This is a genomic window from Nonomuraea sp. NPDC050790 (assembly GCF_044456745.1).
Classification (GTDB): Bacteria; Actinomycetota; Actinomycetes; order Streptosporangiales; family Streptosporangiaceae; genus Nonomuraea.
In genome coordinates, this window is the sequence record NZ_JBITGF010000005.1 from 110947 (window position 1) to 165573 (window position 54627).

At 72.3% G+C, this 54627-nt stretch carries 57 protein-coding genes (2 of these 57 cut by a window edge); 26 read left to right on the forward strand and 31 right to left on the reverse strand.

Annotation, left to right across the window (positions count from 1 at the left end; translation table 11 throughout):
- Window positions 1-514, forward strand: partial view of a tryptophan 2,3-dioxygenase gene (locus tag ACIBEJ_RS25795; protein WP_397185386.1) — the 3' portion only. The gene continues 311 nt to the left of window position 1, outside the view; the window shows 514 of its 825 coding nt (coding positions 312-825); its start codon lies beyond the left edge, outside the window; the stop codon is at window positions 512-514.
- Between the two features lie 10 nt (window positions 515-524).
- Window positions 525-1835, forward strand: coding sequence for an FAD-dependent oxidoreductase (locus tag ACIBEJ_RS25800; protein ID WP_397185387.1), 1311 nt, complete (start codon window positions 525-527; stop codon window positions 1833-1835).
- Window positions 1836-1864: 29 nt separating this feature from the next.
- Here ACIBEJ_RS25800 and ACIBEJ_RS25805 read toward each other — a convergent pair whose 3' ends face one another.
- Complete coding sequence (locus tag ACIBEJ_RS25805) at window positions 1865-3145, reverse strand: UDP-glucose dehydrogenase family protein (RefSeq protein WP_397185388.1); 1281 nt, start codon at window positions 3143-3145, stop codon at window positions 1865-1867.
- A gap of 118 nt (window positions 3146-3263) precedes the next feature.
- Here ACIBEJ_RS25805 and ACIBEJ_RS25810 point away from each other — a divergent pair, with 118 nt between their 5' ends.
- The 3 genes from ACIBEJ_RS25810 to ACIBEJ_RS25820 all read left to right on the forward strand — a co-directional run bounded on the left by ACIBEJ_RS25810 (window position 3264) and on the right by ACIBEJ_RS25820 (window position 6721).
- A complete protein-coding gene (locus tag ACIBEJ_RS25810) occupies window positions 3264-4490 on the forward strand; it encodes an alpha-L-fucosidase (protein ID WP_397185389.1) in 1227 nt (408 codons plus the stop codon).
- Complete coding sequence (locus tag ACIBEJ_RS25815; protein ID WP_397185390.1) at window positions 4483-5955, forward strand: M81 family metallopeptidase; 1473 nt, start codon at window positions 4483-4485, stop codon at window positions 5953-5955. Before ACIBEJ_RS25810 ends, ACIBEJ_RS25815 begins: the two co-directional genes overlap by 8 nt.
- Before the next feature lie 100 nt (window positions 5956-6055).
- The gene (locus ACIBEJ_RS25820; RefSeq protein WP_397185391.1) at window positions 6056-6721 is read left to right on the forward strand and encodes a class I SAM-dependent methyltransferase; all 666 of its coding nucleotides are present in this window, start codon (window positions 6056-6058) and stop codon (window positions 6719-6721) included.
- Window positions 6722-6889: 168 nt separating this feature from the next.
- On the opposite strand, the gene ACIBEJ_RS25825 is transcribed toward ACIBEJ_RS25820, so the two are convergent.
- Entirely contained in the window at window positions 6890-7501 is a 612-nt protein-coding gene (locus ACIBEJ_RS25825) for an AAA family ATPase (protein WP_397185392.1), read from the reverse strand.
- A gap of 38 nt (window positions 7502-7539) precedes the next feature.
- Window positions 7540-8079 carry a winged helix-turn-helix domain-containing protein gene (locus tag ACIBEJ_RS25830; RefSeq protein ID WP_397185393.1) on the reverse strand — a complete coding sequence of 180 codons (540 nt, stop codon included), beginning with the start codon at window positions 8077-8079 and terminating at the stop codon, window positions 7540-7542.
- Window positions 8080-8191: 112 nt separating this feature from the next.
- On the opposite strand from ACIBEJ_RS25830, the gene ACIBEJ_RS25835 reads away from it, so the two are divergent.
- The 4 genes from ACIBEJ_RS25835 (at window position 8192) to ACIBEJ_RS25850 (ending at window position 11611) form a co-directional block, all read left to right on the forward strand.
- Window positions 8192-9499 carry an MFS transporter gene (locus ACIBEJ_RS25835; RefSeq protein ID WP_397185394.1) on the forward strand — a complete coding sequence of 436 codons (1308 nt, stop codon included), beginning with the start codon at window positions 8192-8194 and terminating at the stop codon, window positions 9497-9499.
- 179 nt (window positions 9500-9678) lie between these two features.
- Complete coding sequence (locus ACIBEJ_RS25840; protein WP_184961070.1) at window positions 9679-10485, forward strand: serine/threonine-protein kinase; 807 nt, start codon at window positions 9679-9681, stop codon at window positions 10483-10485.
- 32 nt (window positions 10486-10517) lie between these two features.
- Window positions 10518-11216, forward strand: coding sequence for an RraA family protein (locus ACIBEJ_RS25845; protein ID WP_397185395.1), 699 nt, complete (start codon window positions 10518-10520; stop codon window positions 11214-11216).
- Between the two features lie 50 nt (window positions 11217-11266).
- Window positions 11267-11611, forward strand: a complete 345-nt coding sequence (locus ACIBEJ_RS25850) for a VOC family protein (protein ID WP_397185396.1) — start codon at window positions 11267-11269, stop codon at window positions 11609-11611.
- Here ACIBEJ_RS25850 and ACIBEJ_RS25855 read toward each other — a convergent pair whose 3' ends face one another.
- Together ACIBEJ_RS25855 and ACIBEJ_RS25860 are read right to left on the reverse strand one after the other, a co-directional pair.
- The gene (locus tag ACIBEJ_RS25855; protein WP_397185397.1) at window positions 11612-12358 is read right to left on the reverse strand and encodes a lysophospholipid acyltransferase family protein; all 747 of its coding nucleotides are present in this window, start codon (window positions 12356-12358) and stop codon (window positions 11612-11614) included.
- Window positions 12351-13535 (reverse strand): cytochrome P450, encoded by a 1185-nt coding sequence (locus tag ACIBEJ_RS25860; RefSeq protein ID WP_397185398.1) that lies wholly within the window; start codon window positions 13533-13535, stop codon window positions 12351-12353. Before ACIBEJ_RS25860 ends, ACIBEJ_RS25855 begins: the two co-directional genes overlap by 8 nt.
- A gap of 55 nt (window positions 13536-13590) precedes the next feature.
- On the opposite strand from ACIBEJ_RS25860, the gene dhaK reads away from it, so the two are divergent.
- The 4 genes from dhaK to ACIBEJ_RS25880 are packed head-to-tail and all read left to right on the forward strand — an operon-like array spanning window position 13591 to window position 15717.
- A complete protein-coding gene (gene dhaK / locus ACIBEJ_RS25865; protein WP_397185399.1) occupies window positions 13591-14571 on the forward strand; it encodes a dihydroxyacetone kinase subunit DhaK in 981 nt (326 codons plus the stop codon).
- Window positions 14571-15182 (forward strand): dihydroxyacetone kinase subunit DhaL, encoded by a 612-nt coding sequence (gene dhaL, locus ACIBEJ_RS25870; protein ID WP_397185400.1) that lies wholly within the window; start codon window positions 14571-14573, stop codon window positions 15180-15182. Before dhaK ends, dhaL begins: the two co-directional genes overlap by 1 nt.
- Window positions 15182-15343 (forward strand): hypothetical protein, encoded by a 162-nt coding sequence (locus ACIBEJ_RS25875; protein WP_397185401.1) that lies wholly within the window; start codon window positions 15182-15184, stop codon window positions 15341-15343. Before dhaL ends, ACIBEJ_RS25875 begins: the two co-directional genes overlap by 1 nt.
- An 11-nt stretch (window positions 15344-15354) precedes the next feature.
- Complete coding sequence (locus ACIBEJ_RS25880) at window positions 15355-15717, forward strand: PTS-dependent dihydroxyacetone kinase phosphotransferase subunit DhaM (RefSeq protein ID WP_397185402.1); 363 nt, start codon at window positions 15355-15357, stop codon at window positions 15715-15717.
- Here ACIBEJ_RS25880 and ACIBEJ_RS25885 read toward each other — a convergent pair.
- From ACIBEJ_RS25885 to ACIBEJ_RS25895, 3 genes are read right to left on the reverse strand one after another with little or no spacing between them, the layout of a single operon-like run.
- Entirely contained in the window at window positions 15714-17894 is a 2181-nt protein-coding gene (locus ACIBEJ_RS25885) for a thiamine pyrophosphate-binding protein (RefSeq protein WP_397185403.1), read from the reverse strand. The two genes, ACIBEJ_RS25880 and ACIBEJ_RS25885, sit on opposite strands and share 4 nt — an antisense overlap.
- On the reverse strand, window positions 17891-18685 hold the full coding sequence (locus tag ACIBEJ_RS25890; RefSeq protein WP_397185404.1) for a cyclase family protein: 795 nt from the start codon (window positions 18683-18685) through the stop codon (window positions 17891-17893). The genes ACIBEJ_RS25885 and ACIBEJ_RS25890 overlap by 4 nt, the downstream gene beginning before the upstream one ends.
- Window positions 18686-18731: 46 nt before the next feature.
- Window positions 18732-19307, reverse strand: coding sequence for a hypothetical protein (locus tag ACIBEJ_RS25895; RefSeq protein WP_397185405.1), 576 nt, complete (start codon window positions 19305-19307; stop codon window positions 18732-18734).
- A gap of 112 nt (window positions 19308-19419) precedes the next feature.
- On the opposite strand from ACIBEJ_RS25895, the gene ACIBEJ_RS25900 reads away from it, so the two are divergent.
- The 5 genes from ACIBEJ_RS25900 to ACIBEJ_RS25920 are packed head-to-tail and all read left to right on the forward strand — an operon-like array spanning window position 19420 to window position 24376.
- Window positions 19420-20979, forward strand: a complete 1560-nt coding sequence (locus ACIBEJ_RS25900; RefSeq protein ID WP_397185406.1) for an ABC transporter substrate-binding protein — start codon at window positions 19420-19422, stop codon at window positions 20977-20979.
- Window positions 20979-21941 carry an ABC transporter permease gene (locus ACIBEJ_RS25905; RefSeq protein ID WP_397185407.1) on the forward strand — a complete coding sequence of 321 codons (963 nt, stop codon included), beginning with the start codon at window positions 20979-20981 and terminating at the stop codon, window positions 21939-21941. Before ACIBEJ_RS25900 ends, ACIBEJ_RS25905 begins: the two co-directional genes overlap by 1 nt.
- Complete coding sequence (locus ACIBEJ_RS25910) at window positions 21938-22789, forward strand: ABC transporter permease (RefSeq protein WP_397185408.1); 852 nt, start codon at window positions 21938-21940, stop codon at window positions 22787-22789. The genes ACIBEJ_RS25905 and ACIBEJ_RS25910 overlap by 4 nt, the downstream gene beginning before the upstream one ends.
- Window positions 22789-23709 carry an ABC transporter ATP-binding protein gene (locus ACIBEJ_RS25915; RefSeq protein ID WP_397186085.1) on the forward strand — a complete coding sequence of 307 codons (921 nt, stop codon included), beginning with the start codon at window positions 22789-22791 and terminating at the stop codon, window positions 23707-23709. Before ACIBEJ_RS25910 ends, ACIBEJ_RS25915 begins: the two co-directional genes overlap by 1 nt.
- A complete protein-coding gene (locus tag ACIBEJ_RS25920) occupies window positions 23693-24376 on the forward strand; it encodes an ABC transporter ATP-binding protein (RefSeq protein ID WP_397185409.1) in 684 nt (227 codons plus the stop codon). The genes ACIBEJ_RS25915 and ACIBEJ_RS25920 overlap by 17 nt, the downstream gene beginning before the upstream one ends.
- On the opposite strand, the gene ACIBEJ_RS25925 is transcribed toward ACIBEJ_RS25920, so the two are convergent.
- Window positions 24321-24749: a CBS domain-containing protein gene (locus tag ACIBEJ_RS25925; RefSeq protein WP_397185410.1), complete on the reverse strand. Its 429-nt coding sequence runs from the start codon at window positions 24747-24749 to the stop codon at window positions 24321-24323. The genes ACIBEJ_RS25920 and ACIBEJ_RS25925 overlap by 56 nt on opposite strands.
- A 156-nt stretch (window positions 24750-24905) precedes the next feature.
- On the opposite strand from ACIBEJ_RS25925, the gene ACIBEJ_RS25930 reads away from it, so the two are divergent.
- Window positions 24906-26303 carry an aminopeptidase P family protein gene (locus ACIBEJ_RS25930; RefSeq protein ID WP_397185411.1) on the forward strand — a complete coding sequence of 466 codons (1398 nt, stop codon included), beginning with the start codon at window positions 24906-24908 and terminating at the stop codon, window positions 26301-26303.
- Here ACIBEJ_RS25930 and ACIBEJ_RS25935 read toward each other — a convergent pair.
- Entirely contained in the window at window positions 26300-27160 is an 861-nt protein-coding gene (locus ACIBEJ_RS25935) for a LysR substrate-binding domain-containing protein (protein WP_397185412.1), read from the reverse strand. The two genes, ACIBEJ_RS25930 and ACIBEJ_RS25935, sit on opposite strands and share 4 nt — an antisense overlap.
- A gap of 81 nt (window positions 27161-27241) precedes the next feature.
- On the opposite strand from ACIBEJ_RS25935, the gene ACIBEJ_RS25940 reads away from it, so the two are divergent.
- Entirely contained in the window at window positions 27242-28492 is a 1251-nt protein-coding gene (locus ACIBEJ_RS25940) for an MFS transporter (RefSeq protein WP_397185413.1), read from the forward strand.
- 138 nt (window positions 28493-28630) lie between these two features.
- Window positions 28631-29359, forward strand: coding sequence for a GntR family transcriptional regulator (locus ACIBEJ_RS25945; protein WP_397185414.1), 729 nt, complete (start codon window positions 28631-28633; stop codon window positions 29357-29359).
- Window positions 29360-29371: 12 nt separating this feature from the next.
- Here the strand turns inward: ACIBEJ_RS25945 and ACIBEJ_RS25950 are convergent, their stop codons facing one another.
- Window positions 29372-29932, reverse strand: coding sequence for a hypothetical protein (locus ACIBEJ_RS25950; RefSeq protein WP_397185415.1), 561 nt, complete (start codon window positions 29930-29932; stop codon window positions 29372-29374).
- 103 nt (window positions 29933-30035) lie between these two features.
- Here ACIBEJ_RS25950 and ACIBEJ_RS25955 point away from each other — a divergent pair, with 103 nt between their 5' ends.
- Both ACIBEJ_RS25955 and nuoH read left to right on the forward strand, forming a co-directional pair.
- Window positions 30036-30863: a helix-turn-helix domain-containing protein gene (locus tag ACIBEJ_RS25955; protein ID WP_397186086.1), complete on the forward strand. Its 828-nt coding sequence runs from the start codon at window positions 30036-30038 to the stop codon at window positions 30861-30863.
- A gap of 34 nt (window positions 30864-30897) precedes the next feature.
- Window positions 30898-32187, forward strand: a complete 1290-nt coding sequence (nuoH, locus tag ACIBEJ_RS25960; protein WP_397185416.1) for an NADH-quinone oxidoreductase subunit NuoH — start codon at window positions 30898-30900, stop codon at window positions 32185-32187.
- On the opposite strand, the gene ACIBEJ_RS25965 is transcribed toward nuoH, so the two are convergent.
- The 12 genes from ACIBEJ_RS25965 to ACIBEJ_RS26020 all read right to left on the reverse strand — a co-directional run bounded on the left by ACIBEJ_RS25965 (window position 32168) and on the right by ACIBEJ_RS26020 (window position 43217).
- Window positions 32168-32347, reverse strand: a complete 180-nt coding sequence (locus tag ACIBEJ_RS25965) for a hypothetical protein (protein ID WP_397185417.1) — start codon at window positions 32345-32347, stop codon at window positions 32168-32170. The genes nuoH and ACIBEJ_RS25965 overlap by 20 nt on opposite strands.
- 9 nt (window positions 32348-32356) lie before the next feature.
- A complete protein-coding gene (locus tag ACIBEJ_RS25970) occupies window positions 32357-32926 on the reverse strand; it encodes a 4'-phosphopantetheinyl transferase family protein (protein ID WP_397185418.1) in 570 nt (189 codons plus the stop codon).
- An 11-nt stretch (window positions 32927-32937) separates the two neighbouring features.
- On the reverse strand, window positions 32938-33597 hold the full coding sequence (locus ACIBEJ_RS25975) for a hypothetical protein (RefSeq protein ID WP_397185419.1): 660 nt from the start codon (window positions 33595-33597) through the stop codon (window positions 32938-32940).
- Window positions 33594-34946: an MCE family protein gene (locus tag ACIBEJ_RS25980; protein WP_397185420.1), complete on the reverse strand. Its 1353-nt coding sequence runs from the start codon at window positions 34944-34946 to the stop codon at window positions 33594-33596. Before ACIBEJ_RS25980 ends, ACIBEJ_RS25975 begins: the two co-directional genes overlap by 4 nt.
- Window positions 34943-35959 carry an MCE family protein gene (locus ACIBEJ_RS25985; RefSeq protein ID WP_397185421.1) on the reverse strand — a complete coding sequence of 339 codons (1017 nt, stop codon included), beginning with the start codon at window positions 35957-35959 and terminating at the stop codon, window positions 34943-34945. The genes ACIBEJ_RS25980 and ACIBEJ_RS25985 overlap by 4 nt, the downstream gene beginning before the upstream one ends.
- Window positions 35956-36984, reverse strand: a complete 1029-nt coding sequence (locus tag ACIBEJ_RS25990; RefSeq protein WP_397185422.1) for an MCE family protein — start codon at window positions 36982-36984, stop codon at window positions 35956-35958. Before ACIBEJ_RS25990 ends, ACIBEJ_RS25985 begins: the two co-directional genes overlap by 4 nt.
- The gene (locus tag ACIBEJ_RS25995; RefSeq protein ID WP_397185423.1) at window positions 36981-38006 is read right to left on the reverse strand and encodes an MlaD family protein; all 1026 of its coding nucleotides are present in this window, start codon (window positions 38004-38006) and stop codon (window positions 36981-36983) included. The genes ACIBEJ_RS25990 and ACIBEJ_RS25995 overlap by 4 nt, the downstream gene beginning before the upstream one ends.
- A complete protein-coding gene (locus tag ACIBEJ_RS26000; protein WP_397185424.1) occupies window positions 38006-39085 on the reverse strand; it encodes an MCE family protein in 1080 nt (359 codons plus the stop codon). The genes ACIBEJ_RS25995 and ACIBEJ_RS26000 overlap by 1 nt, the downstream gene beginning before the upstream one ends.
- 1 nt (window position 39086) lies before the next feature.
- Window positions 39087-40106 (reverse strand): MCE family protein, encoded by a 1020-nt coding sequence (locus ACIBEJ_RS26005; RefSeq protein WP_397185425.1) that lies wholly within the window; start codon window positions 40104-40106, stop codon window positions 39087-39089.
- 5 nt (window positions 40107-40111) lie between these two features.
- Window positions 40112-40966: an ABC transporter permease gene (locus ACIBEJ_RS26010; protein WP_397185426.1), complete on the reverse strand. Its 855-nt coding sequence runs from the start codon at window positions 40964-40966 to the stop codon at window positions 40112-40114.
- On the reverse strand, window positions 40966-41751 hold the full coding sequence (locus ACIBEJ_RS26015) for an MlaE family ABC transporter permease (RefSeq protein ID WP_397185427.1): 786 nt from the start codon (window positions 41749-41751) through the stop codon (window positions 40966-40968). Before ACIBEJ_RS26015 ends, ACIBEJ_RS26010 begins: the two co-directional genes overlap by 1 nt.
- A 542-nt stretch (window positions 41752-42293) precedes the next feature.
- The gene (locus ACIBEJ_RS26020; protein WP_397185428.1) at window positions 42294-43217 is read right to left on the reverse strand and encodes a cation diffusion facilitator family transporter; all 924 of its coding nucleotides are present in this window, start codon (window positions 43215-43217) and stop codon (window positions 42294-42296) included.
- 176 nt (window positions 43218-43393) lie between these two features.
- Between ACIBEJ_RS26020 and ACIBEJ_RS26025 the strand changes: the two genes are divergently transcribed.
- From ACIBEJ_RS26025 to ACIBEJ_RS26035, 3 genes are read left to right on the forward strand one after another with little or no spacing between them, the layout of a single operon-like run.
- Window positions 43394-43852 (forward strand): MarR family winged helix-turn-helix transcriptional regulator, encoded by a 459-nt coding sequence (locus ACIBEJ_RS26025; protein ID WP_397185429.1) that lies wholly within the window; start codon window positions 43394-43396, stop codon window positions 43850-43852.
- Between the two features lie 59 nt (window positions 43853-43911).
- Window positions 43912-44556 (forward strand): LppX_LprAFG lipoprotein, encoded by a 645-nt coding sequence (locus tag ACIBEJ_RS26030; protein ID WP_397185430.1) that lies wholly within the window; start codon window positions 43912-43914, stop codon window positions 44554-44556.
- Window positions 44553-46082 carry an MFS transporter gene (locus tag ACIBEJ_RS26035; protein WP_397185431.1) on the forward strand — a complete coding sequence of 510 codons (1530 nt, stop codon included), beginning with the start codon at window positions 44553-44555 and terminating at the stop codon, window positions 46080-46082. Before ACIBEJ_RS26030 ends, ACIBEJ_RS26035 begins: the two co-directional genes overlap by 4 nt.
- On the opposite strand, the gene aspS is transcribed toward ACIBEJ_RS26035, so the two are convergent.
- From aspS to scpB, 8 genes are all read right to left on the reverse strand, one after another.
- Entirely contained in the window at window positions 46033-47268 is a 1236-nt protein-coding gene (aspS, locus tag ACIBEJ_RS26040; RefSeq protein ID WP_397185432.1) for an aspartate--tRNA(Asn) ligase, read from the reverse strand. The genes ACIBEJ_RS26035 and aspS overlap by 50 nt on opposite strands.
- A 262-nt stretch (window positions 47269-47530) precedes the next feature.
- The gene (gene der, locus ACIBEJ_RS26045; RefSeq protein ID WP_397185433.1) at window positions 47531-48937 is read right to left on the reverse strand and encodes a ribosome biogenesis GTPase Der; all 1407 of its coding nucleotides are present in this window, start codon (window positions 48935-48937) and stop codon (window positions 47531-47533) included.
- A gap of 38 nt (window positions 48938-48975) precedes the next feature.
- On the reverse strand, window positions 48976-49671 hold the full coding sequence (gene cmk, locus ACIBEJ_RS26050; protein WP_397186087.1) for a (d)CMP kinase: 696 nt from the start codon (window positions 49669-49671) through the stop codon (window positions 48976-48978).
- 200 nt (window positions 49672-49871) lie between these two features.
- Window positions 49872-51014 (reverse strand): NAD(P)/FAD-dependent oxidoreductase, encoded by a 1143-nt coding sequence (locus ACIBEJ_RS26055; RefSeq protein ID WP_397185434.1) that lies wholly within the window; start codon window positions 51012-51014, stop codon window positions 49872-49874.
- Between the two features lie 56 nt (window positions 51015-51070).
- A complete protein-coding gene (locus ACIBEJ_RS26060) occupies window positions 51071-52147 on the reverse strand; it encodes a prephenate dehydrogenase (protein ID WP_397185435.1) in 1077 nt (358 codons plus the stop codon).
- The gene (gene aroH, locus ACIBEJ_RS26065) at window positions 52144-52503 is read right to left on the reverse strand and encodes a chorismate mutase (protein WP_397185436.1); all 360 of its coding nucleotides are present in this window, start codon (window positions 52501-52503) and stop codon (window positions 52144-52146) included. Before aroH ends, ACIBEJ_RS26060 begins: the two co-directional genes overlap by 4 nt.
- A 71-nt stretch (window positions 52504-52574) precedes the next feature.
- The gene (locus ACIBEJ_RS26070) at window positions 52575-54197 is read right to left on the reverse strand and encodes a pseudouridine synthase (protein ID WP_397185437.1); all 1623 of its coding nucleotides are present in this window, start codon (window positions 54195-54197) and stop codon (window positions 52575-52577) included.
- A protein-coding gene (gene scpB, locus ACIBEJ_RS26075; RefSeq protein ID WP_397186088.1) for an SMC-Scp complex subunit ScpB crosses the window boundary here: on the reverse strand, window positions 54194-54627 show its 3' portion. It continues 157 nt past the right edge of the window; 434 of the gene's 591 nt are visible here — the last part of the coding sequence; its start codon lies off the right edge, out of view; its stop codon occupies window positions 54194-54196. Before scpB ends, ACIBEJ_RS26070 begins: the two co-directional genes overlap by 4 nt.

The window sequence follows — 54627 nt, forward strand, 5'->3', positions numbered from 1 at the left end:
CAACGCCTCCTGGCAGGGACTGCGCTGGATGACCCCGGCCGAGTTCAACCGCTTCCGCGACCTGCTCGGCGAGGGCTCGGGCTTCCAGTCGGCCATGTACCGGCACCTGGAGTTCACGCTCGGCCTGAAGTCGGAGTCGCTCATGCGCCCCTTCCGCCGCCAGCCCGAGGTCCACGCCGCGCTGCGCGAGAGCTTCGAGGCGCCCTCGCTGTGGGACGAGACGCTGGAACTGCTGCGCCGCCGCGGCCTGGCCGACGGGCCCGAGCAGGCCGTGCAGGCCTGGGTGACCGTCTACGCCGACTCCGGCCCCGACAACCACCTGCGCCTGCTCGGCGAGGCGCTCACCGAGGTCGCCCAGCGCTTCGGCGACTGGCGCTACCACCACCTGCAGTCGGTGAAGCGGGCCATGGGCGCCAAGGCGGGCAGCGGCGGCTCCGCCGGGCTCGTCTGGCTGGAGCGCAGCATGGCGCGGACCGTCTTCCCCGAGTTGTGGACCGCCCGCACCTTCATGTGAGGAGTCTCCCGTGGCAGCTTCCCCAGAGGTCGCGATCGTCGGCGCCGGGCTCGCCGGCTGCCTGCTCGCCTGCTACCTGGCCAGGCGCGGGCACCGGGTCACCCTCTACGAGCGGCGGCCCGACCCGCGCGCCGCGGGCGCCGAGCGCGGCCGGTCCATCAACCTGGCGCTGTCGGAGCGCGGGCTGTCGGCGCTGCGCGGCATCGGCCTGGAGGAGCAGGTCATGGCCGAGGCGCTGCCCATGCGCGGGCGGCTGATCCACCCGGTTCGGGGTGAGCTTGACCTGCAGCTCTACAGCTCCGACGGGCTGCGCTCGATCAACTCGATCAGCCGGGCGCGGCTCAACGCGGCCCTGCTGGACGCCGCCGAACGGCACGCCGAGGTCCGCTTCGAGCACCGGCTCACCGGCCTGGACCCGGCCACCGCGACCATGCGCTTCGCAGGCGGGCAGGAGGAGAAGGCGGCCGTGGTGCTCGGCGCGGACGGGGCGGGCTCCGCCGTACGGGCGCGGCTGGCCGAGCGCGCCGGGCTGCGCGAGCGCACCGACTTCCTCGGCCACGGGTACAAGGAGCTGACGATCCCGGCGCGCGGCGGCGAGTTCGCGATGGACCCGGGCGCGCTGCACATCTGGCCGCGCGGCACCTCCATGATGATCGCGCTGCCGAACCCGGACCGGTCGTTCACCTGCACGCTGTTCTGGCCGGATGAGGACTTCGCCGCGCTCGACTCGCCGGAGGCGATCCTGCGGCACTTCTCCGCGGTCTATCCCGACGCGGTCCCGCTGATCCCCGATCTGGTGGCGGACTTCGCGGCCAACCCCGTCGGGCGGCTGGGGACGGTGCGGGCCGTACCGTGGCAGGCGGGCGGGCGCGTGGGGCTCATCGGGGACGCGGCGCACGCGATCGTGCCCTTCTACGGCCAGGGCGCCAACTGCGCGTTCGAGGACGTCGTGGTGCTGGACCGGGTCCTGGACGAGACCGGCGACGACTGGGCCCTGGCGCTGCCGGAGTTCGAGCGGCGGCGGCGGGCCGACACCGAGGCCATCGCGGAGATGGCGCTGGCGAACTTCGTCGAGATGCGCGACAAGGTCGCCTCGCCGCTCTACCGCCTGGCCAGGCGGGCCGAGCACGCTTTGCAGGAGGCGCTGCCCGGCCGCTACGTCTCGCGCTACGAGCTGATCTCCTTCTCGACCGTCCCGTACGCGCGGGTGCGCCGCAGGGTCCGCCGCCAGCAGCAGGCCCTAGGCGCGCTCGCCGCCCTGGGCGCGCTGGGAGCCCTGGGGGCGGCGGCCCTGGCGGTCAGAGCCGTCCGGCGCCCATGAGCCTCAGAGCCGTCCGGCACTCATGAGCCTCAGGGGCGTCCGACGCTCATGTAGGTGAAGCCGAGGGCGCGCATCTCGGCAGGGTCGAGGTGGTTGCGGCCGTCGAACAGCACCGGCCTGCGCATGGTGTCGCGGACCTCGGCCCACGGCACCTGGCGCAGTTCGGGCCAGGCGGTCGCGAGGATCGCCGCGTCGGCGCCCGCCAGCGCCTCCTGCGGGCTGCCATGCCGTACGGCTGACGCCCAGGGCTCGGGCTGCCCGTCGGGCGCCAGCGGATCCCAGCACGTCACCTTGGCCCCTTCGGCCAGCAGCCGCGCGGCCAGCACGGTGCTCGGCGCCTCGCGCATGTCGTCGGTGCCCGGCTTGAACGTCATGCCGAGCACCGCGATCCTGGTGCCGCCGAGGCCGCCCAGCGCGTCCTTCAGCTTCTGGATGGCCCGCCGTTTCTGCATGTTGTTCACTTCGATGACGGCGTTCAGGAGCTGAGGGTGGTGGCCGGTGTTGCTGGCCAGTTGCTTCAGCGCCTCGGAGTCCTTCGGGAAGCAGCTCCCGCCCCAGCCGATCCCGGCGCGCAGGAAGTGCGGGCCGATCCGGTGGTCGAGGCCGACCGCCTTGGAGACCTGCTCCACGTCCGCGCCGGTCAGCTCGCACAGCACGGCGATCTCGTTCATGAAGCTGATCCTGGTCATGAGCATGGCGTTGCTGGCCAGCTTGACCATCTCGGCCGAGGCCACGTCCATCACCTCGACCGGCCCGTCCACGCCCTCGTGCAGGCCGGCGACGAGGCGGGCCACGGCCTCGTCCGAGGCGCCGACGACGACCCGGTCGGGGCGCATGAAGTCGGCCACCGCCTGGCCCTCCGCGGTGAACTCGGGGTTGGCGGCGTAGCCGACGTGGGCCAGGCCGCTCTCGTCGAGCACCGCCCGCACCCGGGCGCCGGTGCCCACCGGCACGGTGCTCTTCACCACGACGGCCTTCAGGTGCTCGGCGCCCTTCAGCGTCTCGACCACCGACCAGACGCGCGACAGGTCGGCGTCGCCCGCGGCGGTCGGCGGGGTGTCCACGCAGACGTAGACGATCTCGGTGCCGCTGAGGGCCTCCTCGGCGCTCAGCGTGAAGGTGAGACGGGCGGCGTTGCCCGCGATGAGCTCGGCCAGGCCGGGCTCGTAGATCGGCACCCGCCCGGCGTTCAGGAGGCGGATGCGCTCCTCCTGGATGTCGCGGACCGCGACGGTGTGCCCGAGCTCGGCCAGGCACGCGGCGGTCACCAGGCCGATGTAACCGGCCCCGAAAACTGCGATCTTTCGCATCTCTTCCTCACCTCTTCCTCCGCAAGAGTGCCCGAACGAGGCCGGGCTGCGGAAATCGGGGTGAGCCCTTCTCTATAGTGGGGCCACAGACATCCGATGAAAGGTGATATTTCCGGTTATGGCGATGCAGTCGTGGTTCCCTCAGGCCAAACTGGGGATCTTCGTCCACTGGGGCGTCTACGCCGTCGACGGAGTGGCCGAGTCGTGGTCGTTCTTCGACGGGCGGGTCGGCTACGACGACTACATGAAGCAGGTGGACAGGTTCACCGCCACCCGGTTCGACGCCCGGCAGTGGTCGGATCTGTTCGCCGCGGCGGGCGCCCGGTACGCGGTGCTGACCGCCAAGCACCACGACGGGTTCGCGCTCTGGCCGACGGAGTGGTCGCACTTGCGTACCGGACGCGACCTCGTCGGCGAGTACGTGAGCGCGATGCGCGAGCGCGGGCTGCGCGCCGGGCTGTACTTCTCGCACCTGGACTGGTCGCACCCCGACTACGCGAGCGTGGGCGCCGGCGACAACCGCTTCGCCTACCCGGTGCCAGGCGAGGAGGACCCGGCCGCGTGGGAGCGGTTCCTGGCCTTCCACCGGGGGCAGTTGCGCGAGCTCCAGGAGCGTTACGCGCCCGACCTGCTGTGGTTCGACGGCGACTGGGAACGCGACGCGGCGACCTGGCGGATGGCCGAGCTGCACGGGGAACTGCTCGCCCGGCAGCCGGAGGTGGTGATCAACGGGCGGATGCAGGGCTACGGCGACTACTCCACGCCCGAGCAGGGCGTGCCGATCGAGCCTCCGGCCGGTCCGTGGGAGCTGTGCCTGACGATCAACGACTCCTGGGGATTCCAGGGGCACGACACCAACCACAAGTCGGTGCGGCAGCTCGTGCGGATCTTCGCGGAGACCATCGGCGGCGGCGGCAACCTGCTGCTCGACGTGGGACCCCGGGCGGACGGGACGATCACCGACGAGCAGGCCGCGCGGCTGCGGGAGCTGGGCGCGTGGATCGCGCCGAGGGCCGAGGCGGTCTACCCGACGGGACGCGGGCTGCCGCCCGGCCACTTCAACGGGGCCAGCACGGTATCGGCGGACCGGCGGACGTTGTACCTGTTCGTGTTCGACCGGCCCAACGAGTTCGTGGTGCTGCGCGGGGTGCGCAACAAGGTGACGTCGGTGCGGGTGCTGGGCGGCGCCGGGGAGCTGCGGCACGAGCGGTTCGGCGGGCTGCACGAGGTGCCGGGCTGGGAGTACGTCTACCTGTCCGACGCCGACCTCGATCCGCTGTGCACAGTGCTGGAGGTCCGGCTGGACGGCGAGCTGGAGGTCTACCGTGACCACACCCGTGATTAGGCGCGTCGCGGTCTGCGGGATCGGCACGGAGTCGAGCACGTTCAGCGCACACCGCACCACCTACCAAGATTTCATCCTTTATCGCGATTTTTCGCGTTATCCGTTTCTCTGTCAGGACTCGGGGCTCTGGCCGGAGGAGGTGGCGGGGGTCCGGGTGGAGTTCGTCCCGATCCTGGTGGCGCGGGCGTTGCCGGGCGGCCGGGTCACGCGGGAGGCGTACGAGCGGCTCGAAGCCGAGATCCTCGCCGGGCTGCGGGCGGCGGGGCCGTTCGACGGGGTCTATCTCGACCTGCACGGCGCGATGCACGTCGAGGGCCGCGACGACGCCGAGGCCGGGCTCGCCGCCGCGATCAGGGACGTCGTCGGCCCCGGCCCGCCGCTGGCCGCCTCCATGGACCTGCACGGCCAGGTCTCGCGCCGCTTCGCCGAACTGGTCGACCTGCCCACCGCCTACCGCACCGCGCCGCACGTGGACGTGGAGGAGACCCGCGAGCGCGCCTGCCGCCTGCTCGTCCGCGCGCTGGCCGAGAATCTGGACGTGGTCCGCGCCTGGGTACGGCTGCCGCTACTGCTGCCCGGCGAGCGCACCAGCACCCGCCTCGACCCGGCCGCCACGATCTACGCCCGGCTGGAGCAGATCGAGCGGCGCCCCGGCGTCCTGGACGCCTCGATCTGGATCGGCTACGCCTGGGCCGACGCCCCGCGCTCCAGCGTCAACGTCCTGGCCACCGGCACCTCCCCCGCCGCGGTGCGCGCCGCCGCGACGGAACTGGCCGGCGCCCTGTGGCGGGCCCGCGACGACTTCGCCTTCGCCATGCCCGCCCTGCCGCCCCGCGCCGCCGTCGAGCACGCCCTGGCCTCGGACCGCCGCCCGTTCTTCGTCAGCGACTCCGGCGACAACCCCACCGCGGGCGGCTCGGGTGACGCGGCGCACTTCCTGGCCGACCTGCTGTCCACCCCGGCGCTGACGAGCGGCGGCAGGAGCGCGATCTGGGCCTCCTGCGTGGACCCCGCCGCCGTGGCCGCGTGCCTCGCCGCCGGGGTGGGCGGCCGGGTGAGCGTGCGGGTGGGCGGCGTCTTCTCCGGCGAGCCGCCGGTGCCGCTCCAGGGCACGGTCCACGCGGTACGGCCCGCCGACCCGGTGGGCGGCGACCTGGCCGTGGTCCGCTCCGGCGGCGTGCACGCGGTGCTGACCACGCGGCGCAAGCCGTACCACTTCATCAGGGACCTCCTCGACCTGGACCTCGACCCGGGACGGCACGACCTGACCGCCGTCAAGATCGGCTACCTGGAGCCCGACCTGCACCGCGCCGCCGCCGGCTCGGTCCTCGCCCTGACGCGGGGCGGCGTGAGCCAGGACCTCGCCGCCCTCCCCTACAGCCGCCTGACCCGCCCCATCCATCCCCTCGACCCGGACCTGCCCGCCCCCGACCTCACCCCCGTGCTGCTCCGCCGCCCCGGCTGAGCTCCGGGGGCCGTCAAGGAGGCGTCAGGATCGGCGGTCGCGGCATGGGGATTTCATGGGCATCGCCCCGCTCGCGGCGGCCGAGGCCGATAGTGGAGACATGACGGCTGTCGCCTCTGATCGTCCCCCTGATGGCAGAACCGCCATCGGCCGTGGCATGGAGCAGTTCCACCACCCGCGCCCGGTCTGCACCGGCCGCGGCCCCACCTTCCGCCCCACCCCCCAGCGCGAACGCCTGACGGCCGGGCTGACCGGCCGGGTGGTCGAGTTCGGCGCCGGTGACGGGGTCAAGCTCGCCTGCTATCCCCCGCAGGTCCGGGAGATCGTCCTGGTCGAGCCGGACCCGTTCCTGCGGGCCGCGGCGGAGGGGGTGGCGGGCGGGGTGCCCGCCGAGGTCAGCATCGTCGGCGGCCACCCGGCGAAGGCGCCGATGGAGGACGCCTCCTGCGACGCGGTGGTCCACGCGCTCTCGCTGTGCTGCTGCGCGTCCCTGGAGCGCACGCTCGCCGAGGCCAGGCGGATCCTGCGCCCCGGCGGCAGGTTGCGCTTCTACGAGCACGTCCGCTCGGCCAACCCCGTCGTGGCCATGACCGAGTCGCTGGTCGGCCCGCTGTGGGCGCGGGCCAGCGGCGGCTGCCGGCCCGGCCGCGACCCGGTGGCGGCGATCCAGGCGGCGGGCTTCGCGCTCGAACACCTCGACCGCTTCACCTTCCAGCACGTCAGCCACGTCCTCGGCGCCGCCGTCCTGACCCCCGAACGGCCCTGAGCGGGCGAAACATCCGCGCGATCAACCCGCCTGATCTCCCGATGACGACAGCGGGCTCATCGGCGTGATGCCGGCCAGGCGCCGGACACGTCCGGCGACCGGCAGAGCGCCGAGATGCTCGCCGAGACGCTGCTCGCCGGGGACCGGCTCGGGCGGGATGCCGCGGATCTACTCGACGGGCCCGTGGGGGGCGCCGACCGCGGTCATGTCGTCGAACACCAGGGCGCGCAGGGCGTCCGCGGCGGCGCGGTCCAGGATCGTCGCGCTGGCCGCCGGTCCCGGCGAACCGCCGCGCACCTGGGCCACCAGCCGCCGCCAGCGGCGGCTGTGCCGGTCGAACGTCGCGGCGGGCACCACCCGGCCGCGCGCGTGCTGCCCCGCCAGCGCCGTACGCGGCTCCACGTCCAGCAGGATCAGGTGGAACGGCCGGCCGCGCCGCCTGGCCAGCCACGCGAACCCGTGCAGAACATGCGGCCACGCGCCCCGGTTGTGGGCGACGACGGCGTGCCCGGCGGCCAGTTCGCGCCCGATCCGCGTGACGTGCCCCACGTAGACGACGAACGTGCGCACCGGCTTGGGCGCCCACACCAGCCGCCCCGCCCACCGGTTGCGCGACTGGCGCGAGTCGATCACCCTGACCCGGCCGGCGGCCACGGGCTCGCTCTCGTCGCCGGTCAGACCGTAGAGGCGGGTCAGCAGCGTGCTCTTGCCGGCGCCCGGCAGCCCGGTGAACACCACGAGCGATCCGGGCGGATATCGGAGAGCCTCGTCGGATTCCACGCGGCCCTCCCGTTATGACATGGCTGTCGGCGCTCAGCCTACCTGGCCCCCGCGGGGAACACGTCGAAGTGGACGATGACCCGGGCGGTGCCGGGGTGGTCGGGCCCTCTGGCGTCCGACAGCGTGCGGTAGGGCTCGATCACCTCCATGACGGCATCGCGCATGGCGATGCTCTCCTCGGTGGTCAGCCTCAGGGAACGGCGGGCCAGGCCGCTGGCCTCCACCCATTCCCTCGGGGTGTCGGCCTCCTCGGCCAGCCAGCGCTCCAGTTCGGCGCCGCGCTGCCGTACCAGATCGCGCAGGAGGACCTGGATGGCGCCGAGCGCCTCGCTGTCGCTGGCGTCGTCCGGCGAGCCGTAGCCGAAGCCGCCCGGGGTCACGCGCCAGTACTTCTCCTTGCCCCTGCCCATGCCCTCGGCCACCTCGATCATCCCGTGCTTGGCCAGCTCGCGCAGGTGGTAGCTGGTCGAGCCGGTGTTCTCGCCGACGTGGCCGGAGAGCTGGGTGGCGGTGGAGGGGCCGTGCTCCTCCAGCAGCTCGTACAGCCGCAGTCGCAGGGGGTGAGCGAACGACTTCATGGCGTTCACATCGAGGGTTCTCTTGGAAAACCGCTTGCCGGCCATCTGTGTGCAAACCTATCTTTGCAAAGAAACACATGCACAGTTTTCCTTACACACTAGCGGAGCCGGGATGCGTGCGTTCAGATTTCTGTGGTCGTCGTCGGCGCTGTCCAACCTCGCCGACGGCGTGCTGAAGGTGGGCACGCCCCTGCTCGCCGTCACCCTGACCCGCTCGCCGGCCGAGGTCGCGCTGGCGGGCGTGGCCACCACGCTGCCGTGGCTCCTGCTCGCGCTTCCGGCCGGCGCCGTGGCCGACCGCCAGGACCGGCGGCGCATCATGGTCCTCGCCAACGCCTTCCGCGCCGCCCTGCTGGTGGCCGTCGCCGCCTTCGCCTGGTCGGGCTCGCTGACCCTGTGGATCCTGCTGGGCGCCGTGCTGCTGTCCGGGACGGCCGAGGTCTTCGCCGACACCTCCGCCCAGTCGATCCTGCCGATGACGGTCCCCTCCGACCGCCTGGCCTGGGCGAACGGCCGCATCGTGGGCGCGCAGACGATCGGCAACGACTTCATCGGGTCGCCGCTGGCGGGCGTCCTGGTCGCGATCCTCCCGCCTGCCATCCTCGGCGCCCCCGGCCTCCTGTACGGCGCCGCCGGGCTCCTCCTGCTGGGCATGCGAGGCGCCTACCGCCCCGCCCCGGCGGCGCCCGTCCCCCAGCGGTCGCCCGCGCCACACGCCGGCGCGGCCACCGTCCCCGCCTCCCACGTGCCCGCCTCCGGGACCGGAACAGCCGGGGCGGGCGACGCGGCGGAGCCGTACCGGCGGAGTCTGGCAGGGGACATCGGCGAGGGCCTGCGCTACCTGTGGGCGCACCGGTTCCTGCGGCGGCTGGCGGTGGCCAGCGGGTTGCTGAATGTGGGCAACGCCGCCTACTTCGCCGTGTTCGTGCTGTGGGTGGTCGGGCCGGGGTCGCGGATGGAGCTGTCACCCGCGGCGTACGGGCTGATGATGACGGCCTTCGCGGCCGGCGCGGCCGGCGGGTCGTTCGTGGGCGACCGGGTGATCGGGTGGGGCGGCGAGGGACGCACGCTGGTGGGTTCCTGGCTGCTCAGCAGCGTGCTCCTGGTGGCGCCCGTGCTGGCGCCGCATCCGGCCGTGCTGTTCCCCGTGGCCGTGCTCTGGGGCGCCACCAACACCTGGTCCAACGTGATCGTCATCTCGACCCGCCAGCGGATCATCCCCGAGGGCCTGCTCGGCCGGGTCAACTCCGCCTACCGGCTGATCGGCATGGGCGGCATGCCGATCGGGGCGGGCGTCGCCGGTCTGGTGGGCGAGGCGTGGGGCGTGACCTCGGTCCTGTTCGCCTCGGTGGCCGTCTGTCTTTCGGGGGTCGCCCTGATCTCCCGCTCCATCCCCGCCTTCACCCCGGAGCGATCCTGACAAAGCACCACGATCCTGGTCACGGCACGTGCCCGCCACGCTCGCCGCCATCCCCGCCCTCATCGAATTTCCTGGGGGTTGAGCAGGAGCTTGACTATTCCCGACATAACCAGATCACGTTAGGTACCCTATGGCTTGCGCTGAGATGACATGATTGCCCCGGACAACGAGGGGATGGCATGCGGGAGATCGGCGGACGGTACCTCCTCAGCGAGGAGGCCGGTCGTGGGGGTATGGGAGTCGTCTGGCGGGCCTTCGATCAGCTCCTCCATCGAGAGGTTGCCCTCAAGGAGCTGACGCTGGCCGGTGAGGCCGAGGTGGTGCGCAGGCGAGTGCTGCGGGAAGCCCGCATGGCCGCCGGACTGACGCACCCCAACATCGTCACGGTCCACGACCTGATCGAGAAGAGCGGCAAGCTCTGGATCGTCATGGAGTACCTCGACGGCCTGTCCCTGCACCAGCTCCTCTCCCAGGTCGGCACCCTGCCCGCCCAGAGCGTCGCCGCGATCGGCCAGCACCTGCTCGCCGCCCTGCGCACCGCGCACCAGGCGGGCGTCCTGCACCGCGACATCAAGCCGGCCAACGTGATGCTCACCGGCGACCGCGTGGTGCTCACCGACTTCGGCATCGCGACGGCCGAGGGCGACATCCGCACCACGACCTCCCGCCGCCTGCGCGGCACCCCCGCGTTCATGGCGCCCGAGCGCCTGTACGGCGGTGCCGCCACCAAGGAGGCCGACATGTGGTCCTTCGGCGCGACCCTGTACAGCGCCCTGGAGGGCCAGCCGCCCTACCCGGGCCAGGACGCCGCCACCGTCCTCGCCATGGCCCGCACCGGCAGCTTCCCCACCCCGCGCCGCGCCGGAATCCTGCGCCCGCTGCTGGAGGGCCTCCTGCACCACGACCCGGCCCGCCGCTTCACCAACGAGCACACGGCCGGCCTGCTGGCCGGAGTCAGGGCGAGCACCTTTCAGGCCGCCATCTGAGCGAGGGCGGCCTCCGGACGTAGAGTCGGGGCATGCGGGATCTTGAGCGATTCGCGACCCTGACCACCGCGCACCTGGCCGACGGCTGCATCCGGGCCGGAGTCGAGGTCCGCTGCGCGCCCACGGCCGTCCAGGCCGTCGTCCCCGGCTCCCGGGTGATCGGCCGCGTCCTCCCGGCCAGGCACGTCGGCAGCGTGGACGTCTTCCTGGAGGCGTACGAGTCGGCCGAGCCGGGCGACGTCCTCGTGGTCGACAACGGCGGGCGCGAGGACGAGGCGTGCGTGGGCGACCTGGCGGTGCTGGAGGCACGGGCGGCCGGTGTGGCCGGGGTGGTCATCTGGGGGCTGCACCGCGACAGCGCGGACATCAGGGCGATCGGGCTGCCGGTGTTCAGCATGGGCGCGCTGCCGACCGGGCCGCTGCGGCTGGACGAGCGGCCCGCCGACGCCCTTGAGAGCGCCCGGGTCGGCGCCTGGACCGTGGGCCGCGACGATCTGGTGGCGGGCGACGAGGACGGGGTGTTGTTCGTCCCCGCGGCCCGCGCCGCCGAGGTGATCGCCCTGGCGGAGGGCATCAGGGACGCCGAGCGCGCCCAGGCCGAGCGCATCCGCGGCGGGCGCTCCCTGCGCGAGCAGCTCCGCTTCGGCGACTACCTGACGGCGCGGCGGGCCGCCCCCGGCCTCACCTTCCGCGAGTACCTGCGCGCGGTGGGCGGCGCCATCGAGGAGTGAGCCTCACCCACCGGGCGCCCGGAAGATCCGCCTCGGGTAGGGTGTGCGGCGTGATCGCCCGCCAGAGCCAGCTCGTCCTCGACTGCGCGGATCCGGCCCGCCTGGCCGCCTTCTGGGCCGCCGTGCTCGGCGGGGAGCCCGTGCACCGCGACCCGGGCTGGTCGTCGGTCGATCCCCCGGACGGCCTGCGCCTGGCCTTCCAGCGCGTCCCCGAGGGCAAGGCGGTCAAGAACCGCCTCCACCTGGACCTGTCGGTCGCCTCCCCCGCCGAGGCGGCGCGGGCGGTGCTCGCGCTGGGCGGGCGCGCGGTGGGCGAGCTCCAGGTGGACGCGGTGGGCGCCTTCCAGACGATGGCCGATCCCGAGGGCAACGAGTTCTGCCTCGTCAGCCCGTGATCAGTCCTTCTTGGCGCGCAGCTCGGCCTCCTCGGCGTCCATGGCCGCCGCCTCCTCGGGGGTGGGCGCGGTGCCGCCGAGGTGCGCGGGCTGCCACCAGACGCCCTGCGGGATCTCCGGGTACGTGCGCTGCGCCCGGTCGACCAGCTCCGACAGCCGGGTCTGCAGCGTGGCGGTGTGCTCGTTGACGTTCTCGCCGCGCTTGGGGTGCATCGGCTCCCCCACCAGGATGGTGATGGGCACGTGCCGCTGGGTGAGCTGCTTGGAGCGGCCCTTGGTCCACAGCCGCTGGCTGCCCCAGAGGGCGACGGGGATCAGGGGCACGTTGGTGGCCTGCGCCATCCGGATGGCGCCGTTCTTGATCTCCTTGACGGTGAACGAGCGGCTGATCGTGGCCTCGGCGAAGACGCCGACCACCTCGCCCGCCTTCAACATGCGCAGCGCCGTGGCATAGCTGCCCGCGCCCGCTCCTCGGTCCACCGGGATGTGCTTCATGCCGCGCATCAACGGCCCGGAGACCTTGTGATCGAAGACGTCCTGCTTGGCCATGAAACGCACCAGCCGCTTGGACGGCAGCGCCCCGAACCCGGCGAAGATGAAGTCGAGATAGCTGATGTGGTTGCTGACCAGAACCGCGCCGCCGGTCCTCGGCACGTGCTCGGTCCCCTCCATGTGGAAGCGGTAGTCCATCACCTTGAAGAGGGTCCGCGCCAGGGCGATCACCGGCGGGTACACGATCTCAGCCATGCCCGAACCGTAGCCTAGGTTGGACGGTGGTCGGGAGGGCGACCATTCCGCGGACGTTCCCGTGACGGACGCGCCGGATTCCCGACGGGTCCACGTCGTAGTCCGGCTCCACGGCTCTGACGAGTTCCTCCAGCGTGACACGGGCTTCGAGCCTGGCCAGGGCGGCGCCGAGGCAGTGGTGGCGGCCGGCGCCGAAGCTGATCGCGCGGGAGGTGTCGCGGGTCAGGTCGTAGGCGTCGGCGTCGGGGAAGGCGTCCTCGTCGCGGTTGGCGGAGCCGATGAGGAGCCAGATCTTGGATCCGGGTGGCAGCCGCCTGCCGTACAGCTCGGTCTCGCGCGTGAGGCGGCGGGCGATGCCGTGCGCGGGGGTGTCGTAGCGCAGCGTCTCCGCGGTCCATTCCGTGATCGCGCCCGCGAACGCCGCCGCGCGCTGGGCGGGGTGGCGCCAGGCGTGGAACCATGCGGCGTTGAGCAGGTGGGTGGTGGTCTCCGCGCCCGCCCCGATGAGCAGCATGAGGAACGCGACGATCTCCCCGTCGTCCAGCCCGTCGTCGCCGGCCAGGACGGAGACGAGGTCGTCGCGCGGCGTCTTCCTGCGCTCGGCGATGATCGCGGCGTAGTAGTCGCCGAGCCCGACGACGCTCTTGAGCCCTTCCTCGCCCATCCGGCCGTTGGGGTCGTAGCGGAGCAGGGCGTTGGAGCGTCCGCGGATCTCGGCCCGGTCGGAGGGCGGCACGCCGATGAGCTCGGAGATGACGTCGAGCGGCAGGCGGGCCGACAGCTCGGCGGCGAAGTCGAACGTGCCCATCTCCGCCGCGGCGGCGACGTAGTCGCGGGCCATGCGCCTGACCATGGGTTCGAGGGCGGCGACGCGGCGCTGGGTGAAGCCGCGGGCGACGATGGCCCGCATGCGGGTGTGGTCGGGCGGGTCCATGGCGACGAACGACAGGTAGGTCCGCGCCTTGGGCCCCCACGCGCCGGGATCGATCATGGGTCCGTGGTCGCTGGAGTACAGGTCGCTGTCGGGCAGCGCCGCGGCGACGTCGGCGTGCCGCGACAGCGCCCAGAAGCCGAGGTCCTCGTTGCGGTAGAGCGGCGCCTCCCGGCGCATCCTGGCGTAGACGGGGAACGGGTCGTCGATGATCGCGGGATCGTAAGGGCTGTAGACAGGCTCCACTCAGACCACGCTATTCCGCTTGCTCTCCGGTGAGAACGGGCATTAGTTGGTGACCATGAAGAAGCTCATCAATTCGCCCGCCGACGTGGTCGGCGACGCGCTGAAGGGCATGGCCGCGGCGCACCCGTCCCTCCGGGTGGCCGGCCAGGTCGTCTACCGGGCGTCGGGGCCGCGCGCGGGCAAGGTCGGGCTGGTCTCCGGCGGCGGCTCCGGGCACGAGCCCCTGCACGCCGGCTTCGTCGGGTACGGCATGCTCGACGCAGCCTGTCCGGGAGAGATCTTCACCTCACCGGTGCCCGACCAGATCATCGCCGCCACGCGGGCCGTCGACGGCGGCGCCGGCGTCCTGCACATCGTCAAGAACTACACCGGCGACACCCTCAACTTCGAGCTGGCCGCCGACCTGACCGAGGGCGTCGAGGTGACCGGCGTGCTGGTCGACGACGACGTGGCCGTCCAGGACTCGCTCTACACCGCCGGCCGCCGCGGCACCGGCGCCACGTTGTTCGTGGAGAAGATGGCCGGGGCGCTGGCCGAGGAGGGCGCGCCGCTGGCCCAGGTGGCCCGGGTGGCGGCCGAGGTGGACGGGCGCAGCCGCTCGTTCGGCATCGCGCTGAGCTCGGGCACGACGCCCGCGGCCGGCAAGCCCACGTTCGACCTGCCCGAGGACCAGGTGGAACTGGGCATCGGCATCCACGGCGAGCCAGGCCGCCGCCGGGCCCCGCACGCCACCGCCCGCGAGCTGGCCGAGGTCGCGATGGACGCCGTCCACGGCGACCTGCCCCTCTACGGCGACCTGCTCGTCATGGTCAACGGTATGGGCGGGACGCCGCTGATCGAGCTGTACGTGGTCTTCGCCGAGGTGGAGGCGTACGTGCGGGCGAAGGGCGCGCGGGTGGCGCGCTCACTGGTCGGCAACTACGTGACCAGCCTGGACATGCAGGGCTTTTCGGTCACCGTGTGCCGGCTGGACGACGAGCTGGCCCGGCTGTGGGACGCGCCGGTCGAGACGCCGGGCCTGCGATGGGGGCGCTGATGGACGACGCGTTCTGCTCGGCGTGGCTGCAGGCCGCCGCGCGGGCGGTCGCGGCCGGGCGCGAGCGGCTGACCGACCTGGACGCCGCGATCGGCGACGCCGACCACGGCGCCAACCTCGACCGCGGCTTCACCGAGGTACGGCAGGCGCTCGACTCCGGCGCCGCCGGGCGGCCGCTGGGCGTGGCGGGGATGACGCTGATCAGGAAGGTCGGGGGCGCGTCCGGGCCGCTCTACGGGTCGTTCCTGCGGGCCATGGGCGGGGCGCTCGGGGAGTCGTTCACGCTGTCCGAGTTCGCGGCGGCCTTCCAGGCGGGGGTGTCGGAGGTGGCTCGGCTCGGGAAGGCGGCCGAGGGGGACAAGACGATGCTCGACGCGCTCCTGCCCGCGGCCAGGGCGCTGGCGGAAGCCGTACGGGAGGGGGCGCAGGCCAGGGAGGCGTTCGAGCGGGCGGCGCGCGCGGCCGGTGAGGGGGCGTGGGCGACGGTGCCGCTGGTGGCGCGCAAGGGGCGGGCGAGCTACCTGGGCGAGCGCAGCGCGGGACACGAGGATCCGGGCGCGGCCTCCTCCGCGCTGATCGTCGCCGCCCTTGTGACGGCGGTGGAGGGCTGATGCCGGGCGGCGTCCGCGGAGAGGGCCTGATCGTGGAGAACGTGCCGGGCGGAGAGGGCCTGATCGTGGAGAACGTGCCGGGCGGAGAGGGCCTGATCGTGGAGAACGTGCCGGGCGGAGAGGGTCTGACCGTGGAGAACGTGCCGGGCGGGGAGGCGTGATGGTGGGGATCGTGCTGGTATCGCATAGTGCCGGTCTCGCGGCCGAGGCGGTGGCGCTGGCGCGGGGGATCGCGGGTGAGCAGGTGCCGATCGCGGCGGCGGGCGGGGCCGACGGCGGCGGGCTCGGGACCAGCTTCGACCTGATCGAGGCGGCCGTCGGCGCGGTGCAGCAGGGGGACGGGGTGCTGCTCATCCCGGATCTGGGCAGTTCGGTGCTGACCGCGCGGCTGCTGGTGGATCCCGGGCGGGTGGTGCTGGCGGACGTGCCGTTCGTGGAGGGCGCGGTGGCCGCGGCCGTCACCTCGGGCGCGGGGGCGCCGCTGGCGCAGGTGCTGGCCGCGGCCGAAGAGGCGCGGACGTTCCGCAAGGGCTAGTGGCCCCTGAACGCCTCCTCCAGCCACCAGGACGGCCGTTCCCTCGTGACCTTGGCGTGGACGAGGATCGCGCGGTCCCTGGGTCCGTCCAGCCAGGCGGACACGGCCCGCAGGTCGGCGGGCTCGGTGACGGTGACGGCGTCCAGGCCGAGCGCCCGTGCGACGGCCGCCAGGTCGGTGGGCGGGAAGGTCACGGTGTCGTGCGGGTGGCCGGTGAAGTGGTGGACCTCCGCGCCGTACGCCTCGTCGTCGTAGACCACGATCACCATGGGCAGGCCGAGGCGGGCCACGGTCTCGAGCTCCGAGATGCCCATGAGCGCGCCGCCGTCCCCGAGGGCGGCGACGGGCAGCCGGTCGGGCCTGGCCAGCGCGGCGCCGATGGCCGTGGCCAGCCCGAGCCCGATGGACTGGAAGGCCTGGGTGAAGCAGAAGCCACCCTCGTCCGGGACATCCATCCACATGGCCGGGTATCCCATGAAATTTCCGGAATCTGTGGCTATGAGGCGTTCGGCCGGGAGGATGTCGTCCAGGGCGATGCTGAGCGTCCGCGGGTCGATGCGCCCCTCCCCCGTCTCGTCCTCGTACGGCACCGCCCGCCACCTCCCCTCCGCCGCGATCCGCCGCGCCAGCTCGGCCGACCGATACCCGGAGCGCGAACGGTACCCGTCGTGCGGACCAGGCTCGTCGGGCGGACCAGGCTCGTCGTGCGGCCCATGTCCGCGGGACGGACCAGGCCCGTCGTACGGCCCATGCCCGCCGGACGGACCAGACCCGTCGTACGGACCAGGCTCGTCGGGCGGGAGGTGCCCGGCAGGCGAGCCGTACTCGGAGGGCGGGATTTCCTGTGGCGTGGGCAGGAGTTCGGCGACGGCGGCGGCTACCCGGGCGACGTCTCCGGTCACCGGCAGGTCCACCGGGACGTGCCGGGCGGCGACCGGGTGTTCCAGGTCGATCTGGGCCACGCGGGTGCCGGGGCTGATCAGGGTGCCATGGCGGGTGGTCCACATGTTGAGCGCGCACCCCCAGGCGACCACGAGGTCAGCGCCCTGGATGAGCTCGGCGGTCAGCGGGGTGCTGAAGCCGCCGCTGACGTCCAGATCCCAGGGGCTGCCGCGGAACAGGCCCTTGGCCACGGCGGAGGTGGCGAGCAGGGCGCCGGTCAGGTCGGCCAGGTCCTCCAGTTCCCGCCTGGCGTGCCGGGCGCCCCGACCGGCCACGAACACCGGCCGCCGCGCCTCCCCCAGCACCCGCGCCAGCACCCCCAGCCCCGCCTCCCGCGTCGCCGGAAGCGCCACAGGACCCGCCTCCTGAACCCCGGAACGACCGGGCAGACCAGGGTCGAGCGGAAACCTTGCCGGTTCGACCGCATACGCAGGCGTCCCGGGAGGCGACGAAGACGCGCCGAGATAGGACGGAGACGCGCCCAGCTCAGGCGTGGCCGGGGTAGACGACGGCGCGCTCGGGGTAGCCGCAGCGGATGCAGGCGTGACGGGGGCGGACGCAGGCCCAGGCCGGGCAGAGGCGGACGACGGCGTGGATGCGGCAGACGCGGGCGTGACGGGGGCGGACGCAGATCCAGGCCGGGCAGAGGCGGACGACGGCGTGGATGCGGCAGACGCGGGCGTGACGGGGGCGGACGCGGGTGTGGCCGGGTCGGGGGGAAAGGTGTCAGGGTTCGGTGGGGTGAGGGGGTCGGGGGTGGGCCTGGCGGGGGTGGACTGGATGTCCAGAGGCAGGCTCAGGAGGACGGTGCGGCGGTGGTCGCGGGCCACTCGCAGCGCCTCCAGCGCGTCCTCAGCCCGGCCCAGCCGCATCGGCACCGCCCCCACCGCCCTGGCCAGCGCCGCCTGGTCGAGGTGGAAGTTGGAGTGCGGGTCGGTGACGTCGGCGGCCAGGACGAGCAGGGGTGTGCGGCTCTTGGCGGCCTCGGCGATGCCGGTCATCGCGTTGGTGAGGCCGGGGCCCTGGTGGACGGTGAGGACGGCCGCCCTGCCGCTCATCCGGGCGTAGGCGTCGGCCATGGTGGCGGCGCCGCCCTCGTGCCGGGCGGCGACGAAGCGGGCGCCGTGCCGTACCAGGGCATTGGTGAGGTGGAAGTTGCCGCTGCCGACCACCCCGAACGCGGTGTCCACCCCCGCGGCGGCCAGCAGCCGCCCGACGGCCTCCGCGACGATCACCGCGCGGCCTCGGAGGCGCCTTGCTCGACCAGCGCCAGCACGCGCACGGGGCTGCCGGAGCCGCCGGTGATCGGCAGCGGCGGGGCCAGGACGACGGCGCCGGTGACGGGCAGGCGGTCGAGGTTGCGGAGCTGGGTGAGGCCGTACTTGCCGGCACCGAGGAGGAAGGAGTGGCAGGGGAAGGGCGGGTCGAAGGAGTGGGCGGCACCGGCGTCGGTGCCGACGGTCTCGACGCCGACGCCGAGGATGGGCGTCTGCTCGGCCAGCCAGCGCGCGCACTCGACCGAGATGCCGGGGCTGTGCGGACCCGTCTCGTCGGCGTTGAGGAAGGCGGCCTGGTCGTGGGAGCGCGCGTCCCAGCCGGTGCGGTACAGCAGCCAGCCGCCCTCCGGCAGCGCCCCGTTGGCCCGTTCCCACTCCTGGACGTGCTCGACCCGCAGCAGGAAGTCGGGGTCCTTCTCGGCCTCGGCGGCCACGTCGAGGACGACGGCGGGCGCGAGCAGGTGGCCGGTCGGCACCTGGGCGACGTCGTGCCCGTCGCGCCCGCTCACCCAGTGGACGGGGGCGTCGAAGTGGGTTCCGGTGTGCTCTCCGGTGTGGATGTCGTTCCAGTACCACGCGGGGCCACGGTCGTCGTAGCGGCTGATCTCCTCCAGCCGGAACGGGATGGTGTTCCCGAACGGCTCGGGCAGTTGCAGAATCGGCGTCTCCGACGACAGGGGCGCGGTCAGGTCGACGACCTCGATCGCGCCGCTGCGGATGGACTCCACCAGGCTGCGCAGTACGGACATGGCATCCTCCTCGGGACGTTTGGTTGTTGATTCCCCTGCCGGGGGTTCAGGATGCCCTGACCCAGGCGGCGCAGCCGCCGGTCTGGAACGCCTTGTCGGCCGGCTGGATCGTGACGGTGGCGGGGCCGGTGACCATGTCGGCGGCGAGCACGTCGCCGATCCCGCCGAGCCCCTTGAGCCGGGCCCAATAGCAGGCGCTCTGGCCGGGCGCGGGGCCGGTGGTGCGGTAGGTGCCGGGCTGCATCTCCTGCGGTACGGCCAGCGTCCTGTTCCCGCCCGCGAGCCCGGACGGCAACGACGACGGCAACCCGGACGGCAACGCCGAGGGCAGCCCGGAAGGCGACCCGGAGGGCAGGCCGGACGGCAGCGAAGAGGGCACCCCGGACGGCAGGCCGGAAGGCGGATCAGAAGGCAGGTCCTCGGAGGGCGGAGCGCTCTCGTCGGGCAGCGGCTCGTCCATCGTGACCGACACCGTCGGCCCCGGCGAGGTGACCGGCTCCCCCTCACCGAGCCCGGCGAAGTACCCGATCAGGAACCCCAGCGCGGCCGTCAGCCCGGCCACGAGCAGGATCACCGACGGACTGCTGGTCGCGCGCGGTGGTTCGGGAGGCCCGTACGTCACCGGACAAGACTCCCACGCCTCACCTATCCCATAACAACCCCCCTTATTGCGACAACTTCGCAGGTGCGGATTATGCTCGCCAGAGTTCCAACCGTTCCCCCGGAGGTTCCCCATGAGGCTGGCCCGGCCTGCCGCCGTGCTGTCCATCGCCGTGCTCACCGCCTGTTCCGCACCGTCAGGCCCAGCTCAGCCAGGCGCCCAGGACAAGGGCGACGACACGTTCGTCATCGGCATCAGCTCGGAGTTCGAGAACCTCAGCCCGATCCTCGGCTACGCGGCCGACGGCGGCTCGCTGATGTTCGACGGCCTCATGTCCAGGAGTCCCGACCTCTCGCTGAAGCCGGCGCTGGCCGCGCAGCCCCCGGTCACCTCGCCCGACGGCAAGAAGGTCACGTTCAAGCTGCGCGACGGCGTCACCTTCCACGACGGCCGCGCGCTCACCAGCAAGGACGTCGTCTACACCTACACCACCGTCCTGGACCCCAAGTCCAGCTCCCCGATCGCCGGCGACTACGCCGTCATCGACAAGGTCACCGCGCCCGACGACAAGACGGTCGAGTTCACGCTCAAGTACGCCTACGCCCCGCTCACCCAGCGCACCACGCTCGGCATCGTGCCCGACGGTGGCCTCGACCCGGCCAAGCCCGTGGGCACCGGCCCGTACACCTTCACCCACTGGACCCCGGGCGACAAGATCGCGCTGGCCGCCAACGAGAAGTACTGGGGCGGCGCGCCGGCCATCAAGAAGGTCGTGGTGGCCTTCGCCCCGGACGACAACGTGCGCTCCACGCGCCTGGCGGCGGGCGAGTTCGACGCGACCGTGCTGCCGCCGAAGGCGGCCAAGCGCTTCGAGGGCCAGCAGGGCATGACCGTCTACAAGCAGCACAGCGCCGACTACCGGGGCATCATGTTCCCGTCCAAGCCGCCGGTGACCGGTGACCGGGCGATCAGGAAGGCGTTCGGCCTGGCCGTGGACCGGCAGGCGATGGTCGACTCGATCCTGGCGGGGGCGGGCGAGCCCGCGTTCGGCCCGGTCCCGCACGACATCTCCTGGCACAACAAGGAGGTCACCGGCAGCCCCTCCGCCGACCTCCCGCAGGCTCAGAAGGTGCTCGACGAGGCCGGGTGGAAGCCCGGCCCCGACGGCGTCCGCGCCAAGGGCGGAACCAAGGCGAGCTTCACGCTCATGTACCCGGCCGGCGACTCGCTGCGCAAGGAGCTCTCCCTGGCCGCCGCCTCCGACGCCAAGAAGGCGGGCATCGAGGTGAAGCTGGCCGGTCTCGACTGGGACGCCATCGAGCCCCGCATGGCCCAGGACGCCCTGATGATGGGGTACGGCTCGCCGTACGACCCCGACTACATCAACTACGACCTGTTCCACTCCTCCCAGGCGGGCAAGGGCTTCTTCAACCCCGGCCACTACGACAACCCGGCCGTGGACAAGGCGCTGGAGAAGGGCCGCGAGTCGGCCGACCCGGCGGTGCGCAAGCAGGCGTACGACGAGTTCCAGAAGCTCATCCGCGAGGACGAGGCCTGGACCTACCTGACCTTCCTCAAGCACGTCTACGTGGTGCGCGGCTCCTACCAGGGCATCCAGCAGAGCGTCGACGCCCATGAGCACGCGACCGGCGGCCTGTTCCGCGACATCCACACCTGGAAGCCCGCCGCCTGATGCTCCGCCTCGTCCTGTGGCGGCTGGCGTTCGCCGTGCCCGTGCTGATCATGGTCACGATCGGCATGTTCGCGCTCGCCAGCGCCTCCCCGTTCGACCCGGTACGGCAGTACCTGGGCGACCGGGCGATGACCACCGCTCCGGAGGTCGTCGCCCAGATCCGGGCCAACTGGGCGTTGGACCGCCCGGTCATGGAGCAGTACGCGACCTGGCTCGGCAACCTGCTCCAGGGCGAGCTGGGCGAGTCGCGCTCCTTCCACCGCCCGGTCCTGGACGTGGTGGCCGAGCGCCTGCCGTGGACGCTGCTGGCGACCGGCTCGGCGATCGTGCTCATGCTGGCCGGGAGCCTGGTCGTGGGCACGCTGGCCGCGTGGCGGCAGGGCGGCGCGCTGGACCGGGTGATCACCGGGGCGGCATTCGCCAACGAGTCGGCGCCGGTGTTCTGGCTGGCGCTCCTGGTCGTCTACGTCTTCTCCGTCAAGCTCGGCTGGCTGCCCGCCGGCGGCCTCACCGACGCCGCCTCGACCACCGTGGACCCGCTCGACGTGGCCAGGCACATGGTGCTGCCGGTGACGGTGCTGGCGGTCTCGCAGTCGTCGTGGCTGGTGCTGTACGTGCGCGAGTCGGTGATCGGCACGCTGCGCGAGGACTTCGTCACCGGCGCCAGGGCCCGCGGGCTCAGGGAGCGCACGGTGCTGGTCAGGCACGCGCTGCGCGCGGCGCTGCTGCCGTTCCTCACGCTGCTGGGCGCGCGCATACCGGAACTGGTCACCGGCGCGATCCTGGTGGAGACCGTCTTCTCCTGGCCGGGCGTGGCCTCGACCTCGGTGCAGGCGGCGCTGGCGGTGGACTTCCCGCTGCTGGCGGTGCTGACGCTGCTGGGCACCGTCGCGGTGCTGACCGGCAACCTCGTGGCGGATCTCGCGTACCGGCTGGCCGACCCGAGGGTGGCGACGTCATGACGGCGACGGAACTCGCGCCCGTGAAGGTCCGCAGGAAGGGCGTGTGGGCGGCCGCGATCACGCTGGGCGTGCTCGCGCTGGCCGTGCTGGTGGTGCCGCCGATCGTCCAGCTCGACCAGCAACTGGTCGACCTGCGCTCGGCGGGCCTGTCGCCGTCGCTCGCGCACCCGCTCGGCACCGACGAGATGGGCCGCGACGTGCTGCTGCGCTCGCTGTACGGCCTGCGCGTCTCGTTCATGGTCGGCCTGGTGGCGGCTCTGGTGAGCATGGTCATCGGCGGCCTCCTCGGTCTGGCGGCGGGCAGTCTCGGGGGTCTGCCCGACCGCCTCCTCATGCGGGTGGTGGACGGCTTCTCCGCGCTGCCGCACCTGCTGCTCGGCATCTTCATCGTGGCGATGTTCGCGCCGAGCCCCTACGCGGTGATCGTCTCGGTGGGCGTCACCCACTGGACGACCGCGGCGCGCATCGTCCGCTCGGAGGTGCTGTCGCTGCGCGAGCGCCCGTTCGTGGAGGCGGCTATCTCGGGCGGCGCGAGCCGCGCCCGGGTGGTCGGGCGGCACCTGCTGCCGCACCTGGCGCCGCACCTGCTGCTGGCCACGGTGCTGATGGTGCCGCACGCGATCTGGCACGAGACCGCGCTCAGCTTCCTCGGCCTGGGCCTGCCGCCGCACCTGGCCTCGCTGGGCAACATGATCAACGACGGTCAGCGGTCGCTGCTGTCGGGCGACTGGTGGTCGAGCTTCGCGCCCGGCCTGTTCATCCTCGTGCCGACGCTGGCGGTCTCGGTGCTCACCCAGCACTGGCGCGACCGGCTCAACCCGCGCACCCGATCGGAGCTGGCGCTGTGATGCTCGACGTGTCCGGCCTGTCGGTCCGCTTCCGCGTCCCCGGCGCGGTGGTGCGGGCCGTGACGGAAGCCTCCTTCCAGGTACGGCCCGGCCGCTGCCTGGCCCTGGTCGGCGAGTCCGGCTGCGGCAAGTCCGTGCTCGCGCACGCGCTGCTGGGCCTGCTGCCCGCCAACGCCACGGTCACCGGCGCCGCCCGCCTCGACGTGGCGGGCGAGGGGCTCGACCTGCTGGCGGCGCCGCCGGCCGTACTGGCGAAGAGGGTGCGCGGGCGCCTGATCGGGCTGATCCCGCAGAGCCCGGCCACGCACCTGACCCCGGTGCGCACCGCGCGGGCGCAGCTCGCCGAGGCGGTCAGGGAGCTCGGCTCCCGGCGCCCGCCGGAGGAGCTGGCCGAGCGCTTCGGCCTGCGCGCCGAGGACCTCGACCGCTACCCGCACGAGCTGTCCGGCGGGATGGCGCAGCGGGTCGCCAACGCGATCGCGCTGGCCGGCGACCCGGGCCTGCTGCTGGCCGACGAGCCCACGACCGGGCTGGACCGCCCGCTGGTCGAGCGGGCCATGGACGTGCTGCGCGAGCTGTGCGACGAGGGCCGGGCGGTGCTGCTGATCACGCACGACCTGCGCGCGGCCGAGCGGGTGGCCGACGACATCGCGGTCATGTACGCCAGCCGCCTGGTCGAGACCGGCCCCACCGAGCAGATCCTGGAACGCCCGCGCCACCCCTACACGGCCGGGCTGGTGGACGCACAGCCCGACCGGGCGTTCGTCCCCATTCCGGGGCTGCCGCCCGAACTGACCGCTCTGCCCGACGGCTGCGCGTTCGCGCCCCGCTGCCCGCGGGCCGCCGACGCCTGCCGTACCGTCCCCGCGATGGCGGACGGCGTCGCCTGCTGGAGGTCCGGACATGTTGCGCGCGCATGAGATCACCGTGCGGTACGGCCGGCGGACCGTCCTGGACCGGGTCTCCTTCGACCTGCCGCCCGGCGAGGTGGTGGGGCTGGGCGGCCCGAGCGGCTGCGGCAAGTCGACGCTGGCCAGGGTGCTGGCGATGATGCTGCGCCCGGCGGGCGGCACGCTGAGCGTGGACGGCGTCCAGGTGCGCGGCTGGCGGCAGCGGGCGCCGCGCGAGCTGCGCACCCGGGTGGCGCTGCTCTACCAGCAGCCGAGGCTGGCGGTGGATCCGAAGCTGCGGCTGCGCGAGATCGTCGCCGAGCCGCTGGCGGCCGTGGGGCGTCCCGACGCGGCTCGGGTGGCCGCGCTGGCCGCCGAGGTCGGGCTGACCGGCGACCTGCTGACCCGCCGCCCGCACGAGGTGTCGGACGGTCAGCTCCAGCGGGCCTGCCTCGCGCGGGCGCTGACGCTGGACCCCGGCTACCTGATCTGTGACGAGATGACCACGATGCTGGACGCCTCGACGCAGGCTCATCTGGTCGCGGTGGTCAACGCCTACCGCGACAGGACGGGAGCCGGGGTGCTGGCCATCAGCCACGACGAGGTCCTGCTGGACCGGTGGGCCGGCAGCCGGGCCGAGCTCACCGGTGCAGGTAGTCCACCAGGGACGCCTTCTCCGTCTCCAGCTCCTCTATAGCGCTCTTGACCACGTCGCCGATGCTCACGATGCCGACCAGGCGGCCCTGGTCGACGACGGGCATGTGGCGGAAGCGGTGGGTCGTCATGATGCGGCGCAGCTCGTCGACGTTGGCGTGGGGTCCGGCGGTGCGGACCTCCGTCGTCATGATCGCGGAGACCTCCGCGTCCAGGACGGCGGCGCCCTGGTCGTGGAGGCGGCGGACGACGTCGCGTTCGGAGACGATGCCGTCGATCGTCGTCCCGTCGGAGGAGACGACGACGGCGCCGATGTTGTGTTCGGCGAGCTTGGCCAGAAGTTCCCTGACCGTGGCTCCGGGTTCCACGGTCATCACGTCGCTGCCCTTGTTGCGCAGGATAGTTCCAATGAGCATCTGCACCACCTCGGCTCTCGATAGCAGGGTCATTCCCCGCTCGGCGCCCGGGTTAAGCACTCCGGGCCGTCATCCGTCGTTAAGTAGGCTGGCTTGCCGTACCGACGCCCTATTAATATGTGAAATACCACTCTCCGACCGCAGCGCAGGGAAGCGATGAACGAGCAGCTGAACACCGGTAGCCACGACCTGCCCATCACCGAAGAACTGGCCGCCTTCATGCGCACCGGCTGGGCCGACACCCGGCGTACCGACCTGGCGGCGCTGCCGATCGCGCCCTGGGCGGCCAAGCGCCGGGCCGCCCTGGCCGCCCGATTCCCCGGCGAGCGGCTGATCGTGCCCGCCGGGGTGCTCCGGGTGCGCAGCAACGACAGCGACCACCGGTTCCGGCCGCACAGCGCGTACTCCTATCTGACCGGGGCGAGCGAGCCGGACGACGTGCTGGTGGTCGAACCGGACGGCCAGGCCGGGCTCTACCTGCGCCCGCGCTCGCCGCGCGAGGAGGGCTCGGAGGCGTTCTACCGCGACCGGCGCTACGGCGAGTTCTGGGTGGGCCGCCGCCCCGACCTGGCCGAGGCCGAGCGGCTCTACCAGGTGGAGTGCGCCGACATCCGCGACTTCCGGCCCGAGGGCGCGGCGCGCGTGCTGCGCGGCGTGGACCCGGTCGTGGACGCCGCCGTCGCGCCCGGCGAGGGCGACGCCGAGCTCGCGAGCTTCCTGTCGGAGATGCGGCTGGTCAAGGACGAGTGGGAGGTCGGCGAGCTGCAGGGCGCCGTGGACGCCAGCGTACGCGGCTTCGAGGACGTGGTCCGCGCCCTGCCCGAGGCCCTGCGGCACCCGCGCGGCGAGCGGTACCTGGAGGGGATCTTCGGCCTGCGCTCGCGGCTGGAGGGCAACGCGGTCGGCTACGACAGCATCATGGCCTCCGGCGCCCATGCCTGCGTGCTCCACTGGATCCGCAACGACGGCCGCCTCAACCCGGACGAACTGCTCCTCATGGACGCCGGCGTCGAAGCCGACACGCTCTACACCGCCGACATCACCCGTACGCTGCCGTTGTCGGGCCGCTTCAGCCCGGTGCAGCGGCAGGTGTACACGCTGGTGTACGAGGCCCAGAACGCCGGCATCGCGGCGCTGCGTCCCGGCGCCCGCTTCCGCGACTTCCACCTGGCGGCCATGCGGGTGATCGCCGAGGGGCTGCGGGACTGGGGCCTGCTCAGGGGCTCGGTGGACGAGCTGATGGCCACCGGCCTGTACCGCCGCTACACGCTGTGCAGCAGCGGCCACATGCTCGGCCTGGACGTGCACGACTGCGCCAGGGCGCGCTCGGAGGTCTACCTGGACGGCGTGCTGGAGGAGGGCCAGGTGCTCACCGTCGAGCCCGGCCTCTACCTGCAGCCCGACGACCTCACGCTGCCCGCGGAGTTCAGGGGCGTCGGGGTGCGCATCGAGGACGACCTCGTCATCACCGGCGACGGCGCCCGCCTCATGTCCGCCGCCCTCCCCCGCCACCCGGACGAGGTCGAGGGCTGGATGGCCACGCTGCTGTCCTAGGCGCCCAGGTTCGTCAGGAAACGCGCCACCGCCGGTGCGGGGGTGGCGCGGGCGTCCCAGGCGACGCCGATGGGCCGGTGCTGGGCGGGCACGAGCGGCAGGTAGACGGGGTCGTCGTGCTCCAGCACCGCGGGCCTCGGCAGGACGCCCACGCCCAGCCCGGCGCCGATGAGGCCGCGCACGGTCGCGATCTCCTCGCTCTCGAAGGCGATCACCGGCTGGAACCCGGCCGCCCGGCACAGCCGGTCGATCACCCGCCGCAGGTCGGTCGTGGGCGCGAACGCGATGAACGGCTCCTGCCGCACCTCGCGCAGCCGCAGCCCCGGTACGGCCAGCGGGTGCTCGACCGGCAGCGCGAGGCACAACTCCTGCTCGCGCAGCCCGTGCCAGCGCGCCGGGTGCGCCTGCGGCGGCGGCGTCACCAAGGCGGCGTCGACCTCGCCCTGCTGCAGCCACGCGTACAGCTCCCTGCCGAACCCCTGCCGCAGCTCGAAGCGGATGCCCGGCGTCTGGGCCCGGTGGTCGCGCAGCACCTCGGGCACCAGCCAGCGCCCCACCGAGTGCAGGAACCCGAGCCTGATCAGCCCGGTGCCGGGGTCGGCCAGGGCCTCGATCCTGCCCCGCGCCTCGGTCAGCTCGGCCACCGCCCGCGCCGCGTGCTCGCGAAACAGCGTGCCGAACCTGTTGAGGGCCAGCCGCCGCCCGTACCGGTGGAACAGCTCCGCCCCGACGTCGGCCTCCAGCCTGGCCAGCGCCCGCGAGAGCGTCGACTGGTTGATCCGCTCCAGCGCCGCCGTGTCGCGCATGTTCTCGGTCTCGCACAACGACAGGAACCAGCGCAGCGTCTGCACGTCCACCCAGCGATGATGCGCGATTCACATCAGCAGCGTCAATTATTGCATTTTGAGCATCAGCCGGGAGCGGGCAGCATCGGGCACGTGATCCGCCGCGTGAGATATGCGTTGATGTTCGGCGGCCTGGCGAACTTCCTGGCCCTCTACTACGTCCAGCCCCTCCTGCCCGGGATCGCCGGCCGCTTCGGCGTCTCCCCCGGCGAGTCCGCCGCCGCGCTGTCGCTGACCACGATCACGATGGCGGTCGCGCTGCTGTTCGTCGGCCCGATCTCCGACATGACCGGGCGCGTGGCCATCATGCGCGCCTCCCTGCTCGGCTCGGCCCTGCTGGGCATCGCGAGCGCGTTCGCGCCGACCTGGCACGCGCTGCTCGTGCTGCGCGGCCTGGAGGGGATCGCGCTGGCGGGGCTGCCCGCCGTGGCGCTGGCCTACGTGCGCGAGGAGACCCCGCCGCGCGACCACGTGCGCGCCAACGCCACCTACATCATGGGCACCGCCCTCGGCGGCGCGGCCGGGCGCCTGCTGCCGGGTCCCGTCCACGCGCTGTGGGGCTGGCAGGGCACCACGCTGGCCGTCGGCGGCGTCATGCTCGTCTGCGCGGCGGGCCTGTGGGTACTGCTGCCGCCCTCGCGCGGTTTCACCCGCTCCACGCCGAGCCTGCGCGGCCTGGCCCGCAACACCGCGCTGACGTTGCGCGACCCGGCGCTGGTGGCGTTGTGCCTGGTCGGGGCGGCGACGATGGGCGCGTTCGTGGGATTGTGCAACGCGCTCACCTTCCGGCTGGAGGCGGCGCCGTACCTGCTGGGCGGGGCGGGGGCGCTCGTCTTCCTCGCCTACCCCGTCGGCGTGCCCGCGCCCGTGGCGGCGGGACGGCTCGCCCTGCGGCGCGGCCGGGGCGTGACGGTCCTGCTCGGCGTGGCGCTGCTGCTGGCCGGGACGCTGCTCACCGCCGCGCCCCAGCTTCCCGCGATCGTGGCGGGGCTGGCGGTGCTGACCTTCGCCTTCCTCGGGACGCACTCGCTGGTCAGCGGCTGGGTGTCGGACCGCGCGCAGCGGGTGGGGGTGGGCGTGGGGCAGGCGGCGGGGCTGTACCTGCTGGCCTACTACGCGGGCAGTTCGCTGTTCGGGGCGCTGGCCGCGCGGCGGTGGGAGAGCGGCGGCTGGTCCAGCGTGATCGCGGTCTCGGCCGCCCTGGCCGTGGGCGCGGGCCTGCTGGCGGCGCTCGCGCGCCGCTTCGACACGCTGGAGCAGGTTCGCCGCCGGAGTGACGCCGGCGTCCGGCCCCGCGGCCGGCGCGCCGGGGCGGGCGCGGATCGCGGCGACGGCCGCCGGTGAGAGGCCGCAGCTCAGCAGGAACCCTCCGCTCCCCCGCGCCTGGAGCCGATCGTGTCGAGGTTCGCCTCCGGACCACGTCTAGATGTCTAGATGTTGACGTTGACGCGGGCCGATACCGCCGGTGGCAAGCTGGTGAACATGCGTTCCTCCACCCCGGTCTACCGCCGGCTCGCGCGCACGCTCCAGGAACGGATCGACTCGGGCGCCCTGCCCTCGGGAGCGCGGCTGCCCAGCGAGCCGGAGCTGTCGGCGGAGTTCGGCGTCAACCGGCTGACGATCCGCCAGGCCATCGCCGAGCTCGACCGGGCCGGCTCGGTGGAGATCCGCCGCGGCGTGGGAACCTTCGTCCGCTCCCCCGTGACCCGGGTCTCCATCGACGTCGATCCGCTGAGCCAGCGGGTCGACCTGGGCAGCATGCACGCCGCCCTGCCCGGGGAAGGCGTGGAGAGCGCGGTCGAGCGCATCGTCGCCACCGCCACCGCCGCGCACGCCCCCGAGGACCTGGAGGCCGCCGCCCACCTGCGCCGCGGCCCCGGCGACCTGGCCCGGGTCGAGACGCTCATCTGGATCGCCGCCGAGCCCTGGGCGGTCAACACCTACTGGCTGCCCAAGCCCCTGCTGCCCGGCCGCCTGCCGCCGGAGGGCAACGTGGTGCGTTCCTTGGGCGTGGCCCTGCAGTACGACTGGCGGGCCTTCAGCGCCACCGCCGCCGACATCGGCGACGCCGAGCACCTGGGCGTGGCCATCGGCAGCCCGCTGCTGGTCCGCGAGGGCGTGAGCTGCGACCCCGACGGCACGCCCGTCCTCTACGTCCGGCGCCGCATCCAGGGCGACCGCATCCGCTTCGTCCTGAACTTCCGGCGCTAGAGCATCCAGGCGTCAGAGCATCAGAACGAGCTGGGCGGCGATGAGCACGTCCACGACGCCGCACCACTCCGCGAAGCTGCGTGCCACGACCTTGTCGAGCTTGAGGTGCACGAAGTCCCAGACGCCGTGGAAGAACCAGCCCGCGGCCACCACGTACCGCCCGATCGAGGGATCGACGAGCAGCCCGGCGAAGGCCAGGACCCCGAAGACGAGCATCCCCACGGCCTGGACCCGCAGCGTCCCCGAGCTTCTGAGCTGCCCGTCGGCCGCTCCCCACACGAGGACGACCAGCGCCAGGCCCGAGTACACGAACGCCGGCTCGACCACGTCCAGGACGCGCAGCGCGACGACGAGGGCGAGCCCGATCACCAGGCCGGGCCAGGTGGCCTCGCGCCGCCTGAGCTTGGCGATGACCAGGTAGAGCAGTTGCAGGATCAGCAGCGTGCCGGCCAGCGAGTACACCTGCTGGCTCGACGTGCCGCCGCCGAAGGTGAGGGCGGACATGGTCAGCGCGAGGGCGGTGGGCCAGCGGTTCGCCAGCCGGCGGAGGGGGTGGCGCCGTGTCGTCGTCATGACTCGAACCTCGCGCCAGCGGCGGTCAAAGGGCAGGTGCGGAACGCACGAAAGGACCGTGCGCTTTTCCTCTGGCCGCCGGGTGGGGCAGGCTGGCGGGGTGATGGCGATCCATTCGCTGCCCGTGCGGCCGGGGGCGGAGCCGTACGAGATGAGCGCGCGTCCGGCGCCGCCGCGCCTGCGTCCGTACGTGCTGGGGTGGGCCGGGTTCCGCATCGGGACGGTGGAGCCCAGCAGGACGCTGCCGCTGAACGCGGCCACGCTGATCATCGACTTCACCGGTGTGGTCCCGATCGTCACCGGTCCCCGCGCGAGCGCGACGTTCTCGCCGCGCACGCCGTGGCGGCACGGCATGGCAGTGGGGCTCACCCCGGCCGGGATGGCGGCGCTGACGGGGGCGCCCCTGCGGGAGGTGACCGGCACGACCGTGCGGCTGGAGGACCTGCTCGTCCGGCGCGACCTGCCCGGGCCGCGCGGCCTGCTCGGCCCGCGGGCGGAGGAGCTGAGCGGCCGGTTGCTCGCGCGGGCGAGCTGGGCCGAGCGTTTCGGCCTGCTGGAAGAGCTGCTGACCAGGTGGCTGCGTCCCGCGCACGGCCCCGACGACCTGATCACGCACGCCTGGACGCGGCTGCAGGACCCGGCCGGGCCGCCCACCGTGGCCGCCCTCGCCGCCGAACTGGGCATCAGCCGCCGTTACGTCGAGCTCGGGTTCGGCCGGGTGGTGGGGCTGACGCCGAAGACGGTCGCCAGGATCGCCAGGTTCCAGCGTGCTTTGGACACCTGGCGGCGGCCGTCGGCCAGGCTGGACGACGCCGTCGCCTGCGGGTACGCCGACCAGTCCCACCTGGCCAGGGAGGCACGGGCGATGACGCGGATGACGCCGAAGCGCCTGTTCGCATTCGTCCAAGACACCGATCGCCTGTCCGTCTAGCGTGATCTTCCTCTTGAGGAAGGGGCATCACGTCATGGCAGGCGTACTCGCGGCCGATCCGGGCCTAGCCGACTTCGGCCGGGACCCGTTGTGGATCACCATCGTGAAGGCGGTGCTGCTCTTCCTCTTCCTGGGGCTCGGGGTCGTCTTCGGAGTCTGGTTCGAGCGCAAGCTGATCGCGCGCATGCAACACCGGAGGGGGCCCAGCCGGGCCGGCCGGTTCGGCATCCTGCAGTCGGTCGCCGACGCGATCAAGATGGGCCTGAAGGAGGATCTGTTCCCGAACACGGTGGACAAGGGCCTCTACCTGCTGGCCCCGGTCATCATGGTGGTGCCGGCGTTCCTGGCCTTCTCGATCACGCCGTTCGCGGGCATGGTCAGCCTGTTCGGGGTCCGGACGCCGCTGCAGCTCGTGGATCTTCCGGTCGCGGTGCTGTTCATGCTGGCCATGGGCGCCGTCTCGGTCTACGGGGTGGTGCTGGCCGGGTGGTCGTCACGCTCGCCGTACGCGCTGCTGGGTGGTCTGCGGAGCGCGGCGCAGGTGGTCTCCTACGAGATCGCCATGGGCCTGTCGTTCGTGTCCGTGTTCCTGCTGGCCGGGACGCTGTCGACCGCCGAGATCGTCGCCGCGCAGGAGCAGACCTGGTTCGCGGTGCTGCTGCTGCCGTCGTTCGTGATCTACGTGGTCTGCATGTTCGGCGAGGCCGGGCGCATCCCGTTCGACCTGCCCGAGGGTGAGGGCGAGCTGGTCGGCGGCTTCCAGACCGAGTACTCCTCCTCGCTGAAGTTCGCCCTGATCATGATGGGCGAGTACCTGCACACGTTCACCGCCTCGGCGACGGCGGTCACGCTCTTCCTCGGCGGCTGGCGGGCCCCGTTCGGGCTGCCGGACGAGGGCTGGTGGGGACTGCTCTGGTTCTTCGCCAAGTTCGCGCTGGTCTTCTGCTTCGTGGTCTGGGTACGGGCCTCGCTGCCCCGCGTGCGCTACGACCAGTTGATGGCGCTGGGATGGAAGGTGCTGATCCCGGCCAGTCTGGCGACGATCATGATCGTGGCCGCGGTGCGCAACCTCGTGGTGAACGACGGCGACAGGGTGCTCGGCATCGGGATCGGCGCGGCCGTCGTGATCGGCGTGCTGGCCGTCTGGCTGCGATTCGACACCGTGGGCCAGCGGCGTGAGGAGGCCGCGCGGGCGAGGGTGGCGGCCGAGTTCGACGAGCTGTCCCGTTCGGCGGGCGGCTTCCCCGTGCCTCCGCTCGACCTGCCGCACTACCACGGCGGCCCGGCGAGCCGGGAGGCGGCGGCTAGGCGTCGAACGCCATGACGATGGCGACGCCGACCACGTGCATCAGCACGACCGCCACCAGCAGCGAGATGAACACGAACTTCGCCGGCCCGTGCTCGAACGTCTTGCCCTCCTCCAGCGGACGCCGCTTCGCCATGCGGTCGGCGATACGCTCCTCGATGGGCTTCTTGTAGAACATGCTCCCAGGCTATACGGCCACCCGCTCGGCCCTGACGTCGGTGACCGCGACCACCACCACGTCCGGCGGCTCCATCCATTCGAGCACGTGCCGCCCCTCCCACTCCACCAGGCTGCGGACGGTGTCCAGCGACAGCTCGCCGCGCTTGATGAGCGCCTCCTTGCGCGCCCACAGCCGGATCAGCTCCGTGTTGCCGGTGATGCTCGTGGGCGCGGCGATCTGGGCGGCCAGCGTGGTGTCGAAGTCGCCCGGCGGCACCCGCTCCGCGTCCACGCCCACCCGTCCCGGCCCGGCCGCCGCCGCGACGTAGCCGCGCGTGTGGCTCAGGCTGACGCCGAGGTCGGGGAACTCCTTCAGGTACGGCCGGCCGTGCCCCTCCCCGTGGATCTCGCAGTGCTGCAACAGGGTGAGGGCGGCGGGATCGGTGTCCAGGCAGGCGGCGGCGCTGAGCCGTACCAGGAGATGGGCGGCCACGAACGCGCGGCGGTCGGCCTCGTGCACGAAGCGCGCGGACCGCGCGCGCTCGACGTCGGTGAGCCAGCCGGCGGGGGCGAGCACCTGCTCCGGGCGCGCCCCCATGACGACGGCGGTCAGTCCTTCTCGCTCGGGGTGGGGCTCGGGTCGGCCAGGGGCGTGCCGTCCTTGTTGTACTGGTTCTCCTGGGCCGCGCCGAGCACCGTGACCTCGCGAACCTTCCATGACCCCTTCTCCCGCACCAGAGCGATCTTCAGGTGCGAGTCCTTGACGCTTCTGATCGCCTTGGCGGTCGTCACCTGTTGGTCCACCACCACAATGGCATGGGCGGAGGACTGGTCGACGTCGGCGAGGTAGACGTCGCGGACGGTGGCGACGGAGACGGCCTGCAGCTTGACGATGACCTGCTCCATCACGCCGCCGAGGGCGTCGTCGTAGGTGTTGAGGAAGTCGCCGGTGGCCATGGCCATGAGCTTGGTCCTGGTGGCCTGGAGGCTCTGGTAGTCGTAGCTGAGCAGCGACTGGCCGAAGGTGTGCGCGGCCTGGGAGACCTCCAGGCGCAGCGCCCGGTCGGCCTCCAGCGCGGCGCGGGCCTCCTGGGCGCGGCCGGCGGACAACCACTGGAGCACGGCCGTCGCGGCGAGGGCGGCGACGAGCATGGCGGCCACGGCGCCCAGGATCTTCCGCCTGGAACCGGAGTCGACCTTTGGCTGAGCCTCGGTCTCAACCTCTACTTCAGACTCGACCTTCGCGGGGGTTTCCTGGTCAGTGGTCATAAAAGCTCCGTTTCGCGCCGGCGGGCGGCACGGCCCACCGCGATCCAGCCCACGATGCCACCACCCGCGACGACCGCGAGGAATATCGCGGCAATCAGCGGAGTGTGGTCCAGTGGGGTGTCCGCCGAGGCTGTCCTGGCGGGAACGTCCTTCTCCGGGGTCGGCGTCAGCTCCTTCTTCTTCTCACCTGCCACGGGCGGGCCCTCCTGGTCGCGTCGTTCGGCGGCGTCGGGGTCCGGGGCGCGTTCGCCGGTTTCGCGTTCGGCGGGGCGCTCCTCAGCCGGGCGTTCCTCGGCGGCGGGCGCGCGTTTGGGGCAGGCGCGCAGCCCCGGGATGGCCGGAGGCCCCAGCGGCTCGGCGTACTCCTCGGCCACCTTCGGCCCGCCCGGCACGCTGAAGACGAACATGTTGCGCCCGTACACGGTGCCGTCGCGGCGGTCGCTGATGTCGTCGGCCAGGCTCAGCGCGGTCGGCATGATGCTCAGCAGGTGGTGGACGTTGCGCTCCGACGCGGCGGAGAAGATCGGCTTGTGCGGCGCCCCGGCCGCCGTCAGCAGGCAGGACAGGCCCGGCCTGGCCCGCTTGAGCAGCCCGTCGATCTGCGCGAACACCCCCGGCCCGTGGTCCAGGAACGCGTTGAGCTCCCGCCGCGACTCCACCAGCGAGGCCGTCACCAGTTCGGTGTTCTCGATCCCCGAGGCCAGCTCGTTCCGTTTGCCCGCCAGCGTGTGGGTCAGCTCGGTGAGCTGCACCGACAGCTCGTCGAGCACCGCGGAGTTGTCGGCCAGCGTGTCGGTCAGCCCGTGGGCGTCGTCGACGATGCTCCTGATCGCCGGCGATCGGCCTTCCAGCGCCACGGCCAGCTCGTGCGTGATCGTCTTGGCGTCCTTGGGCGGGACCGCGTTGAGCAGCTTGCCCACGCCCTCGAACAGCTTCTTGTAGTCCAGCGGCACCGACGTGCTGCGCAGCGGGATCGTGTCCCCGGGCGCGAGGTTCTGGCCGGTCATCGCCTTCGGCGGGGACAGCTCCACGTACGGCTCGCCGATCGCCGACTTCCGCCTGACCTCGGCCGTCAGCGCCTTGGGCAGCCGGACCTCCCGGTCGATGTCGAGGCCCACGACGATCTTGCCGGGCGCCAGCCGTACGTCGCCGATCCGCCCGACCCGCACCCCCAGATAGGCGACGTCGAAGCCGCGGATCAGGCCGGGCGAGGACTCGAACTCGGCCGAGACCCGGTACGGCTGCTCGATCGCGTCCAGCTTGATGATCGTGGTGAACGCCCAGACCGTCATCACGATCCCCAGCAGCGCGAAGAATCCCAGGTTGAGGTAGATGCGCAGGTTCCTCATCGCGGCGGCTCCCACAGGAGCTGGAAGTCCTTGAGCTGGTTCGGCAGCGCCGGCGGCTCGACCTTGACGTCGTTGGGAATGACGCCCCTGCCGTCGTTGACCAGCAGGCCCTTCAGCCAGACGTAGATGAGCACCTGGCCGTTGACGGTGATCGGCGGGGTGTCGATGAAGAACTGGATCCTGGCCATGAGGCGCTTGAGGTCCTCCTTGCCGCGCATCATCGCGTCGGTGACGCCGTCCAGCTCGCGCATGATCGTGCGCAGGCGGGCCGCGTGGCGCGGGTAGACGGTGGCGTTGGCCTCCTTGGCCAGGCCGGTCAGCGCGACGAGGGCCCGCTTCACGTGCTTGCGTCCGTGCGCGATCCTGGCGGTGGCCGCGGCCAGCGTGCCGGGCAGCCTGTCCAGCTCCTTCTCGCCCTTGGCCAGGTCGTCGCCGAGCCGCGCCAGGTGGTCGATGGTGGCAGCCAGTTCGGTGCGGGCGGCGGCGTAGCTGTCGGTGACCTCGGCGGTCTTCCTGATGAGCTGGTTGACGTCGCCGCCCTTGCCGGCGAAGGCGGTCGAGGCGGCCTCCAGGATGCCGTTGACGTCCTGGGCGCCGATGGCCTCGATGAGCGGGCCGGCCTTCTCGGTGACCTGCTCGATGTCGGGCTCGACGGAGGTGTCGGTGATCGTCGCGCCCGTGGGCAGGTACGGCCCCGTGGCCAGGTCCTTGCCCGGCGGCGGGGTCAGCGCGACGTAGTTCTCCCCCAGCACCGAGGTCTTGGCGACCGTGGCCGTCGTGCCCTGCGGGACCCGGTGCGCGGCGTCGATCTCCATGGTCACCCTGGCCTGGTAGCCCTGCAGCCGGATCTCGGTGACCGTGCCCACCTTGACGTCGGAGACCTGCACGCTGTGGCCGGAGACCAGGCTCTGCACGTCGTCGAAGGTCGCGTGGAGCGTCAGGTCGCCCGCCCCCGGCGAGCACGAGGTGGTGATCGCCACCGCGAGCAGGGCGGTCAGCGCGCGCGCTCTCATCGTCCGCCCTTCTTCTGGAACGGGCAGTTGCTGAGCCGGCCGGGCAGGCACGGCACCTTGCCCAGGTTCAGCGCGTCGAACAGCGGCTGCAGCCACGCCCTGGTCATCGCGTTGAGCACGACGCGGATCTTCAGCAGGTGGTTCTTCCTGTCCCACGCCTCGACGAGCACGTCGGCGAAGTCGGCCGCGCCCTTGATGCCCGCGGCCAGCGACTCACTGTTGGCCCGCACGGTCAGCACCATCTCGGCCAGCGTCCCGGCGGCCCTGGGCAGGCGCTCGGAGTACTCCTCGATGATCACGTCGCCGCGCCGGACGAAGTCGGCCATGCCCGAGATGAAGCCGCGCAGCCTGCGCCGTTCCTCGGCCAGGATCGCGCTCGCCTCGGAGAAGGCGTCGATGGCCCTGGTCACCTGGCCCTCGCGTTCGTTGAGGCTGGTGGCCAGCCGGTTCAGGCCCTTGGCCAGGTCCACGAGCTGCTGGTCCTGCTTGGCCAGGGTGCCGGTCAGCTCGGCGGTGTCGGCCAGCGCGCCGTTGATCGTCTTGCCGCGTCCGCGTACGCCGTCGGCCAGGTTGCCCGCGACGTCGCCGAGCTTCTCGTCGTCCAGGGCGTCGGTCAGCTTCGTGAAGGCGTCCAGCGCGTCGTCGATCTCCACCGGCAGGTCGGTACGTCCCAGCGGGATGACCGTGCCCGGCCCGGCCCGCCGGTCACCGGGCTTCCACGGCGGGTACAGCACCACGTTGCGCTCGCCGAGCGTGTTCTGCGGCGCGACCACCGCCTTCACCTGGTCGGGCAGCGGTACCTGCGCGTCCACCGACATCGTCACCCTGACCCGGTCGCCCTCGATCGCGATCCGCTCCACGTACCCGGCGTCCAGGCCCATCACCTTCACGCGCGCCTGCTCGTACAGCGAGGGCGCGCTGGAGAAGATCGCGGTGATCGTGTACGGCCCCGCCCCGCCCACCAGCCCGCAGCCGCCGCAGGACACCAGCAGGATCGCCGCCACGAGCAGCCTCAGCACTCTCATCGGTCGTTCTTCCTGTCCTTGGCGATGGCGCCCAGCACCTCGGGGTTGATCGGCCCGAGCCCGGTGGCGATCGCCTCGATCCAGGGCCCCTGGCCGCCCATCGTCGCCAGGCCGGAGAACGTCGGCCCGATCCAGGCCACCAGTTTGTTGAACTCCTGGTTGCTCGCGTTGAGCCGCGTGGTGATCGCGCCGTTGTCGTCGAGGACCTGGACCAGCGACTTCTCATGCTCGTCGATCAGCTCGGTGGTGCTCCGCACCAGGTCGCTGCCGTCGCCCAGCAGCGTGCGCAGCTCGTTCCTGCGCCCGCGCAGCTCGTTCAGCATGATCTCGATGGCGTCGATCAGGCGGGCGAGCTGCTTGTCCTTCTTCTCCAGCAGGTCCATGATCCGGGTGCCGTTGTCGAGGAGCTTCTGGAGCTGGGGCTCGCTCTCGCTGATGGTGTCCGACAGGTCGCCGATGTTCTTCAGCAGGCGGGTGATCCGGCCCCGCTTGCTGGTGTCGATCTTGCCGAGCTCGGTGAGCAGGTCGTCCACGGCGTCGGTGTCCAGGGCCTTGACCAGGCGGGTGGCGTCCTTGATCGCGTCGTTGATCAGCGTCGGGGTGCCGGTGCGCTCCACGGGGATGCGGCGCTGCCCCTCGGGGAGCTGGTCCATGAACGGGGCGGCGACCGGTCCGGTCAGCCGGACGTAGCGCCCGCCGAGGAGGTTCGACAGGGCGATGTCGGCCCTGGTGGTACGGCCCAGCCGTACCTCGGAGTCCACGCGCCAGGTGACCACGACGTGCCCCTGGGCGTAGTCCGCGCGGACCTCGGTCACCTCGCCGACGCGCACGCCCGCCACCCGCACGTCCTGCCCGCCGCGCAGCCCGCCGGAGTCGGTGAAGACCCCCGACATCGTGTAGCCGCCCTCCAGCAGGCCCAGGCTGCCCACCAGGAAGGTGCCCACCAGCAGCGAGCCGAGCACGGCCATCGACACGAGGCCGACGACGATCTTGTTGCGGTCGCGGAAGGACTTCAGGGCCATCAGTCACCCACCATGAGCTTCTGAAGGTCCTTCGTGCTGGCGATCTTCTTGCTGCCGCGCAGCGGCGGCGGCGTGGTCATCGGGTAGGGGCACGGCGACGGGCCCAGCGCCACGCACGGCACCGCGGAGATGAAGTAGTGGCCGCGGTTGACGCTGGTGTAGGCGCGCTCGAACAGCGGGCGGAAGGTGTTGACCGTCTTCTCGATGGTGCCCACGTTGCGGCGGATGCCGCCGGTCAGGCGTGACAGGTTGTCCACGAGCGCGCCCAGCTCCCCGGCGTTCTTGCCGAGCACTTCGTTGGAGGTGTGCAGGGTCGCGCTCAGCTCCACGATCGAGTCGTCGATGAGCCGCCTGTTGTCGGCGAACGCCTCCGACAGCACGACCAGGTTGTCGACGAGCTGGGAGATCTGCTCGTCGCGCTTGGCGACGACGCCGCTGACGGTCGCGTAGTCCTTCAGCAGCGCGCGGATGGTCTGCCTGCGCTCGGTGAGCGTGCCGGTGATGGCGTTGACGTTGTCGAGGAGCCTCGGGATGTTCTTGTCGTTGCCCTTGAGCGACTTGGCGGCGGCGGTGAGCAACTGGTTGATCTGCTCGGGGTCCAGGCTCCTGGTCAGCGGGCCGAGGTCGCTGACCAGCTCGCCGATGTCCACGACCGAGGCGGTGCGGGCGATGCGCGCGCCCGGCGGCAGGCGGTCCTTGGCGGTGCCGGGCAGCAGGTAGACCACGCGCTGGCCGACCGCGTTGCGCCAGCGGATGGCCGCCTCGGTGTCGGAAGGCACGGTGACGCCGTCCTGCACCTCCATGGTGACCTCGGCTCTGCCGTTCACCACCTTGATGGCGTCGACCTGGCCGACCGGCGCGCCCGCGATCTTGACCTGGTCGCCCTCCACGAGACCGGAGACGTCGTCGAAGGTGGCGATCAGGCTGTAACCGCCGCCGGTGGAGACCCGGGCGATCTGGACGATGATCAGCCCGATCAGGCCCGCGGCGACGCCGAAGAACAGCGCGAACTTCGCCAGGGTCCAGCGGCGTCGCACGATCTGCGGCGAGGTCCGCTCCTTCCCGGCCGGCACGGCCACGTCAGCGCCTCCCGTCCGTCGGCCCGCAGGAGCCCACGATCAGCTCGCAGATGTCGGTCGAGACGAACGCCTCCACCTGGATCTGCCGAGCGCCGTCCGGTCCCGGGGCCTCGATCAGCTCGTTGAGCAGGTCGACGAGCGTGCGCAGCCCGCGTACGCCGTCGCCGGCCAGGCCGAGCTGGGCGTAGATGAGCGCGGCGACCCGCTCGCCCGAGTGCACGCCGGCGCGCAGGTTCTGCCGGTGCTTGCTCAGGCCATGGGCGGTCAGGTCGGATATTTCGGTCATCTCCTTGAGGAGTGCGCGTACCTTGTCGGCCCGTTTCAGCAGGTCGGGGGTGATCGTGTTGACGTCCGCGGAGATGTCCACGAGCTCGTCGCCCTTGTCGGCCAGCGCACCCGACAGCAGGGCCGTGTCGCGCAGGAACCGCTGCGCCGGCCCGCGGTGCTTGTGCGCGACGCCGACGACCGTGCCCGCGTCGTCGATCAGCTCGCGCAGGTCCTCGCCCTGGCCCTCCAGGCCCTTGGCGAGCGTGTGCACGATGACCGTCACCTCGCGCGGGTCGACCGCGTCCAGGCCGCGGTAGGCGTCGCCGAGCGTGTCGGACAGGTCCAGCGGGTCCTCGGTCCGCGTGATCACCGCCCCGGCGGCCAGGTACGGCCCCGTCCCCTCCCCGGAGCCGAGCTTCAGGTTGACGTACTTGGGCCCGAAGACCGACGCGGGCTCGACCGAGGCCACGGCCGACTGCGGCACCCGCACCCCCGGCCGCAGGTGCATGGTCACCACCGCCTGCCCCTTGGCGTTGAGCGCGACGCCGGTCACGTCGCCGACCGTGATGCCGCGGATCTTGACCGGCGAGTTGGTGTCCATGCCCTGGCCGGCGCGGCCGAAGACGGCGTCGATCCTGGTGCCGCTCACCTCGGTGGCGTTGCGCACGACGAAGACCGTGGCCGCCGCCAGCGCCACGAGCACCAGGGCGGCGATCGCCATCCTGGCGGGCAGGGTGAGCTCCGTGCGTCCCATGCTCCTCACCCCGTCAGCTTCACGCTGCCGCCGCCACCCCAGAACAGGTACGACAGCAGCAGGTTGAGCAGGACGATCGTGACGATCGACTGGCGGATGGCACGCCCGGCCGCGACGCCGACGCCGACCGGGCCGCCGGTGGCGTAGAAGCCGTAGTAGCAGTGGATGACGATGACCGTGAACGCGAACACCCCGACCTTGGCGACGCTGAAGACGATGTCGCTGACCGGGAGGTACAGGTAGAAGTAGTAGTCGTAGACGCCCGGCGCCAGCCCGAACAGCACCGTGCTCATCAGCCGGGTGGCGAAGAAGCTGGCGAACAGCGCGATCAGGTAGATCGGCAGCAGCGCCAGCAGCGCCGCCACCACCCGGGTGCAGATCAGGTAGGTGAAGGCGTTGATGCCCATCACCTCCAGCGCGTCGATCTCCTCCGAGATCCGCATCGCGCCCAGCTCCGCCGTGAACGCCGATCCGACCTGCGCGGCCAGCGCCGTCGCGGCGATGATCGGGGTGATCTCGCGGACGTTGGCGAAGCTGCCCACCAGGCCCATGAACGACTCGGCGCCGATCGCCTGCAGCCCCTGGTAGCCCTGGAGGCCGACGGTGGCGCCCACGACGAAGGCCATCGTGAACACCACGAAGATCATGCCGCCGCCGATGACCGTGGCGCCCACGCCGATCACGACGTCGCTGACCTGCCGCATGACGACCTTGAAGTAGCGCAGGCGCAGGATGACGTCGCGTACCGAGTAGAACAGCACCCGCCAGACGAACAGCGGCCAGTCGGCGAGCGTGGCGAACCTCTCGCCGAGCTCCCGGCCCTGCCGGGCGAACCTGAGGCCCGCCGTACGGGTGGCCATCACAGCGCCTTGGGCGGGTAGGCGAGGAAGTAGACGGCGGAGATCAGGTAGTTGAACGCGAAGACCAGCATGAACGTGACCACGGTGGACTGGTTGACCGCCCGCCCCACGCCGACCGGGCTGGTCGCGCAGGTCATGCCCTTGTAGCAGGCGACGGCCGCGGCGATGAAGCCGAACACCCACGCCTTGAACAGGGTGACGTACAGGTCGGAGCCGACGACGAGCGAGAGCGCCCCGTCGAAGTACGCGCCGGGGGTGACGCCCTGGACGACGACGTTGAAGAAGTAGCCGCCCGAGGCGCCGGCGAGGATGACCAGCGGGCACAGGCACACGGCGACGGTGCTGGCCGCCCACATGCGCGGCGTGACGAGCCGGTGGACGGGGTTGACGGACATGACCTCCATGGCGCTCAGCTCGTCGCGGATGTGACGGGCGCCGATGTCGGAGGTCATGGCGCTGCCGCCGGCGCCGGCGATGAGCAGGGCGCTGGCCAGCGGGGCGACCTCCCGGATGAGGCCGACGAAGACGGCGCTGCCGGTGGCCGAGGCGGCGCCGAGCTGCCAGGCCAGCTCGCCCACCTGGAGGGCGACGGTGGCGCCGAGCGGCAACGAGACCAGGAGCACCGGCACGCTCGTCACCCGGGCCAGGAACCAGCACTGGTCGACGAACTCCCACCACCAGCTCTTGACGTCCCAGCTACGCCGCAGGCCCTCCAGGACGATGACGAAAAGCTCACCCACCTGCCCCAGGGCCGACCCGGCCTTCCGGCCGACGTAACCGGCCATCAGCGCTCCGCCTTGGTTACCGTCATGACCACCTCGTGAACCGGGGCGACTCCGGAGCAGTCACCTTACTGACGAGCTGTCCAGTAGGTCGATGCTTTCTGCTGAATTTGCGCAAAAGCTATGAGACCCGGCTCACCTGTTGTCAGCCCACCACGAAATGTGACAACCCCGTTACCAACCCACCCCAGCCCCGAACCAACCTCCAGATCCACGGCATCCACCAACCAACGGCACCCCGCCTGCGACCTGCCCGACTCCCAGATCGGCCACAGACCGAGGGCGGATCAGCGCGGACCAGCGGCGGGACGACCGCAGGTCGGTGGCGGCCAGCGACACACCCGATCAGCGCCTGACAGCACACGCGGCTTGCCCGGCTCGCGGATCGGCGGACTCACGGATCGTCCCTGGGCTGGAGGCGGATCGGTGCGCGCCAGCGGTGGGCCCGGGGGTGGTCTTACCCTCGGATCGGCAGCGGATGGGCGCGGGCCGGCGGCGAGGCCGGGGTTGGTGGAGGTGCCAGCGGTGGGGGTGGGTGGGAGGTGCTAGCGGTGGGTGGGGGTGGGGTCTAGGAAGACCTGGGCGATCGTGGGTACGTGCTCGCGCAGCCGCCGGTCCACCTGGTCACAGGCGATCTCCACCCCGGCGGCACTGGCCGCGTCGTCAAAGTCGATCTTGGCGGCCACCAGCAACCGCCCCGGCCCCAGGTACATGGTCAGCAGTTCGACCACATCGGCCACCTCCGACTGCGCCAGCAGCAGCGCCCGGATCTCCGTCTCCACCGGCCGCGGCGCCGCCTGCCCGATCAGCAGCGACACGTTGGCCGCGATCAACGCCAGCGCCACGACCAGCAGCAGCACCCCGATCGCCACCGACGCCACCCCGTCCCACAGCGAGGACCCGGTGAGCTGCGACCCCAGCAGCCCGCCCGCGGCGATCACGAGCCCCGTCAGCGCCGCACCGTCCTCCAGCATGACCGCCTTCAACGCCGTGTCGGAGGTCCGGGCGACCAGCCGCAGCGGCCCGATCCCCCACCGCCGCGCCTCGGCCCGCGCCTGCGACAGCGCCCGGAGGAACGAGATGCCCTCGATGACGAACGACACCGCGAGCACCACGTAGGAGACGGTGAGGTCGCCCAGCGACTCCCCGTGGGAGATCGTGTGCACACCATGGGTGATGGAGAACCCGGCCCCGCCCACCAGCGTGGCCACGGCCGCCATCATGGCCCAGAAGAAGGCGGCCTTGCCGTACCCGAAAGGATGGCGGCGGTCGGCGGGCTTGCCCGTCTGCCGGACCGCGACCAGGAGCAGGACCTCCGTCACCGTGTCGGCGGCCGAGTGGGCCGCCTCCGACAGCATCGCGGCCGACCCGCTGATCAGCCCCGCGACCAGCTTGGCCGCGGCGATGGCCAGATTGGCCAGCCCGGCGACCAGCACCGTCCAGAAGCTCTCCCCCGAACCCTCCGCCATGGATCATCACCTTACGTGAGCACCTTCGGATTCTGCTGACTACGCGGCCAAGCACCCACGAAAGCGACGCACCAGGACGCGAAGCGGACCCGGAACACCTGGGTTTGCAGGCTTCGGCACAGGTCCGGCGGGGTTTGCGGAGGTGGGCAGAGGCTTTTGAGAGGTAGATTGAGATCATGAACGCCCCTCGTTGGCTGACCGACACCGAGCAGCGCGCATGGCGTGCCCACCTCGCCCTGCACAAGCTGCTCATGCACCGCCTCGATCGGGAGCTGCAGGAGTTCGAGCTGTCGCTCAACGACTACGAGATCCTGGTCAACCTGTCCGAGAGCCCGGAGCGCAGGATGCGGATGAGCGACCTGGCCGACGCCACGATCCAGTCGCGCAGCCGCCTGTCGCACCAGATCTCCCGCATGGAGGCCAAGGGCCTGGTGGTGAGGGAGGACTGCCGCGACGACCGTCGTGGAACGTTCGCAGTCCTCACCGAGCAGGGCTGGGAGACGATCCAGCGGGTGGCGCCCCACCACGTGGCGAGCGTCCGCGAGCACTTCGTGGACCGGCTGACCGACGACCAGCTCGACTCGCTCGACGCCGCGTACACGCCGATCGTGGAGCATCTCAAGAAGTTGCGCTGACACCCAACCGATACCGGCGACCGGCCCAGCGGCTCCCGCACGCTCGCTACGATCCGGACATGCTGAGAAAGCTGCTGATCGTCCTAGCTCTAGCGCTGGCCGCGGCCTGCTCGTCCGCCGGCGGGACGGAGCTGCCCAGCGGCCCCGACCTGATGAAGAGGTCCGCCGAGGCGATGAAGTCGGTCAAGTCCGCCTCGTTCTCGATCGCCACCGAGGGCAAGCCCAAGGTCCAGGTACGCAAGGCCGACGGCCGGCTGACCTCCGCCGGAGACGCCGACGGCACGCTGACCATCGAGGTGCTCGGCAGCCTTCAGGAGATCAGCTTCTTCGTGGTCGGCGACACCGTCCACTTCAAGGGCCCGACCGGCGGCTTCCAGAAGATGTCGAAGCAGAACCTGGCCCAGATCTACGACCCGTCGCTGATCCTGTCGCCCGCCGAGGGCATCTCCAAGCTGCTGTCGACCGCCACCGAGCCGCGCGTCGAGGGCGAGGAGGGCGCGGCGTACAAGGTCGCGGCCACCTTCTCCCCCGAGGTGCTGGGCAAGCTGGTCCCCGGCCTCAGCCAGGGCGTCAACGGGCAGCTCCTGATCGACAAGGCCTCCTCCCGCCTGACCAAGGCCACCCTGCCGGTGCAGGACGGCTCGGTGATCGTCTCCTTCAGCGACTACGACGCCCCGGTCACGATCACCCCGCCCGCCGGATGAAGGCTGCGCGCCGGGTCGCCCTGGGCGTCGGCGGGGCGGTGGTGCTGCTGGCCGCGCTCGACGCCTACGTCGTGGTGACCGTCCTGATCGACATCGCCACCGAGGTCGGGGTGCCGCTGAACCACCTGGAGCGGGCCACCCCGGTGGTGACCGGCTTCCTGCTCGGCTACATCGCCGCGATGCCGCTGCTCGGCCAACTGTCCGACCGGTACGGCCGGCGCCCCCTCATCCACGCCTGCCTGGCGGCGTTCGCGCTGGGCTCCCTGCTGACCGCGCTGGCCGGATCGCTGCCCATGATCGTGGGCGGGCGCGCCCTGCAGGGCATCGCGGGCGGCGCGCTGCTGCCGATCACCATGGCGCTCATCGGCGACCTGTGGGACGAGCGCGAGCGCCCGGTCGCCCTCGGCGCGGTCGGCGCCGCCCAGGAGCTCGGCAGCGCCCTGGGCCCGCTCTACGGCGGCGTGCTGGCGCTGGCCCCGGCCTTCCAGCTCGCCGGGGTGGAGCTGGGCGGCTGGCACGCCATCTTCTGGATCAACCTCCCGCTGACCGCGCTGGCCGCCTTCGCGGTGCAGCGCACCGTGCCCGGCCGCGCGCAGGGAGCCGCCGCCCAGTCCGGAACCAGGATCGACGTCGTGGGCGGCGCGCTGCTCGCGCTCGCACTGGCCCTGCTGGTCATCGGCTTCTACAACGACGATCCGGCCAAGGCGATCCTGCCGCCGTGGGGCCCGCCGGCGATCGCCGCCGGCCTCGTCGCCGCCGCGGTGTTCGTCTGGTGGGAGATCCGCTCACCGGTACGCCTGCTCGACCTGACCGGCACCCGCAAGGGCCCGCTGCTGGCCACGCTCGGCGTCAGCTTCCTCACCGGCGCCGCGCTGCTGGTCACGATGGTGTTCGTGCAGTTCACGGCCCAGACGCTGCTGGAGATGGAGGCGCTGGAGGCGTCGCTGGTGCTGGGCCGCTTCCTCGTCGCGCTGCCGGTCGGCGCGGTCCTCGGCGGCGTGCTGGCCCGCAGGCTCGGCGACCGCCCGGTCGCGGTCGCCGGACTGCTCGTCGCCACCGTGGGCTACGTGCTCATGAACCGCTGGCCGCTCGACCTGGCCGGGCACCCGATCGACCTCGCGCTCCTCGTCTCCGGCCTCGGCCTGGGCCTGGTCATCGCGCCGATCTCGGCGGCGGTGCTGCGCGTGACCCCGGCGGTCCAGCACGGCGTCGCCTCCGCCGCCGTCGTCGTGGCCAGGATGATGGGCATGCTCATCGGCATCGCGGGCGTGTCCGCCTGGGGCTTCTACCGCTTCCAGTCGCTGACCGCCGACCTCGACACCCCGCTGCCCGTCGGCGTCGACGCGGTCACCTACGCCAAGCAGCTGGCCGCCTACACCGCGAAGGTGAAGGCGGCCCTGCACGTCGAGTACACCGAGATGTTCCTCGTGACCGCCGTGCTCTGCCTGCTCGGCGCCGTGGTGGCCCTCTGGATGCCTACGGCGAGAGGCGATGCAGGTCGCGCGGGAACAGGGTCGCCTGCCTGATGTTCGCCGCGCCGGTCAGCCGGGCCGTCCAGCGCTCCAGGCCGATGGCGAAGCCGCCGTGCGGCGGCATGCCGTACTTGAAGGCCTGCAGATATCCCCGGTACGGCCCCGCCGTCTCCCCCCGCTCGGCCAGCGCGGCGAGGTAGTCGGCGTGCCGGTGCAGCCGCTGCCCGCCGGTGACCAGCTCCAGCCCGCGAAACAGCAGGTCGAAGCCGTTGGAGTAGCCGGGCCGCGCCGGGTCGGGATGGGTGTAGAAGGGGCGCTTGGCCATCGGGTAGCCGGTGACGAACAGGAAGTCCGAGCCGTGCTCGCGCCGCGCCCACTCCGACAGCTCGCGTTCGCGTGCCGGTGACAGGTCGGGCTCGTCGCTGACGTCGGCGAAGTGCACCGCGGGGATCTCGGCGGGCACCTCGGGCAGCAGGTCGCGGGCCCGGGGGACGCGGCGCCGTACCGACTCGACCATGCCCGCGAGGGCCTCGCGCAGGACCGCCATGACGTCGCGGTGGTCGGCGACGAAGCCGAGCTCGGCGTCCAGGCTCGTGTACTGCGCGAGGTGGCGGGCGGTGTCGTGCGGCTCGGCGCGGAAGACGGGACCGACCTCGTAGACGCGCTCAAAGACGCCGACCATCATCTGCTTGTAGAACTGCGGCGACTGGGCCAGGTAGGCGCGGCGGCCGAAGTAGCCGACGGAGAAGACGTCGGCGCCGGACTCGGTGGCCGACTCGACCAGCTTGGGCGTGTGGATCTCGGTGAACGCCAGCCGGTCCAGCGCCTCGCGGAACCCGGCCACGCTGGCCGCGGAGATCTCCAGCGGCAGGCGCAGCGCGCGATGGCGCAGGGCCAGCGGCGCGTGGTCGAGCACGGTGGGCAGCGACGCGCCCACCTCGGGCCGGAACAGTTCGAACGGCGGCTGGGCGGCCTCCCCCAGCACGGTGATCTCCGGCTCGGTGATCTCCACGCCGCCGGGCGCCCGCTCGCTGGGCGTGGCCAGCCCGGTGATCTCGACGACGGTCTCCTCGCCCGGCAGCTCCGGGCCGTCCGCGACCACCTGGGCCAGGCCGGCGCGGTCGCGTACGACCAGGAAGGACACGGATTTCAGCAGCCGGCGGCGATGGACCCAACCGGCGATCTTGACTCGTTGCCCGGCGTGCTCAGCGAGCTCCGCCGACAGGACACGAGAGATCATCACAACTCCTAGGAGAGATGCATGACCCCTTGGGAGTGCGGGGGAGAAGGGAGCTCCCGGTGCCACCGCACTTTCGCCGCCCCGCGAGGAGGCGGCCTCCACGACCCGATGACGGGGGTCAGACCGGCGGGGCATTGCCTCCCCGCACTCGGGAGTGTCTTCGCCCGGGGGCGCGGGGCCGCCTTCGCAGCTTCCGGCGGCTCTCTGGACCCGCGCGGGCCCCGGGCTACTCGTCTCCGTCTACGCGTTGCCGGTCAAGGTATCACTTCTTGGCCGCGGAGCCGCCGCCCTTGCGCTTCTCGCGGATCTTCATGGTCACCTCGATGGGCGAGCCGGCGAAGCCGAACTCCTCGCGCAGCCGGCGCTCGATGAAGCGCCGGTAGGTGTCCTCCAGCCAGCCCGAGGTGAACAGCACGAACTTCGGCGGCTCCGTGGACGCCTGCGTGGCGAACAGGATCTTGGGCTGCTTCCCGCCCCGCACGGGCGGGGGCGTGGCCTGCACCAGCTCGGTGAGGAAGGCGTTGAGCCGCGACGTCGGCACCCGGGTGGACCAGGAGTCGAGCGCCTTCTCCAGCGCGGGGACGAGCCGGTCGACGTGCCGGCCGGTCTTGGCGGAGATGTTGACGCGCAGCGCCCACGGGGTGCGCACGAGCTGCCGGTCGATCTCCTTCTCCAGGTAGTAGCGCCGGTCCTCGTCGACCAGGTCCCACTTGTTGAAGGCCACGACCATGGCCCGCCCCGACTCGATGACCAGCCCGATGATGCGCAGGTCCTGCTCGGTGAGCGGCTCGGAGGCGTCGATGAGCACGATCGCCACCTCCGCCTTCTCCAGCGCGGCACGGGTGCGCATGGCGGCGTAGAAGTCGGCGCCCTGCAGCTCCCGGTCGCGGCGGCGGATGCCGGCGGTGTCGACGAAGCGCCACGGCTTGCCGCCGAGCTCGATCAGCTCGTCCACCGGGTCGCGGGTGGTGCCCGCCATCGGGTCGACCAGCACCCGCTCCTCCCCCGCGAGCTTGTTGAGCAGGGAGGACTTGCCGACGTTGGGCTTGCCGAGCAACGCCACCCGGTTGGGGCCGCCCTGCTCGCCGAACTTCAGCTCCGGCGTCTCGGGCAGCGCGTCCAGCATGACGTCGAGGAGGTCGCCGCTGGAGCGCCCGTGCAGGGCCGAGACGGGGTACGGCTCGCCGAGCCCCAGCGCCCACAGCCCGGAGGCCTCCAGCTCAAGCTGCTGGTTGTCGACCTTGTTGGCGGCCAGGATGACCGGCTTGCCGGACTGGCGCAGGACGCCGCCGACGATCTCGTCGGCGTCGGTGGCGCCCACGGTGGCGTCGACCACGAACACGATCACGTCGGCGAGCTCCACGGCCACCTGGGCCTGCTCGGCGATGCGCAGGTTCATGCCGGTGGCGTCGGGGTCCCAGCCTCCGGTGTCGACCACGGTGAAGCGGCGCCCGCGCCAGTTGGCGTCGTAGGCGACGCGGTCGCGGGTGACGCCGGGCACGTCCTCGACGACCGCCTCGCGGCGGCCGATGATGCGGTTGACCAGCGTGGACTTGCCGACGTTCGGGCGTCCGACGATGGCCACGACGGGCAGCGGTCCGCTGTCGTCGTCGTGGTCGCTGATCTCCAGGTCGTCGAGCTCAGCCTCGACCCAGTCCCCCGTGTTCACGATGTTCTCGTCCTTCGTGTGAGTACCGCACCTGAAGGTCAGGCGCGCTCGTTGACCCGGTCGCGCTCGCCGCGGAACCCGCCGGCCGACGGCCCCGGGTCCTCCTGGCTCGCGACCACACCCAGCACCGCGTCGATGACCTCTTGCAGGGTCAGCGGCGTGGTGTCGAGCTCGATGGCGCCATCCGCCATCGACAGTGGATCGGTCTTACGTGTCGAGTCCAGGGTGTCACGCCTGGCCATGGCGGCCTGCTGCGCCTCCACCGTGGTGCCCGCCAGCTCCGCGGTGCGCCGCAGGGCGCGGGCCTGCGCGCTGGCGGTGAGGTAGATCTTGACGGCGGCCTGCGGCCAGACGACCGTGCCGATGTCGCGGCCCTCGACCACGATGCCGCCCGCGCCGATGATCTCCCGCTGCAGCGCCACCAGCCTGGTGCGCACCTCGGGCACCGCGGCCACCGCGGAGACGGAGCCGGTGACCTCGCCGGTGCGGATCGGCCCGGCGACGTCGACGCCGCCCACGTGGATGGACGGGCCGTCCGGGTCGGTGCCGCTGACGATCTCGGGCTCGCCGCAACGCGCCGCTACGGCGGCCGGGTCGGCCACGTCGACGCCCTGCTGGAGCATCCACCAGGTCATCGCCCGGTACATCGCCCCGGTGTCCAGGTAGCGCAGGCGCAGCGCACGGGCCACCCCGCGCGACACGCTCGACTTGCCCGACCCCGAAGGGCCGTCCATGGCGACGACCAGACCGGTCACGGTCTCTCCCTCTTCACGGCTTTACCTCAACCTGAAGAGGCTACCGCCTCCACGTCACTCGCCGATCCAGCTTCACCCGCCCCGCCCTCTCCCGCGACCGCTGTGACGCTCAGCCGGTCCGACCTCGCCTCTCTCACAACCGGGTCCGACCCGGCGGCGCCCTCGAAGGCGCCGCCGGTTCAGCCGTTGCTGACGCGGAGCGCGCGCGGGTGCACCAGCCCGCGCTTCAGCAGCGCCGCGGTCAGCAGCGGGCTGCCGCTGACCGCCTCCTTGTAGGCCACGGCCCAGCGCCCGGTCAGGTACGCCCGCCGCGGGCTGTCGTCGCCCCGCGTGAACTGGATGACCCCGTCCCCGCGCCCCAGGCTGAGCGGCTGGTGGAAGTACCCGAACCGGAACGGCCTGGCCGGCCTGCCCCTGAGCCGATCGGCGATCGCGTCGGCGGCGTGCAGGGCCGTGGGAATCCCGCTCTGGCACGTCCCGTGGATCACCCCGTACGGCTGGCCGACCGCCGCCCCGTCCCCCACCGCGTACACGTCGGGATGCGAGACCGACCGCAGGGTGGCGTCCACGACCACGCGCCCGCGCCCGTCCACGGCCAGCCCCGACTCCTCCGCCAGCGCCAGCCCGGTGGTGCCCGCGGTCCAGAGCGTGGCCGAGGACGGCACGAGTTCGCCGCCCGCCAGCTCCACCGCGTCGGGCAGCATCTTGGTCACTTCGGCGCCCGCGCGCACCTCGATGCCGAGGCGGTCCATCGCCCGTCTGACGTAGGCGCGGGCCCGCGGGCCCATCATCGCGGCCGGCGTGCCCCTGCTGAGCAGGACCACGCGCAGGCGGGGGTGGGCTTCGGCGATCTCGGTGGCCGACTCGACGCCGGTCAGCCCGCCGCCGGCGACCACGACCGTGCCCTCGGTGAGCCGGTCGAGCGAGGCGGCCAGCCGTACCGCGTCGTGGTGGTCGTCGTAGACGTGCGCGTGCTCGCGCACGCCGGGCGTGGAGCGGTCGGTGACGGTGCCGAGGGCGTAGACGAGCGTGTCGTAGCGGACGACGCCGCCGCTCAGCAGCGTGACCTCGTGCCGCCCCGGATCGAGCCCGGCCACCCGGTCGTGCAGGAAGGTGATGCCCGTTCCGGCGATCACGTCCGCGATCGCGTGGTCGGCCAGCCGCTGCCCGGCGGCCGTCTGGTGCAGGCGCAGCCGTTCGGTGAACCGCGGCGAGGCGTTGACCAGCGTCACCTTCGCGCCGTGGCGACGGGTCCTCCTCGCGACCCGGATCGCCGTCAGCAACCCGGTGTATCCGGCTCCCAGAACCATGATGTGTGTCATGCCGGGTAGACGGATCCAGCGCGCCCGAATGTGACATCCGGGCGCCCGATGGCTGACTAGGGGACCTGCCAGCCGCGTTCGTGCAAAGCCTCCTGCAGTACGGCTACCGCGTCCGGCTGCACCGACAGCTCCGCCAGGCCCAGGGGCAGGCCGGGGGCGTGCTCCAGCCGTACGTCCTCGACGTTGACCCCGACCTCGTCGCACACCTGGAACAACCGGGCGAGCTGACCGGGCCGGTCCCCGATGACCACCTGGACGACGGCATAGGCGGCGGCAGGCCCGCCGTGCTTGCCCGGAATGCGCCCGTACCCGGCGACCCCGCGCTTGAGCAACTGGGTCACGTCGGGCCCCGCGCTCCGGTCGCCCTCGGCCAGCGCGCGCAACGCCGCCGCGGCCTCGGTCAGGTCGCGGGAGACCGCCTCCAGCACCTCGGCGACGGGCGCGGCGTTGCCGGACAGGATGCCCAGCCACAGGCCGGGGTCGCTGCCCGCGATCCTGGTCACGTCGCGCACGCCCTGACCGGCCAGGCCGAGCGCCACGTCGGAGGCGTCGGACAGCCGGGCCGCCACCGCGGAGGCCGCGACGTGCGGCGCGTGCGAGACCAGCGCGACCGCGCGGTCGTGCTCCTCGGCGCTCACCTCGACCGGCTTGGCGCCGCACAGCTCGATCAGCTCCAGCACCGCCTGCCGTGCCTCGGGCCGCGCCTCCTCCGTCGGGCACAGCGCCCACGGCCGGCCCAGGAACAGGTCCGCCCTGGCCGCGCCCGGCCCCGCCTTCTCCCGGCCGGCCATCGGGTGGGAGGCCACGTACGCGCCCATGTCGCAGCCCAGCTCGGCCGCCCGCAGGATCGGCATGGCCTTCACGCTCGACACGTCGGTGTAGAAGCGGGCGGTGTCGCGCTGCTGCAGGCCGCGCAGCTCGCTCGCCACGTGGTCCGGCGGCACCGCGACGATCGCCAGGTCAACCCGCTCGCCGGAATGCCACTCCTGGCCGGCGCCCATCTCCCTGGCCAGGCGTACCGCGCCGAGGTCGCGGTCGGCGAGCAGGACGCTCACCCCGCGCTGGCGCAGCGCCAGCCCGATCGACGTGCCGACCAGGCCGGTGCCGAGGACGAGGACGCTCTCAAGCTTCATTGCGCGATGTCCTGGCGCAGCGCGACGGCGCCGCGCAGGTAGACGTGGACGATCTCGGCACGCGGCCGGTCGGTCTCCACGTGCGCGAGCAGCCGCACCACGCGCGGCAGCGCGCCCGGCACGGCGATCTCCGTGGCGCAGATGAGCGGCACGTCGTGGAAGCCCAGCTTGCGCGCCGCCAGAGCGGGGAACTCCGCCGTCAGGTCGGGCGTCGCGGTGAACAACACGCTGATCACGTCGTCGGTCGTCAGCCGGTTACGCTCCATGAGCGTGCTCACCAGCTCCGTCGTCGCCTCGATGATCGCGTCGCGGTCGTCGGCGTCCACCTGGATCGCCCCGCGAATCGCGCGGACCATGGTGCTCGTCCCCTTCATATGGCATGGAGCCCGTACACGACGGTACGGGCTCCTTGGTATGGGCTGCCAGATTACAGCTTGACGGCGGCGTACAGCTCGCCGACTTCCATCAGCGACAGCGCCCTGAGCGTGCCCGGCTTCGTCCGGCCCAGCTTGACCGGCCCGAACTCGATCCTGGCCAGGTCGATCACGCGGTGACCGGCCTCCTCCAGCATGCGGCGCACCACGTGCTTGCGGCCCTCGTGCAGCACCACCTCGACCAGCGCCTGCTGGCCGTGCTCCTGCACGATCGAGAACGCGTCGGCACGGGCCAGGCCGTCCTCCAGCTCGATGCCCTCGCGCAGCCTGCGGCCGAGGTCGCGCGGGATCGGCCCCGGCACCTTCGCCCAGTACTTCTTCTGCACCCCGTAGCTCGGATGCGTCAGCCTGTTGGCCAGCTCGCCGTCGTTGGTGAGCAGCAGCAGGCCCTCGGTCTCGGTGTCGAGCCGGCCCACGTGGAACAGCCGCGGCGCCAGCTCCTGCACGTAGTCGGCCAGGCACGGGCGGCCCTGCGGGTCCTCCATCGTCGACACGACGCCGATGGGCTTGTTCAGGGCGTAGTAGACGAGGTCGGGGGCGGTGGGGATGCGCTTGCCGTCCACGTGGATGACCTGCGTGGCCGGGTCGACCTTCGCGCCGAAGCGGCGCACGACCTGGCCGTTGACGGTCACGCGGCCGTCGCCGATCATCTCCTCGCACGCCCGGCGGCTGGCGACGCCCGCCTGGGCCAGCACCTTCTGCAGCCTGACGCCGCCGGGGACCTCGGTGGTGTCCCGCTCGTCGGTGTAGCCGGGCTCGAAGAACGCCGAGTCCCGTAGGGGCTGGCGGGCGGTCTTGAACCGGTCCGCGGGCCGCGCGTCCCTGCTCGGCCGCTCGTCGCGCCGGGGTCCCCTGCTGGAGGATCCGCCGGTACGGCTGCCGCCGATCGTCTGGACGTCGTCGCGCTTGCCGTACCGTGCCCTGGTGGTGCTGGGGGCGTCACGCCGCCCACCACGCCCGGCACGGACGTCGTCCCGCGCCGAACGCTCGGGACGGTCAGCCCGCTCGTCACGCCGCTGGAAACCACCACGGTCCCGGTCATCGCGACGCTGGTAACCGCCACGGTCCCGGTCGTCACGCCGCTGGTAGCCGCCACGGTCCCGGTCGTCACGCCGCTGGTAGCCGCCACGGTCGCGGTCATCGCGGCGCTGGTAACCACCGCGGTCATCACGGCTCTGGGAGTCGCTGCGGCCATAGCCACCGCGGTCCCGGTCGTCCCGGCGCTGGTAGCCGCCACGGTCGCGGTCGTCGCGGCGCTCGTAGCCGCCACGGTCCCGGTCGTCACGGGGCTGGTAACCACCACGGTCATCACGGCCCTGGGAGCCGCCGCGGTCGCGGTCGTCCCGGCGCTGGTAGCCGCCTCGGTCGCGGTCATCGCGACGCTGGTAGCCGCCACGGTCGTCGCGACCCTGGGAGCCGCCGCGGTCGTCGCGGCGGTCGGTGGGCTTGCCGGGGCGGGCTCGGGAGCCGCCCCGGTCGGCGCGCAGAGAGTCTCGCTCCCCGCCGCCACGTCGGTCGTCGGAGCGGAAGGCGGGACGCCCGCCGCGGCCGGCGTGGCCGCCCGAACGTCCTCGACCGCGTCCATCACCGGACGGGGTGCTTCGCCTGTTGTTCACTTCGTTGTCTCCTCGAGGTTCTCCACGTCGTCCGGGAGGAACGGCGCCAGCTCAGGAAGCTCGCCGATGTCCTTCAGTCCCAGACGCTCCAGGAAGTATGAGCTTGTCCGGTAGAGCACTGCCTGGCTCTCCGGGTCGGTGCCGGCCTCCTCGACCAGCCCCCTCGCGACGAGCGTACGCATGACGCCGTCGCTGTTCACACCGCGCACTGCGGCCACGCGGGCACGGCTCACCGGTTGCCGGTAGGCCACGACCGCGAGAGTCTCCAGGGCAGCCTGCGTAAGCCGCGTCTGCTGCCCGTCGCGCACGAAGCGCTCGACGAGAGGCGCGCACTCGGCCCGCGTGTAGAAACGCCAGCCTCCCGCCACCTCTCTCAGGTCAAAACCCCGCCCGCCGGCCGTGTATTCCGCCGCCAGCTCGGAAAGCGCGA

Bases quoted from the DNA above. Each gene is read 5' to 3' on its own strand.
- dhaK (WP_397185399.1), top strand. From the start codon at position 13,591: ATGAAGAAGCTCATCAATTCGCCCGCCGACGTGGTCGGCGACGCGCTG.
- ACIBEJ_RS26035 (WP_397185431.1), top strand. From the start codon at position 44,553: ATGAAGGCTGCGCGCCGGGTCGCCCTGGGCGTCGGCGGGGCGGTGGTG.
- ACIBEJ_RS25810 (WP_397185389.1), top strand. From the start codon at position 3,264: ATGGCGATGCAGTCGTGGTTCCCTCAGGCCAAACTGGGGATCTTCGTC.
- ACIBEJ_RS25945 (WP_397185414.1), top strand. From the start codon at position 28,631: ATGCGTTCCTCCACCCCGGTCTACCGCCGGCTCGCGCGCACGCTCCAG.
- ACIBEJ_RS26055 (WP_397185434.1), bottom strand. From the start codon at position 51,014: ATGACACACATCATGGTTCTGGGAGCCGGATACACCGGGTTGCTGACG.
- ACIBEJ_RS26020 (WP_397185428.1), bottom strand. From the start codon at position 43,217: ATGGCGGAGGGTTCGGGGGAGAGCTTCTGGACGGTGCTGGTCGCCGGG.
- ACIBEJ_RS25950 (WP_397185415.1), bottom strand. From the start codon at position 29,932: ATGACGACGACACGGCGCCACCCCCTCCGCCGGCTGGCGAACCGCTGG.
- aspS (WP_397185432.1), bottom strand. From the start codon at position 47,268: ATGATCTCTCGTGTCCTGTCGGCGGAGCTCGCTGAGCACGCCGGGCAA.
- ACIBEJ_RS26030 (WP_397185430.1), top strand. From the start codon at position 43,912: ATGCTGAGAAAGCTGCTGATCGTCCTAGCTCTAGCGCTGGCCGCGGCC.
- ACIBEJ_RS25820 (WP_397185391.1), top strand. From the start codon at position 6,056: ATGACGGCTGTCGCCTCTGATCGTCCCCCTGATGGCAGAACCGCCATC.
- aroH (WP_397185436.1), bottom strand. From the start codon at position 52,503: ATGGTCCGCGCGATTCGCGGGGCGATCCAGGTGGACGCCGACGACCGC.
- ACIBEJ_RS25890 (WP_397185404.1), bottom strand. From the start codon at position 18,685: ATGTCCGTACTGCGCAGCCTGGTGGAGTCCATCCGCAGCGGCGCGATC.
- ACIBEJ_RS25985 (WP_397185421.1), bottom strand. From the start codon at position 35,959: ATGAGAGCGCGCGCGCTGACCGCCCTGCTCGCGGTGGCGATCACCACC.
- ACIBEJ_RS25830 (WP_397185393.1), bottom strand. From the start codon at position 8,079: ATGAAGTCGTTCGCTCACCCCCTGCGACTGCGGCTGTACGAGCTGCTG.
- ACIBEJ_RS25840 (WP_184961070.1), top strand. From the start codon at position 9,679: ATGCGGGAGATCGGCGGACGGTACCTCCTCAGCGAGGAGGCCGGTCGT.
- nuoH (WP_397185416.1), top strand. From the start codon at position 30,898: ATGGCAGGCGTACTCGCGGCCGATCCGGGCCTAGCCGACTTCGGCCGG.
- ACIBEJ_RS26015 (WP_397185427.1), bottom strand. From the start codon at position 41,751: ATGGCCGGTTACGTCGGCCGGAAGGCCGGGTCGGCCCTGGGGCAGGTG.
- ACIBEJ_RS25915 (WP_397186085.1), top strand. From the start codon at position 22,789: ATGCTCGACGTGTCCGGCCTGTCGGTCCGCTTCCGCGTCCCCGGCGCG.
- ACIBEJ_RS26025 (WP_397185429.1), top strand. From the start codon at position 43,394: ATGAACGCCCCTCGTTGGCTGACCGACACCGAGCAGCGCGCATGGCGT.
- ACIBEJ_RS25975 (WP_397185419.1), bottom strand. From the start codon at position 33,597: ATGACCACTGACCAGGAAACCCCCGCGAAGGTCGAGTCTGAAGTAGAG.
- ACIBEJ_RS25905 (WP_397185407.1), top strand. From the start codon at position 20,979: ATGCTCCGCCTCGTCCTGTGGCGGCTGGCGTTCGCCGTGCCCGTGCTG.
- ACIBEJ_RS25925 (WP_397185410.1), bottom strand. From the start codon at position 24,749: ATGCTCATTGGAACTATCCTGCGCAACAAGGGCAGCGACGTGATGACC.
- ACIBEJ_RS25900 (WP_397185406.1), top strand. From the start codon at position 19,420: ATGAGGCTGGCCCGGCCTGCCGCCGTGCTGTCCATCGCCGTGCTCACC.
- ACIBEJ_RS25995 (WP_397185423.1), bottom strand. From the start codon at position 38,006: ATGGCCCTGAAGTCCTTCCGCGACCGCAACAAGATCGTCGTCGGCCTC.
- ACIBEJ_RS25920 (WP_397185409.1), top strand. From the start codon at position 23,693: ATGTTGCGCGCGCATGAGATCACCGTGCGGTACGGCCGGCGGACCGTC.
- ACIBEJ_RS25855 (WP_397185397.1), bottom strand. From the start codon at position 12,358: ATGGCTGAGATCGTGTACCCGCCGGTGATCGCCCTGGCGCGGACCCTC.
- ACIBEJ_RS25965 (WP_397185417.1), bottom strand. From the start codon at position 32,347: ATGTTCTACAAGAAGCCCATCGAGGAGCGTATCGCCGACCGCATGGCG.
- ACIBEJ_RS25805 (WP_397185388.1), bottom strand. From the start codon at position 3,145: ATGCGAAAGATCGCAGTTTTCGGGGCCGGTTACATCGGCCTGGTGACC.
- ACIBEJ_RS26005 (WP_397185425.1), bottom strand. From the start codon at position 40,106: ATGGGACGCACGGAGCTCACCCTGCCCGCCAGGATGGCGATCGCCGCC.
- dhaL (WP_397185400.1), top strand. From the start codon at position 14,571: ATGGACGACGCGTTCTGCTCGGCGTGGCTGCAGGCCGCCGCGCGGGCG.
- ACIBEJ_RS25910 (WP_397185408.1), top strand. From the start codon at position 21,938: ATGACGGCGACGGAACTCGCGCCCGTGAAGGTCCGCAGGAAGGGCGTG.
- ACIBEJ_RS25835 (WP_397185394.1), top strand. From the start codon at position 8,192: ATGCGTGCGTTCAGATTTCTGTGGTCGTCGTCGGCGCTGTCCAACCTC.
- ACIBEJ_RS25980 (WP_397185420.1), bottom strand. From the start codon at position 34,946: ATGAGGAACCTGCGCATCTACCTCAACCTGGGATTCTTCGCGCTGCTG.
- ACIBEJ_RS26060 (WP_397185435.1), bottom strand. From the start codon at position 52,147: ATGAAGCTTGAGAGCGTCCTCGTCCTCGGCACCGGCCTGGTCGGCACG.
- ACIBEJ_RS26010 (WP_397185426.1), bottom strand. From the start codon at position 40,966: ATGGCCACCCGTACGGCGGGCCTCAGGTTCGCCCGGCAGGGCCGGGAG.
- ACIBEJ_RS25970 (WP_397185418.1), bottom strand. From the start codon at position 32,926: ATGGGGGCGCGCCCGGAGCAGGTGCTCGCCCCCGCCGGCTGGCTCACC.
- cmk (WP_397186087.1), bottom strand. From the start codon at position 49,671: ATGGACGGCCCTTCGGGGTCGGGCAAGTCGAGCGTGTCGCGCGGGGTG.
- ACIBEJ_RS25845 (WP_397185395.1), top strand. From the start codon at position 10,518: ATGCGGGATCTTGAGCGATTCGCGACCCTGACCACCGCGCACCTGGCC.
- ACIBEJ_RS25990 (WP_397185422.1), bottom strand. From the start codon at position 36,984: ATGAGAGTGCTGAGGCTGCTCGTGGCGGCGATCCTGCTGGTGTCCTGC.
- ACIBEJ_RS25930 (WP_397185411.1), top strand. From the start codon at position 24,906: ATGAACGAGCAGCTGAACACCGGTAGCCACGACCTGCCCATCACCGAA.
- ACIBEJ_RS25955 (WP_397186086.1), top strand. From the start codon at position 30,036: ATGGCGATCCATTCGCTGCCCGTGCGGCCGGGGGCGGAGCCGTACGAG.
- ACIBEJ_RS25875 (WP_397185401.1), top strand. From the start codon at position 15,182: ATGCCGGGCGGCGTCCGCGGAGAGGGCCTGATCGTGGAGAACGTGCCG.